This window comes from Desulfitobacterium sp. (assembly GCF_035539115.1).
Lineage (GTDB): Bacteria > Bacillota > Desulfitobacteriia > Desulfitobacteriales > Desulfitobacteriaceae > Desulfitobacterium_A.
In genome coordinates, this window is record NZ_DATLJA010000025.1 from 1 (window position 1) to 57,671 (window position 57,671).

Below are 57,671 nucleotides of genomic sequence, written 5' to 3' on the forward strand. Positions count from 1 at the left end.
TTTACTGCAACCTTTTCCCCGGACGCTTACTACCATAACTCTTTATTACAGCAGCTCGGGGCTGTTTGACAAGTCTGCCTGACTCAGTCCTCGTCGAGGGACCTACCCTCATCTCAGATGTGCCTTTCACAGCACACCAGACCCGGACGTGCGGATTTCCCGCATCCGGTTCCTCTCATTATGGCTTTGCTAAATGTTGGAGTGCATTATTTTTGGCGTTGGAAGTGGAAAATGTTTGAGAAAATCGTTAAATGAGTCCCAGTTCCTCTTACCTTTCCGTGTCCGTCGGTTTAGCCACTTCATCCATAATTGCGTTACTGCATAACGAAATGAGCTAAGACACCTTGAATTGCCATTAATACCGTAATATTGATAGTGACCTTGCAGCTTAACACATAGGCTTTTATGCTGATCTCTTATAGGAAGGTGTCGGTTGTCCCGACACCACCTTCCTATTCCCTGTATTTTGCCACTCAGACGTTTACTTGCTGTTTTCCGTTTGACGACCCAATTCCCTTTCAGGCTCCGTCCCCAATAGTGGGTAAAGCCTAGGAAGTCAAATGTCCCACATTCCTCATCTGGTTTCAGGTCTTCTTTCCTCGGTCGGTTGAAGGGCACTAAGCGTGTCTTCTCAGGGTGCACTGTTAATCCGAACTTCGCAAACCTCAAAGGGAGAACCTCCATTACTCGCATGGCGTCTTGTTTATCCGCAAATCCTACTAGCATATCATCGGCAAAACGAACCATGTATACCTTTCCCATCATACGCGGTTTGACCACCGTCTCGAACCATACATCCACTACATGATGCAAATAGATGTTGCTCAGAAGCGGCGAAATTACCCCACCCTGTGGAGATCCGGCTTGTGGATAACTGAGTTGGCCCTTCTCTTGTACTCCTGCCTTTAGCCACTTTCCTATAAGCCTTGTAATGACTCCATCGTTAACCCGTTGTCGAAGCATTGCTTGTATTTGCCCATGTTCGATGGTATCGAAATATTTCCGAATATCGACATCCAGTATCCACCCGCCGTTTATCTCCATGGTTTCTCTCCATATGACCCTCAGTGCCTGGTGCTGTGACCGTCCTGGACGGAACCCAAATGAATTATTCATGAAGTCTTGTTCATAGATCGGTTCCAACAGCATACACACTCCCCTTTGAAGTACTTTATCTTCTAAAGTGGGTATGCCGATCGGCCTCACCTCTCCTTTTCCATCCCCTTTTGGGATGTAGGCTCTTTTAACAGGTGGAGCTTTGTATCGTCCTGACTTAGCTCTCTCCAAGAGACCCTTGAGGTTCTCTTGCAGGTTAGCCTCGTATTCCTTTGCTGTTACTCCGTCTACTCCTGCAGCTCCATTTTTCTTGGTTCGCCTGTAGGCTTCTTCGAGCCATGCGATGTCCATGTGATAGGCTAGCGATGTGAATACCATTTCTGGTGATTGCTTCGCCAATTGTGCTATTCGTTGCTGTTTCGTGGACACTAAACTGAATTCCGATGCATTCACAGTGTTTCCTCCCAACGATTCCATAATGAGGTGCACGCCCTTTCCTCTATAGGATCCTCTTGGGTGAGTTCTCCTACTTCATCGGTACTATGACGGCACTACGACTACTGTTATCGCTTCCCGCCTCACTTCGTTTCCTTCGATTGGCAGTACCCTCTTTTATTCTCAGATTTTGCTCTCTCCTTGGCCGAGAACAAGCCTTGGAAAGCCTGGAGTTGTTAACCCGTACTCCCCACCGGATACTTAAGATGGACGTAACAGTTTATCCCAGGTTCCTGGGGAACCTCTTGTACATTTGCTCTGCTCTTAGACCCCGGTCGGACAATGGTACCAGGTCTGTAAGGTACCCTTGTACTGCTCTCGCCAGTATAAAGGCGAAAGCTCCAACGAGGCAGTTTTCGAGGCTCAATCACACAGCTTTTGTACTTGCTGTCTACGCTTCACACTGGAAATTGCTTCCCCATATGCAAGACTCGCTTCCGGCTGTTGACCAGACTTTACCGGGCAGGTCACTTCCCCCCTGCTAGGTTCCTTCTGAAGGTTTCAGCCCAAGGGCCTTCCCCCTTTACCAGACTTGTCCTGGCGCAATATACTTTCTGTTAGTACAAAAAAAAGGGACGAGAAGTTACTTGTTTAAGTAATTTCTCGTCTCGTCCCTTTTCTAACCCTTATTCAACGCCCACATTAGTCATGAACAGAGCCAATCGAAAAAATGTCTAAGTCACTTGAAGCACAGGCCACGCATAACGCAGGCTCAACGTTATCAAACAGTTGCTTACCGCACTGAATACAATATCGAAATTTTCCCTGGTGGAGAAGAATCTTCCCTGTGAACAGTCGAAAGGATAAATGTTTGATTTCCATACTCAACGCTTGAGGACGACATATACTCACACAACGCTGACAGCGCACACACTGAAACGGCTCGTAAATCAAGGTCAATTCTTCATGGTTCTCTTGCTTCGTGAGTGCCCCTTGCGGACAAATGGCTGCACAGACCCCACAGTTTGTGCAACTTTCCCCCACGTTTAAAGCAGGAAGGGGAAGGACCGCATCCTTACCTTTCCAAGATTCGGAGAAGAAGCGCCGAGTACGTGGGATCAAATAGGCCTCATCCGAAGTAATTCCTGGTAACATCGCTTCGAGCTTCTCTCGCCCGAAATCCAGCCAGCTCCCTTTTTCGCTACGAGTTGGAATGGGCTGCTGATTTTTGAGCAAGGGTTCACTCTTGCCATCATCAGGGGCAACGGTAATCGCCACCGATGAATGCTCTGGCCAGGCTTTATGCACTTCGTTAAACGTTCGGACACTGAGGGCACAGGCCTTTTTATCCGGGCAAGATGCACATTCTCCAGTGCTAATTTCCACTTTCTTCTCCTGCGCTTGTAACATGAGAGCCATCCATAAATCCTGGTCGAGTATTCCCAAGCAAGGAATCTCATACCCGGTCGGAAGTGCTTGAGGACAATTTAGATTAATCTGTTCCGAAACACGAATATAGTTATAGAGCTTATCTGAATTGCGATCTATAAAACCGTCACTAGGACAGACGGACATACAAGCCCCACATTCTGTACACAGCTTAGAATTCAGTTCGCGTTGCTCAGAAATTGCCTGGTGAGGACAGGTATCAATACATAACCGACAGGGGTGAGCAAACGGCTTCTTAGTATTGAGGCAATTATCATGATGATAAACGATTTGACAGTTATTAAGCATAATCCACCTCTACTTTATCTACCCTTTCCTATCTCTAACCCTTATATTCGATTAAATTTGACAAAAACCTTCTTAAACTCTACTAAATATGACGACGCAACTCGTCTTCAACGCCTTTTAAATGCTCCAAAATAAATTCGCTTGCCTTAACTGAATCCTTTGATTTAATAGCTTCATAGATTTGAACGTGCTCCAAATACAAGATATCCGGAGTATACTTTCCCTTATAAAGCTTTTCTCGACTGGTTTTGAGCATTTGTTGCATCATATCCGAAATTGAATCCATTAAAAGCATTAACATCGTATTTTTGGTGGCTCGCGTGATCGCATAATGGAAACGCAGATCCGCTACCCCACCTAATTCCGGGGTAACAGTCTCTTGCCTCATATCTTCTAAAGCTTCCGCCAATTCACGGAGATCTTCAGGCATAGCTCTTTCCGCGGCTAGTTGAGCGGCGTGAACCTCGAGAATTTTACGAACTTCTAAAAGTTCAGTAACCGTCCCTTTCTCAATGGACAACATCCAAGCCAAAGGAGCAACGACCGACTCGGATCTTAACCTTCGCATAAAGGTACCTTCCCCACTGCGCACTTCGATTAAACCCATCATTTCTAGCGCGCTCAGAGCTTCACGAATTGAAGCACGGCTCACTTGTAATCGCTCCACTAAATCACGTTCCGAAGGCAACTTATCTCCTGGTTTAAGCTCACCTCGCGCTACGAGCTCTCGAATTTGGTCAACGATTTCTTCATAAATTTTACGCGTTTTAATAGGTTTTAGATCCACCGATTCTACTCCTCCACTTATCTATATCCTATGATCCTTAATAAACTATGTAATTATTTTAACATGCTATCCCGTTAAATGCCATTGATATTTCGGTTTGTTCAAGCAAATTCGTTCAATTCTGTGTTATTTTTTTATTCAGTTAATTCAAATTAAAACTCTAATTTACCTCGGAAATTTACCTCGGAGAAATTTGTTTCTACGCCTGCAAGATGAGAATACATCTGTTCACTAGCTTGAACAATGTCCTTTTGCTGGATGGCCTGGTAAATCGAAACATGTTCCTCATATAACCGCAGGGGCATGTCTTCTTCCTCGTAAAGTTTAATTCGGCTGGTTTTTAAGGTACGTTCCATCGTATCCGAGATGGCATTCATCAAGCGAATAAAAATCTTGTTGTGGGTTGCTCGCGCAATTGCAAAATGAAAATGGTGGTCTGCTTGCTCTCCTAGTTGTCCAGTTTGCAAATCTTGGTGCATCGTTTGCAGCACCTGCTCTAATTCTTGTAAATTTTCTGGGGTTGCTCGCTCAACTGCCAAAGCTACGGCCTGAACTTCGAAGATTTTACGAACTTCCAATAATTCGAGCACTGTATCTTTTTCCATAGAAAAAATCCAAGCTAAGGGCGCGATCACCGATTCGATATTGACTTGACGGATATAGGTTCCTTCCCCGCTGCGAACCTCAAGCAATCCCATCATTTCCATGGCACTCAGAGCTTCTCTGACCGAGGCACGGCTGACTTCTAAACGTTCCGCTAGATCTCGCTCAGAAGGAAGGCGATCCCCGGGTTGCAGTTTGCCAGAGGTCACAAGCTTTTTAATTTGTTCGACGATTTCTTCGTAAATCTTACGGGTCTTAATTGGCTTGAGTTCCATGAGAGTATTCTCCTTCACTACCTAAAATAAACGTATTGACGTGGAAAGTGATATCACTTCCCACGTCAAACAACAGGTTTAATTATTTGATAGCGGCTGCCACCGACGGCATCATGCCCGGGAAAAGGTACGCTTGAAGACCAATTATTACAATAACTGCTGCCAAGAAAACCGCGGAATGTTTCAAAGTAAAACGGAAAAGTTCGGATTCTCTACCGACAAGCCCAGTTGCAGCAGCTGCAACGGCAATCGATTGAGGAGAAATCATCTTACCGACAACCCCACCTGAACTGTTCGCTGCAACGGTGAGAACAGGGTTAACTCCAATTTGTTGAGCTGTAACCTGTTGAAGTTTTGCAAAGAGAGCATTTGACGAGGTATCAGAACCCGTTAAGAAAACTCCCATCCAGCCCAAGACTGGAGATAGAAGAGGGAATAATTTACCTGTCGAAGCGAGCAAGAGACCTAGTGTGTAAGAAAGACCGGAGTAATTCGCGAGGTATGCAAATCCTAAGACTGCAGCAATGGTTAAGATGGAGGTTTTGAGTTGATTTAGGGTATTACCAAAGACTTTCAATCCTTTTGAAGGAGAAACACCGAGAATGAACATACTAATAATCGCGGTAATGAGAATTGCTGTACCCCCTGCAGAAAAGAAGTCCCACTTAAAAGAGGCAGCATAAACAGCGGGTTTTGCTACAATTGGAGCGGCTTTATAGACGAGACCGTCTAGTCCAGGCCAATGGGCGATGTTCACGAACCATCCCATATTATTCACCCACGCTTTGAAGCTAGGGGTTCCCCAAATAGCCACCATAACCGTTAAGATAATAAAGGGTGACCAAGCCCGAATCGTTTCGCCAACAGAATGATGTTTTACCTCAACGTCCTTGACTTCTTTTTCGTTGGGGAAATGAAATTCGTTCTTAGGTTTCCAGAATTTCAAGAAAACCGCAGTCGCAATGAGCGAAAACAGTGAAGAAATAATATCTGGTAAATAAGCGCCGAGGTAATTCGAGGATAAGAATTGGGCACTTGCAAAGGAAACGCCCGAAACTAGGATCGCAGGCATAACTTCCTTAGCACCTTTCCATCCGGACATCAGGACGACTAAATAAAAAGGAACGAGTACGGATAAGAAAGGAAGCTGACGTCCGATCGCCTGAGCAATCACGAAATCTCCCATACCGGTTACGGCACCTGCCGCAACAATCGGAGCACCGATGGCACCGAAGGCAACGGGGGCTGTGTTAGCAATCAAACAAATTCCAGCAGCATACAAAGGTTCAAAACCTAAACCAATTAAAAGAGCTGCGGTAATTGCGACCGGAGCACCGAAACCTGCCGCGCCTTCCAGAAATGCACCAAAAGAGAAGGCCACGAGTAAGGCTTGAATTCGGCGGTCATTCGAAAGAGAAGAAATAGAACTCTTAATGACTTCAAAATGACCCGATTCAACGGTTAAGTTATATAAGAACACTGCGGTTAGAACAATCCAAGCAATCGGGAAGAGTCCGTTAAGAATACCCAAACCAGCGGCGGATAAAGCCGTCCCAACCGGCATCTTATAAACAAGGACAACATCGACAAGCGTAATGATAAGAGTCCATACTCCAGCAACATGTCCTTTCATCTTTTTCACGGCCAAAGCCCAAAACATAAAGAAAATGGGAATTGCTACAACCAGTGAGGTAAGCGCTAAGCTGTTGCCTAGGGCAGTGTAGTTATGAGTCCATGGCATAATAATTGACCACCTTTCTCCTCTTCAACTTTTTTTTAGTTTTCTTTTTTTATTGAAATCTATACCAATGTTGATAGAATTAAAAGCCATTCCTCCATTCATCTAGGTTTGTGACACTGTCCGAAGATTTTTCATAGTTTGGTCTGACCTTTTGGCCTGACCTCCTAACCATTATACATAATAATCTAAAAATTAGAATTATGCAATATATAATCTGATTAAAAAATATCTTCACAAACTTTAGCTAAATTAGCCCTTACAATATACTAAGGACCTAGCAAACATCCAATTTTTTGCCAGGTCCTTAGCCATTTTCGCTCGCGGTTTCTACGAAAAATCAATTTCTAATTTTGAAACTTGCGTTCTAATTTTTTCACTTCTTCCTTCATCAATTGATGAACTCGGAAAAGAAGTCTTTCTGCATCTAAACGATAGATATTCAAATTCTCTGGGCTTAGAAACTCAATCTTCCGGAATTCCGACTTTAAAATTAAGGGTAACAGATCATCCAAATTTTCTAGCCGCAAGGTTAGAATTACTGGTGCATAGGCAATTTCTTGATTCCGGCGGCCATCAAACTCGCTGACCGTATAAATATCAAGACTTAAATCAAATTCTTCAATCACGATTCCCTGGAGAGGAATGTTTCTTAATAAAGCGACTTCTTGTTCTCGCGTTTGTTCCGCCATTTCCTCTTTACTTTTACCCCCAAAAAGGAAACGGCCCTTTTTCCCTGCTCCTTTAAAATCTAAACGTACCCGCACGCGAATATGTTCTGTTAAAACTTCGTCGCCAATCCGTATCTTCATTAGCATCTCTCCATGTTCTAGTTAGTTGACATAAAATTCGGCATTGAGATTATTTTCTCCTGCTATTCATTGGTGTGAACCTTAGATTTTATGGATATACTAGTGGCGATTAGTCCATAGAGTAAATAATAAAGAGGGGGTAAATAATGACTACTCGAGCAGTCTTAGCCATTTTCAAAGGTCCACAACAAACTAAAGAAGCAATCGAGGAGATTCAGGGGGAATCTCTAGCCAATAGCTTTATTTCTGTTCTGGTCCGCAGTGAATATTTACATCAAGGTAGTTTTAAGGAAGAGCTTGCCAACGAGTTGGCGTATTATCCATCAGAAATTAATTTAGATCAGTATAATGCCTGGCTCGTGCAAGCCCCACCGATCAACGTTCCTAACCTCGGAGAATGTGTCGTTGCCGGCCCCTTGGCCTATGATTTGCTTCATCGTCCACACGGTCAAGGGTTGGGTGAAGCATTACTGAGTTATGGTTTATCCGAAGAACGAGTCCGCCACTATGAACATGAAGCTCGGACGGGTCATTTTCTTGTCCTCATCGAAACTGAACAAGAAAAAGTCAACTCCGTTGCCAACGCACTCCAAAAATTTGGTGGACGGGATATTGAAAAATGGAATAAAGAACTCGACCATCCTCTCTTTTCCAGACATTAAACCAATTGAACCGCCCGCTGCAACGCCTGAACTTCTGGCTTGCTTAGTTTACGGTACTTCCCTTGAGACAAGTTTGGCTCAAGTTCGAGCGGACCAAAACGAATTCTCTTTAAGCTCATGACTGGATAGCCGACTCGGGCGAACATATGCCTAACTTGGCGGTTCCGTCCTTCATGAATCGTAATATCAATAAGGTTAAGTGGGCCCTCAGCTAATCGGGAGACTTCCCGTATTTTGGCGGGGGCTGTTTTTCCATCTTCAAGAACTACCCCCTTTTGCAATTGATCCAAGGCGGATGGTGAAAGCTTCTCCTTAACCCCCACTCGATAAGTCTTCTCCACGCCGTAGCGGGGATGCATAAGACGGTGAGCTAATTCTCCATCATTCGTTAACAGAAGAATTCCTGAAGTATCATAGTCTAAACGTCCAACGGGGTAAACCCGTTGAGGGACCTCTTGGAGTAAATCAATAACGGTTTTTCTACCCTGCGGATCCTTAGCGCTCGAAATAACTCCAGTAGGTTTATTTAACAAATAATAGACTAAGTCTTCAGCGGGAACAGTAATCAATTTTCCCTTGACTGCCACCTTATCTTGTAGCTGAACCCGAGTTCCGAGGATCGTGACAATCTCCCCATTGACCGTAACCTCCCCCTCAAGTATCATTTGTTCGGCCTGCCGTCGCGAAGCAACTCCAGCATGCGCCAGTAACTTTTGTAAACGCTCCCCTTTATTGTCGAGGGAGTTAATTTCGCTGTTATTTTGCATAATATCTTTTTCTGTTCGTTTCACGCGTATTCCCCACTTCTCTTTCCTTTAAGCGATCCATCATCGTTTTTTTATACTAGCAGAAAGTATAAATTTTCGGCAGATAAACTCTAAGTGCAACCAGCGGTTTTCGCTTTCCTACGATGCAAGTAAGTTAAGTCCGTCAGGATAAGGCGACTAAGGCCATCGCTTTGGCGCTGGCCAAGTCTTCTTTATCCTACGATGCAAATAAGTTAAGTCCGGCAGGATAAGGCGACTAAGGCCATCGCTTTGGCGCTGGCCAAGTCTTCTTTATCCTACGATGCAAGTGGTTACGTCCGGCAGGATAAGGCAACTAGGGCTAGCACCTTCGCTAGGGCTTGGTGCTAGCCAAGTTTTCTTTATCGCTAATGCTCAGCGAAAGCCGGGTTTTCTTTATTTGATAAACTCCAGGGGCTACTTCTGGAAAGGTTGCTCGAACTTTGTTCCAGAACTCAGGACCATGAGATGTATGAGGCAGTTCAACTAAATAATCACCCTGAGTCCCTGCAAGTTCTTGCCAAGCGTCCTGGTCTTTCGAACTTGTTAGGCGGTAACCAACTCTTCGGGCGTAGTAGAAAGTCATCGGCGGAGGATCACTGAGGATAAGAACACTCCCTTGCGGCGTATAATCACGCAGCCAGAGTGCTTGGGTTAAGTACTGTTCGTTCCAAACAAATTTTTTCTCATTGACCAGCGTTCCATTAACCAAAAGCAGGGATAACAACAATATCCCGATGACCAACCCTGGAATATCTTCGATCTGATCGAGAGCTATCCCTGCTAATAAAGCTAAAGGCAAGATCACCGGAACTAAATAATAATCGAGAGAAATCCGCGAACAAATGATTAATACATAGCCCAAACTAATTATACACCAAAGAAATATGCCAGATAAAGTTCCCCACTCTGTCTGTACTATTAATCGCTCCTCAATTTTATCTCTTTCGACCCTATCTGTTCCTAATTTAAAATGGCCTATCTGAAATAGGTTGACAATTCCAGCCCCAGCCAAAAGTAAAATCGGAATCCCAATCTCTTCTCGCCAAGAAATCATTAACTCCCGCCAAAAAGGTCCAGTTCCTTCCACCACATGCCCGGTCAGAATTCCTGATACAAACTGACTGGCGTGAGAAGCTCCCCCATGAACCCAGCCATAATAGAGCAGAGGAGGGAAAAGGACTAACCCAGAATATTTTAGGATCTGTTTTTTTTTCCCTTTTAACGGCCAAAAACCGATCAGAATTCCGACAGGAAAAATCATGAGTTGGGGAAGCTTAGCTAGAATAGTCAAGGCCATCATCAACCCTGCTCCCACAAACCGTAGTCGCCCGGGTTTTTCGCGCCAAGAAATCAGGGCATTTAAAGCCCAAACCGTACTCGCCTGAGCTACCGGTTCTGGCATTACAACCCGTCCATAGTACACCGTTAAGGGGACAAGAGCGTAAATTTCCGCAGACCATAAGCCAACACGATCGGAGAAACATTTTTGTCCGAGGACAAAAACCCCCCAAATCGTCAGTAAAGAAAATACGATCCCCCATAGTCGGCCCCAGAAATCGGACCAACCGAACAAAGACCAACTCCAGGCTAAGATATAGGGCAGAAAAGGAAATTCCAACTCAACTTTTTGAGGTACTGTACCATCATAGCTCAGAGTTGGAAACCAAACCTGAGGAATATCCATCAGTCTCCCCAGCATATGATAGGCCATACTCGCGGTATCCGCCTGTCTCCATGCTTGATTATCTAAAAGCGGATTAAGGATTCCTCGAGACCGTACCAAAGCACCCAATACGAGGATCGCCAACAAAAGTAAATTAATTTGAGATCGTTTTATTCTTCCACCCATTCAATCGAGCTCCACGCTTCTTTTTTAAGATGATAGATCAACGCGAGATAACCTTTAACCGTCGACCCAATTTTCATTTTACTTTTCCCTTGTTTTCTTTCGTAATGCAAAATTAAAGGAACTTCGACAATACCTTGACAAAATGGCACGACTTTAAGCAAAAGTTCAACCATAGCGGCAAAGCTTTGGCTTTCCATCAAATGTTCGCCGTAAGTGCGATAGGCACGCTCCAGGGCTGAGAGACGATAGGCTCGGTAACCACAAGAATAATCTCTAACTCCAGGAATGGGAAAGAAAAACGTCATTACCTGCCCCGCACCCCAAGACAGAACTCTTCGAAAAAGACTTAGTCCTATTTCCTGCCCTCCGGAGGTATACCGAGAGGCAATCGCCAGATCTGCTCCTTCTTTTATTTTTTGGGACAGGAGCGGAATCCTATCCGCCGGATGAGTATTATCAGCATCTAACGTAATTAAAATATCCTGTTCGGGATTTATCGAGGGTCCATTCAATACATAGGAAAAACCCGTCCACAAAGCTCCGCCAAGCCCCTTATTTTCCGCATGGTTAAGGACTTGAATATCTTCAAACTTACGAGCGTATTCCTCAGCTAAAGCTGAGGTTTGATCCGTACTGGCATCATTAACGACGAGGATACGGTGCGGCTCCCCCTCTAAAACAGAATGAAGATCCTGAAGTAAATGTCCTAAACTTGCTTGCTCATTATAAGCCGGTAAAACGACAAAAAGCATACTACGCCAGCCTCCTTTGGTCCATCCGTAGTATGCGCATTCTCTCGCTTAATAAAACGTGTAAAGGACAATCCAAGTCGAAGCAACTAAACCAATCAGGTCTGCCATTAATCCAAGTTTTAAGGCATAGCGGTATTTCTTGATGCCGACGGAGCCAAAATAAACGGTCAAGACAAAAAAAGTGGTATCTGTACTTCCCTGTAATGTCGAAGCCAACCGTCCAATCATCGAATCCGGACCATATTGGTTAATCAATTGCGTCGCAACCCCAAGAGCGCCTGAACCACTTAACGGGCGCATCACCGCCAGCGGAATGATGGCGGTGAGATTGGGATCTAAACCGAATCGAAGAAAGACGGGTTGCAAGATTCGCGCAAGGATCTCTAACGCTCCTGAGTCAACAAACACACGAATAGAGACTAACATAGCAATCAAATAGGGCAGAATTCCTACCCCAGTCTTAAACCCCTCCTCTGCTCCTGTAACAAAGGATTCATAAACAGGGACTTTACGAAGATAGGCGATGACCGGAATAAAAAAGAGAAGAAAAGGAATCGCCCAGCGTGAAATCTCGGCAATAATCCTCATACTTTACTCCTCCGGCGAATTAGAGAATCAACGATAATCGCCACCGTCATAGCACACCCTGTCGCAAAAATTGTGGTTCCAATAATCTCGGTCGGATTACTGGATTGCGCTTTCAGGCGGATTCCAATAATGGTCGCCGGAATCAATGTAAGACAAGAGGTATTTAAGGCTAAAAATGTGATCATCGCCTGACTGGCAACTTCAGGATGGGTATTTTCCTTTTGCAGTTCCTGCATAGCCTTTAGTCCAAAGGGAGTAGCCGCATTTCCTAACCCGAGAACATTCGCGCATAAATTCATAATGATAGCCCCCAAAGCCGGGCTATTCGGTTTAAGAGAAGGAAATAGGAGGCGAATAACAGGTCCAAAGAAGCGAGCGAGTACTTGAATTAATCCCGCCTCTTCTGCCAAATGCATAAGTCCTAACCAAAGACTCATCACCCCGATAAGTGCAAATGCGGTCTCCACTCCAAGTTCGGCGGCTTGCATTGCTGAAGCTGTTACCGTATCAATTCGTCCATTGATTGCAGCCACAATGATCCCCGTGGCTAACATAAACAGCCAGATCGCATTAACCATACCCTACTCCCCCCTGTCTAAATATTTATGATTGGACAAGGGAGAATAGACCCACTTCCCCCTAGACTACAAGCAAATCATAAAGAAAACTAGAGCTAGCACCAAGCCCTAGCGAAGGTGCTAGCTCTAGTCGCCTTATCCTGCCGGACATAAATACATGCATCGTAGGATAAAGAAGACTTAGCCAGCGCCAAAGCGATGGCTCTAGTCGCCTTATCCTGCCGGACTTAACCACTTGCATCGTAGGAGAACGAAAGCCGTTGGTTGCACTTATACTATCTGCCCCCAGACTTATACTTTCTGTTAGTATAAAAAAGCCGGCACTAAAGATCTAAATCATCTTTAACACCGGCTTTTTAGCATTAAATTAACCACACTTGTTTAATCTTTAGCGACGATGATATCTTCTTCATCCTCGTCGTCTTTTGTTTGATGCTCGTTCTTCTTGAAAAGTCCCGTAACCTTATCCAACAAGCCCGGAACTTCATCAATAATCCGATCCACAATCATATTGTTATCGATGGGAAGGAGACGGACTTGCCCATGACCGACAACCAAAAAGCCGACCGGTTGTACTGATACCCCTGCGCCACTCCCCCCACCAAAGGGTAAGGCTGGTGGGGGTACTTGCTTGTCTTCTTCTTTATTTTTGTCACCCTCTGGAGGTGCGAATTCACTGCCCCCTGCTGCAAAGCCACACGCTACCTTGGAAACCGGAATGATTATTGAACCGTCCGGAGCTTCGACCGGATCGCCAACGATCGTATTCACATCAACCATCTGTTGAATGCTTTCCATAGCTGTCTTCATTAACGCTTCAATTGGATGATTCCCCATTTAAATTCTTCCTCCTTTTCCCCTGATAAATACCCGTACTAAATCCAATCCTATAACCATAATATGTCCGATTCTCAATTTGAATATGCAATGGATATTACAGGAAAAACCAGGTTTATTAAAATCGGGGACCACTAGAATCTGCGGTTGATCCGTATCCACAGTGACCTGACGGTATAACTGGGATAAAAAAAAACCAAACATGCTCCAAAAACTGCCGGCAGCAATCGCAGTATAAGCCGCGTCTTCACTGCCAATTCTGACCTTCCAATCCAGAAAGGTACAATGAATCCCTCGATAAAATTTTGTTTTAGCCCGTTGTAGCTGGAGCAAAAGTCCTGGAATTCTTGGCCAAAGGTGAGAAAAAAAGCCGCGACGGAAATAACGGAAACGAACGTTCAGTTTTGTAACCCGTTTTTCCCCTGTCGTTACCAGCGTCTCATCCTTGACCTCAAGCTGAGGACCTTCTTCCCATTCCAGTCGAGCGGTAGGGATTTGCAATTTAAATCTCCATAGCCCCCCGACAGCCGACATTTTGATCTCTAGATGGTCATTTTCCTCCTGCCGGCGATAATGGAAGTCAACCGTTGCCCGAACGAGCAAGATCAACCCTAATCCTAACATACTGGCGAGTAGAAGCGCCAGAATCCGCACGAAAATCCCTCCGAACCCCCATAAAAGACTTCATCCTAAAGTCTTAGGATATCCTAAGATTCCGAAGAATATGTAGGCTAAGACCAAATTCAATTCAATTGCCAAAGAATATTACAAGTGCGAAAGATCCAATGATCTTTCGCACTTGTAAGCCTTATGTTTCATTTTCCTCATCCAATTCTTTCTTTGCCGCTTCGCGGATTCTTTCAAAATCAAGTTCAGGTAAATTCTTCAAGGATCTAAGCCCAAAATGAAGTAGAAACTGCTCCGTCGTACCATAAATTATGGGACGTCCAGGACCTTCCTTGCGGCCGATTTCTTGAGTCAGGCCCTTTTCCACTAGGGTTGCTAAAGCACGATCAGATTGGACTCCCCGCAAAAAATCAATTTCTCCTTTAGTTACAGGCTGCTTATAAGCAATAATCGCTAAAACTTCAAGAGCTGCCCCAGATAGCCCTTGAGTAGGCTGATGATAAAGAGTTTCGATATAGTGCGACATTTCCGGTTTGGTCCCCAACTTAAAGCCGCCATTGACTTCAAAAATCATAAAACCACAGGCGGGGTTATCATATCGAGCCTGAATTTCGGAAAGAATCTCTACCACCTCTGCAGGATCCAATTCCAGGATTCCAGCGAGATGTTCAAGCGTTAGGGGCTCATTGGCCACGAGTAACAATGCTTCGAGGCCCGCAATTTCTGTCTCACGAAACAGCATTTCCTACTCTCCTTCGGTGAATTCCCAGGCCTTTTCGGTCGGAAACAATTGAATATCCTGATGGGGTGAGCTTTGTTCACAGTGAATTTTACCCATTTTCAGCAACTCTAAGAGGGCTAAAAAGAACACAATCAGTTCCATACGGGTATTCCCGCGGATAAGTTGAGTGAAGCAGGTTCCATGAGGATAAAGGATCACTCGGCGAAGTACATCATCCATCACTTTATCAATGGATACATCATCTGGTTCAACCGTTTTAATCTCTACGCCTTTCTCCGCGCGTACAATAACATGGCCAAAGGCCTCCCATAAATCATTGAAGCTCACGCCGTCAAGAGGATCGTCTGCCTCAAACTGACTACGGATTTCATCGATATCCACCGTTCTAAAATATTTCTGACCGGAGGAAACCTCTAACACACTAAGCGTCTGGGCAGCTTCCTTAAACGTGCGATAAGCGAGCAAACGTTCTACTAATTCTTGTCGAAGATCCTCAGCTTCAACCTCAGACTCCTCTTTCGGAGACTTTGGCAAAAGGTAACGCGACTTGATATAAAGAAGTTGAGCCGCTAGAACCAAAAATTCACTGGTCAACTCCATATCTAACGCTTCCATCTGACGAACGGCTTCAACAAATTGATCCGCAATCTGAGCTATCGGAATATCATAGATATCTATTTTTTCCTGTTGGATTAAATGGAGAAGCAAATCTAACGGGCCATGAAAAGCAGGTAATTCAACATAGGAAGCAGGTCTAGAAAACGTAGCTTTTTCCATATTAAAAACCAAGGAACGGAGACAAAAGCGCAATTGCCCCCTTCTGATAGAGAGAATAAAGCATCCTGACAAGGGGAGAAAGGACACTTCCTAAAATATCTGTGAACAAGACAGCAGCCAAAATCAGCATACCATACGTCTCCAAGGTGTGGAGAAAATTTCCAAAGCGGGCAGGCAGAAGCCATCCCAGAATAGAAAACCCATCTAGGGGCGGAATCGGTAACAAATTAAAGACGCCCAAGCCTAAATTCATCAGGACAATCGCCATCATAATCTTGGAAAGAATCGGCATCCATGAGGAAGTACCAAACCAATGCAGGGTTAAAATCCAAACCAACATTCCGATAAAAGCGATGAACAAGTTCATGAGCGGGCCGGCAACGGCGACCAACATACTACCTCGAACTGGGCTTCCTTTAAAATAGTGAGGATTTGTCATAACGGGTTTAGCCCAGCCGAACTGGAAAAGTACCGCCATTAAGGTCCCGAAAATATCCAGATGCACAAAGGGATTAAGCGAGAGACGTCCTTGGCTGCGCGGGGTTGGATCCCCCAACCGGTCAGCCACATAAGCATGGGCAAATTCATGAAAAGCAAACCCAATCAGGAGGGCCGGAACATTCGCAATATACATTGTTAAATCTAACCCTGGCACTCTATTTCCTCCTTTGCTCCACAAGCTGGAGCATAAACTCTTTCTCCTCCGCCGAAGTATGGATTCTCTGTTCAAGCCAAGCCCGGCGAATCTCTTTCAAGAGTCGTCCGATTTCTGGGCCTTCGGAAATTCCAAACCGCTTAAGTTCATAGCCATCCACCCCGAGTTTAAGCTTGGCTACTAACTTTTCATAGTTTGAAACAACTCCGTTTAAAACAGGATCCAGCCTTAAAGCAGTCCTTATATCTTGAGAAACCCCAGTAAGATACTGATCCAAGAACGACAAAGTTAAGGTAGGTTCAGCATAAAGGATGGCTTGGATCTCTTTAAATTTCAAAGTCTCTTTTCTAAGTTCTTTCGTCAGCCTCAGACTCAAAACCTGCTCAATCTGGTGATCATTAAACGTTAAAACTGAAATGAGCCACTTCTCCTCCAGAGAAAAGTCATCATTCTCCGAAACCTGGGCAAAATTCCAAGGTAATCTCTCCTCAAACCAGGCTTCGAGAACACCCAGTTCTACCAAACTCTCCCCCATTTGCGGAAAATGTTTCTCACGGAGCAGCAGGAAGAATTCCTGAGTAAAGCGCTCAGTACTCAATTTCCGTAAAACCCCAGCTTTGAGAGCCGTTGTTACTCCCTCCTGGGTTTCCTTTGATAACTGAAAACGATAGCGTTCGGCAAACCGAATAGCCCGCAGAATTCGGGTCGGATCCTCAATAAAACTGAATTGATGTAAAAAACGGATCTCGCCTTGTTTAAGATCCCTTAACCCACCGTAATAATCCACAAGTTCCCCATAATGATCAGAATTGATCGCTAAGGCCATGGCATTGATCGTGAAATCACGCCGGAATAAATCATCCCTTAACCTAGACTCTTCGACTTGGGGCAAGGCCCCCGGAAAGTCATAATATTCCCAGCGTGTACTCGCTACATCGAGATGGGTTCCATCAGAAAACTCAAGCCGAGCCGTTCCGAATTGTTCATGGAGGGTTAGCTGCCCACGATTCAGTTCTTGATAAAGCGCCTGGGCAAACACCTGCCCACTCCCCTCGACTACAAAATCCAGATCCTGAGTTGGCGTAAGGAGAAGCAGATCCCGAACAAATCCCCCAATGATAAAAACGGAATACCCTAAGGTATCAGCAACCTTTTGGCCTGCTTTCAATAGATCACGCGTTTCTTTCGGCAAATTTTCTAGCAGTTTTTCAATATCCTGACGCATCGCCAGGCTTCGATCCCGGGTCAAGTTTGCTTCTGTTGGGACAGAGCCCCCATGAACAAGACGCAAGACATCGGAGCGGGAAACAATACCCACCATCTGATTATCTTCCAAAACCGGGATTCGACCAATATCATACTGAACCATTAACCGCTGAACCTCTTCCCAACCTGCAGTCCCATCAACAGTAACGACCTCTTTAGTCATAAACCCCTTAACCGGTGCATGTTCTAATCCGTGTTTAAGGCCCTTTTCCACGTCACGGCGGGAAATAATTCCAACTAGCTTATCGGCTTCGACAACAGGCACACCAGTATGACCATAGCGAAGAAGGATTTGTTCCACTTCGGTGAGCTTTGTCTCCGGCGTCACAGTTTTTACCGGAAAACTCATGATGTCGCGGACTAAACGGGGACTCCGTACGCACTGCTTGATTTCTTGTTGGAGTCGAGCAAGCACCTCTTTAACCGTCATATTTTTAAGGGTTGCTGATGCCGCTTTAGCATGCCCTGCTCCCCCAAACGACTGGGCGATGAGATTGACAGGTAACCCTCTTCCTCGTGAACGTCCAACGAGGTAAACCCGATTTTCCATCTCGACGGCAAGAAATAGAGTTTCTGCCCCTTCCATTTCGCCGACGCGATGCGCAAGCAAAGCTAACCCACCAACATAATCTGGACTAACCGCGGAAGCAATGTAAACGGGCACTCCCTCAAATAATTCGGTTTGACCCTGATCCAACAATTCTTGGAGTAGGACTTTTTGTTCCTCTGTTAAAGGTTTACGCAGATATTCAGAAACGACACTCAAGTTCGCCCCCTGTTCTAATAGGTATGCAACAGCTTTCACATCTCGAACCGTTGTACTGTCAAATAGCAAACTTCCCGTATCCTCGTATATTCCCAAAGCGAGTAAAGTAGCTTCAAAACTACTGAGCAAAACTTTATGGAGAAGGATCTGTTCCACTAAAAGCGTAGTACACGCACCCGTTTGCTCAATATGCATCCCCGGGCTTAATAATTCCGAGTACGGGTGATGATCATAAATTTCCACTTCGAGTTGTTCAAACCGTTTGAGCGCTTCGACTTCTCTTAACCCTGCAGCCCGACTGAAATCATGCGTATCCACAAGTACGACTTTACTGATCTTCGACCATGGTACGTCCTTAAGCTTAGTAAAGGGCAAGCTATCTTTGGCCAGCGCGATATAGTCCTGAACATAGAGATTAGGCTTACCATCAATTCCCAGAATGCTATCCGGATACAGGGCTTGAGCCGCAACCATCGATGCAAGAGCATCAAAATCCATTTGTCGGTGCGCAAGAATTAAGTTCATGTTCGTACATCCTTTAAAGTTCGTTCGTCCTTTAAACCTTCGAAATTGTAATAATTTAAATTATACCATTTCTTACCTCCACAAACAAAGAAAAAGCCACCTTACTAGGTAGCTTCCATCTCTAAGCATCATAAGTATTCACCTAAATAGGAATTATATAGTTTCGTTAATTTCTTCTATCCTTTTGTCAATGTCTTCTTGCGTCATTCCGTCCTTAATTAAACGAAAATTAATAGCATCCAGCCAAAATCCCGCCTTAGCACTAATTTTTTTGTACATTTTATTATTCGCTTTGCCCCGTTTAGCTCGAGAATCAGCATTAGCTTGAACTATTGAGCAAATATAACGTGCTTTCAGCCGCATCTCTTGATCCATATCCTCAAAGCCTTCATTGAGAGCTTGAATCACATGTTTATAATAGTCGGAGAATTCGTCGAACGGGATTTCCGTCTCCATATGTAAATATTCCTTGATCTTCCCAAATAATTGTTCCATCAATAAACCTCCATCACATTTTCCTCAAAGGACCTTAAAATTATATCTTAATTTACAAGAAATAACAAGTATCTTAAGCGTTTCTTTAGCTGCCCCTTCATCTCAGCCAATCCTTCCTCCAAAAGTAAAAAAGCACGGTGACGAGGATGAAAAAGCACCCCGCAAAAAAAATATAGATTCCATAAGGATTTCCAATCAAAGGCATCCTGGTAAAATTCATCCCAAAAAAGCTGGTTAAAAGGTTGATTGGAAGTAAAACAGTTGCCAAAAGCGTCAGGAGCTTCATAATATCGTTGGCCCGGTTATCAACCGCAGCTTGATAAGCTTCTCTTAAGCTCTCCGCAAGCTCGTAGGTCTGTCGGATATTTTCGAGTTCGCGCTTTGTTTCCGTAATGAGTTCCGGCCAAAGTGAAGACGAGTGTGTATCAATGTGAGTATCAATTGCCCCCAGTCGCTCAAATGCAGCTAAATGATGATTCAGTGATTTTTTTAAGGAAATGACTTTCCGATGAAGTTTAAATATCTTGCCCTGTTGGCGCGCGGCCGGATTTGTAAGAATTTCTTCTTCCAACCGCTCCATCTGATTTTCGATGGATTCAAGTCGAGTTTCATGATGATGTAAAACTCTCATCCCAATAATTTGGGCTAAGTCCATAGGGGAATTAATGATTCCTCGGTTTGCCCATTCGAGAACCTTTTCCTTACGCAGCAAAGTGTGGCCAACGAATATTATTTCGTTTTCGGTAAGAAAAAAACGAATAGGATAGATATTTCCTTGACGGTCTTGATCGCTAAATAAGGCATGATGAAGCCCGGGTCGCAAACGGATGACACCCGGACGGATTCTTGACGGTCTTTCTTGCAATTGTTCGTTAGTTTGGTTAACTGTGGGGTAAATTTGCTTAAACCACTCTGTTTGAAACACTTCTTGATCTTGCGGAAATAATGGGGGGACTTCCCCCCATTCCTGAAGTTCCAGGAGATATAGTTTAAAACCAGCCTTACCATCCTTGACCGGTACATTAATTGCTTCCATATCTTCTCCTTATCATTCAATAAATAGGCTTCTGCTTTCTTTGTTAATTCAACTTCAAAATCATTTTACCTTTAGATCTAGGAGAAGAATCCAATAAAGCTTTCTTTTATCTTTAATTTTTGATGACCTCAAATTGGATCTCTCGACTTGAATTCTCAGGAGAAGTGTTTTGCTGTCTAGATCCCTGCTCTAATTCTTGGTTAGATGTTTGGTTAGATTCCTGCTTCTTTGGGGATTTCTCGTCCCCTGAATTCACCTGTTGCTTAGTTTGCTTCTCCATAAAAACAGAAGTTGTTTTTCCTTCAAGGAATAACTTCGAAACGTCCTGTTGCGCGAGGTTTAAATTAACCTTCCAATAACTTATCCCTTGTTCAACCGCAAATCTTCCTGGGAGAGTTTGACTTACCGTTTGATAACCTTCACTTTCTTTCAATAAACTGGCGAGTGACCAAAGTTGTCCAATACTAAGATCCGTCTGAACAGCCTGATACACTTTAGGAAGAACAAAAGGGATCTTCGGTAAATTTCTTAACTCTGTTGCTTCATTAAAGATGGCTTTCATGACTGCCTGTTGACGTACTGTTCTTGAGATATCTGCCAGTTCATCGTTCCGAAAACGCGCATATTGAAGAGCCTGGCTTCCTGTGAGATGCTGCGTTCCTTTTTTTAAATCAATATAGCGATCTTGGCTATCTCCCGTATCGTAATGCATATTCTTCTCAACGGTTAAAGTAATTCCACCTAAGCCATCGATGATACTTTTAAAGCCATTAAAATTTGTCGAAATATAACCATCAATCGGAAAGCCAATCAAGCCCTCTATATACTTTTTGGTCGCCGGAAGCCCTTTTTGCACGCGCGCAATGGCATTGATCTTTTGGATACCTGCACCTGGCAGGTCAACTTGAGTATCCCGAGGAATGGACAGAAAAGTCATTCTATGGTTTGTCTGATCGACACTGGCGACGAGCAAAGAATCGGTGTTACTGAGATAGGTTTCATTCGGGCGATTATCCATCCCGACTAAGAGAACGCTGAAACGAGAATTTTTAAGCGGGTCGCCGTATATCGAGGAGGATTCTGCATCAAATGTCTCCTTTAAGGAGCCTTTCTGTGAAGCCTCCCCCCTCTCAGATGATGGATTTGCAGCTTGTGAGGGCTGGCCACTCTCGTGCAAGCCCAGTGCTTCTCCACGAATATCTCCCCCCAGCTCACCACGTCCCCCAAAAGTGAGGCTTACGAGAACAATCACTACTCCGAGTCCAAAGCCCCAAATGGCATTAAAACCATATACTTTAAAGAATTCGCGAATACTTGCCTTTTTGTTGTTTTTGGGCATATAGTATCAACTCCGTTCTTCAAATCTTAAGGATAGCTTCAAACAATGCGAACCCGTTTATGCGCATAGAAGCATCGTTAATTTTTGGCATGAGTTGGAACCACAAAATATAAGGCAGATGTTTAGCTTAAAACTAAACATCTGCCCTTTGAATTGGACTTTGAAATACTCAAATGAGATGAAAGATGATGAGATAAAAAAGCAGCATGATCACAAGGCCAAGTGGAACACCCAGCCTTGCCCACTCTTTACTTTGGATGTTTAATTTACTCGCAGCAATAATGTTGGGAATATTGCCCGGTATTAACATGCCACCACTGATTAAAAATCCCATTAGAATAGCCATAATTTGATCTAGCGCCATCTCATCGCTAATTTCCGCAGCTGCTAGAGTGGCATTATCTAGAATAGCAGAAATCATATTGATCCAGTATAAGATCTGACTGGGCAGGCCGAGAATAAATCTGTCGATAATCGGTTTGAGCCCTGTTCCCAAAAAAGTCAAAGCCATCACAAAAAGGTATATTTTCAGAGCACGAATTATCACTTCTTTGTAACTTTCTTCTTTTTCAGCGGCCTCTAAACCCACGGTAGCCTGAGAGGATTTAATGAAAAAAGCTGCGAAGAGACCCAGAGCAATAATCGCCGGAATAATGAGGGGCCCAAAATTTCTGGCTAAATACCAAAAGTCCACATTAAGTTTGGAAATAACGATAGTAGCCAAAGGTTCACCAACTGGAGTTAAAGCTGCCCCCAAGCCAATAGCAAAACAACTAATTATAACCAGAAACACTTCACTTTTGCGTTCCAATTTCAGAACATTGACTACTTCAACAAGGAATAGGGCTGCTATAATTGCCGTAATCATACTTGACATTAATCCTAGAATAACGACTATTAAGAAAAACAATACCCGTGCTGGCATGCGTTGTTGGATACTTTTAATTGCTAGATTGATCTTTTTTTTAAATACTTTAAAGAGAATACCAAAGATCAAGACGGCACCAGAAATCATAATTGGTTCTTCTAGTGCTTTCATCACCAATTCCGTACTCAATTGTTGTGAGATCAGGACAGACAAAAGACCCATAACAAATAAAAATGGTTCCAAGTTCTGTTCGACTTTTTTTATCGTAAACGGTAAAACGAGAACAAGTAAGATTACGAATCCTAATCCGCCAAACATTAGATTTTCAGCCACTAATAACCACTTCAATCCCTGATCAACTTATCATTTTCGATATTTAAACTCTTCTTTGGCAGAGTACTAAATTTTGTTTAGTACTAACTATATAATATATGATATCTCAAAAGGAACTAAAGAATCAACTATCATACATAATGAATTCGCATAACCCACTCCGTTTGAAACACTCTTAACTCCAATTTTTTTCCCTTGATCTTCTTTATGATCTTCGCGCTGGGGTTGACCCTTCTCAAACAATGTGGACTCATTTTTCACCCTGAAGTATCATTAAATCTTGGAAAGAGCTTTGACAACAAAACAAAAAGCAGATGTTCAGCTTAAGCTAAACATCTACTTTTTGCTTCTGTTATTTTTACATCAACCCGACTAATCTAGGGAGGTCAGAACTCCTGCCAGGATAACAAAATAAGCGAATACGTCAAGCAGATTACTTTGCTACCACGTTAGCTTCAACTTCTGGATTACCAGAAGTTAAGATTTTGTGGGCTCTCTCTTCATCAAATTCTTTCTCCCATTTAGCAACGACGATAGTAGCAACTCCATTCCCAATCAGGTTTGTAATCGCGCGCTGCTCGGACATGAATCGGTCAACACCTAATAGTAGAGTCAAGCCAGCAACCGGCAGAACTCCACCCATCGACCCAAGAGTAGCGGCTAGCGTAATAAATCCTCCTCCAGTAACAGCCGCAGCACCTTTGGAGGTTAGCATTAGGACAGCTAGAATCGTTAATTCTTGCCCTAAAGAGAGATTAACGTTCGTGGCTTGAGCGATAAAAATAGTCGCCATCGTTAAATAGATTGAAGTTCCATCAAGATTGAAGGAATAACCCGTTGGAATTACCATTCCGACTACGGATTTGGAAGCACCCAGATTTTCCATTTTGGTCATCATCTGAGGCAAAACAGACTCTGAAGACGAGGTACCAAAAACAATGAAGATCTCTTCCTTGATATATTTTAAGAACTGCCAAAGACTAAATCCGTTGAATTTAGCGACAAGTCCTAAGATGATAAACACAAAAAGAAAGCTTGTTGTATATACTCCAGCCAGTAACTTGCCTAAAGAAACAAGGGTATGAATTCCGTATTTACCAATAGTGAAGGACATTGCCCCAAAAGCACCAATAGGTGCCAATTTCATGATCATGTTGATAACTCCGAATAAGGCTTTGGAAAAGTCATCAAGAAATTTAACAACGGGTTTGCCTTTTTCTCCTAAAACTGTGAGTGATAAACCAAACAAAATGGAAAACAGCAAGACCTGTAAGATATCTCCCTTTGCAAAGGCATCTACGACGCTATTCGGAATGATATTTAATAAGAAATCAACACCATTAAGATTTTGGGCAGCTGTCGTATAAGTCGCAAGTGCTTTAGTGTCAAGAGTTGAAACATCAGCATTGATTCCCACACCCGGTTGATAGAGTTTCACAACGATCAAACCAATGACAAGTGCGATCGTACTTAGGACTTCAAAATATACCAGAGCTTTGACTCCAACACGGCCAACTTTCTTCATATCACCCATACTGGCGATTCCAACAACCACTGTGGTAAAGATAATGGGCGCTATCATCATTTTAATCAGTTTAATAAATGCGTCTCCGAGCGGCTTCATTTGTGAAGCAAAATTCGGATAAAAATTGCCAAGAACAATACCAATCGCGATTGCTACTAAAACCTGAAAGTAAAGACTATGATAGATTTTTTTCTTCTTTCCCATCTTCTATTCCCTCCTTTTATTGCTAACCCCTAATCTGCTAAATCAATTTTCTCCTCTCCGCGATTTCTCCGAACTTAAGTCCTAGTGAGTAAATATTAGCGTGTTATTATCCTACTGCAATTTTCATGCCAGTGTATTTTAATATTGTGAATATATTTACTATTCAGACGAATGAACTATATTCTTTTATTTTATATAATTCGGCTTTGAAATTCGATTCATTTTTTATTCTACTTTCTAGAACTTTTTTCTAATATTTTTTAGCTAAGGGTTATCTCTGGAAAATATATGTAGCACCTCATCTTGTTTGGAATATACTACCATTAGATAATCACCGAAGGGGGAATAAATGTGTTTTTCCTCAAGAAACCAACGTTTCATACAAATGAGCAAACTGTAGAACCAATTGCACCTTCGAGCACTCCGATCTTAGAGCAAGAAATTCCTTCAGAAGATCTTGAAAACACGGACTCTTTAGTCAATCAAGAATTTTCGTATGAAACTCCAACTTTGTTTAGCAAGTTCCTTCGCAACCAAAAACTCTATTCTGGTCCGGAAACCTCCTTTGAAGATGAAGCTTGGGCGCCGGAATATCAACCCGTCAGGCTCTTTCACAGACAGTGGGGCATAACAGAGGAACAAATCTCCTCATCTTACGACCCCCAATAATTAGAGGGGCCGTGTCTTAAAGCGCACGGCCCCTCTAATTTCTCTAGAGTAGAAACTCAACTCAACGGTATTCTTAAAGGAGGGGATCTTACCCATGCCTTCTGGTATCTTTGGACCACGGGCCCCGTCCTACCCGCTCCCTTCTTATTCTAACCGTTCTTTCCAACCTGCCTATGACCCCTCTTCACCCGCTCCTTATCCTCCTTCCTATTCCGCAAGAATATCTTCTCGTTTTCAGCCTTATTCCACGTATGCGACCCATCCTAATCTTCCTGCCTATTCTCAGCCCACATATTCTCAGGCAGTTCACACTCAACCCGCTTATTCCCAGCCTCCTGTTTTTCAGAAATACACGACAGCGCCACAGGCGTATTACACTGCTCCTTATCAGAGCAACATGATTACGAGTTCCGGATATTCTGGGAGTCTCCCTTACTACACCAGCTCTTTCTATCCGCCAGTCTCACAATATTCAGGAGGTATGTCTTCGCACGGCTTAGAAGCAGTCTTAGTCGCTATTCTGGTTCTGGTCTCTTTAGATCTTATCATTGTTCGACCACTTAAGGATTGAATTTTACCGAGTCGCCGTTGTTGCCGTCTTACTACTGATTCGAGTGTCCTGTTCTTCAATAACCGTGCCCGACCATTTCCCGCAACGATCCCCCCAGCGCGCTAGAATATGCTGTTCCTGCCGAATTTCGACAACCTCGCAATGATTGGCGCAGCCGTTACAATCGAAACTATGCGCTTCGAAGCAGGTGTCTGTAATTTGAAGTCCTCGAAATTTACTGGTTGGGTTGTGAGCGATCTTTTCTTGGGCCAGATAAGCGGCTCCTAAAGCTCCCATCACCGAGAAATGTTTCGGGACAATGACTTCTTGGCCTAGCTCCATTTCAAAGGCTTGCCGAATTCCGGGGTTGGCCGCAACTCCGCCTTGGAAAAGAATCGGGCCAGAAATATCCTTATTTTTTCCAACGTTATTTAAGTAGTTGCGGACCATCGCCTGGCACAACCCCGCGAGAATGTCAGGCAAAGAATGCCCTAATTGTTGTTTATGGATCATATCGGATTCCGCAAAAACGGAGCATCGCCCGGCAATCCTGACCGGGTGTTCCGCCTGTAAAGCGATCGGTCCAAATTCTTCAATGGGAATCCCTAGACGGCCGGCTTGTTGATCCAAAAAAGAACCCGTACCAGCTGCGCAAACTGTATTCATCGCAAAATCGACCACAACTCCATCGCGCAGGATAATGATTTTTGAATCCTGACCACCGATTTCCAGAATCGTTTTCACCTCTGGATATTCTCGAGAGGCAGCTACAGCATGGGCGGTGATTTCATTTTTAACAACATCCGCACCCAACAAGGTCGCCGCGAGTTGACGCGCACTGCCTGTCGTCCCGACCCCAATGATTTGAGCGGAATTCCCTATCTTTTCACGTAAGCTCTTTAAGCCTTCCTGAATCGTTTCCATGGGACGTCCCTGAGTTCTCAGATACATTGCTTCAGCCACCCTATTATCTTCCCCCAGTAACACAATATTGGTGCTGACAGAACCCACATCCACGCCTAGAAAATACTTATGACTATGCACGAATCAGTCCTCCTCGATTGGTTTCTTCTTTTTTATCGCGGGAACGCTCAAGCAGATCGACAAAGGCCTCAAGACGGGTCTGTATCCCCCCCTGACCGGTATGTTCATCAAACGTTAAAGTCATAATGGGCAGGTTATAATCCTCCTGAATCCGCGGGAGAATACTCGAGGCTACAATTTCCGGCATACAGCCCAAGGGCAAAAGTTGAATTATGCCATCATAACCCTGACGCGCATAATGGACAGCTGAACCCACCGTCTCAATTCCATGCCCGCCGACAAAATGCTTCAAATAGGGTTTGGCCAAATGATAGTAGGGTTTTAAAGGACGATATCCTTGAGCCAAGCCTTGAAAGAGATGTTGACCAACCCAGCCTGAAAGATAGATCGAGCGATCTACATAGGTTCCCAGGTTACCAAGCTCTTTTTCCACATCACATGAGGTAAAGGGCTCTAAGAGGGTATAGATCTCGCCAACAAGTCCAATTTTCAGTGGTTGAATCGCCAAACTTTCTGGATGCTCTGCTTGCTTTTCTCTGATCCTTGCCTGGAGCCAGCGGACTACCCCTTGAACACCTTCATCGGTCATCGCTAACACTAGTCTTCTCTTCGCTTCCTCATAAAGCTGATTAGCCTCATTCGGGTTTTGGGCACGCGGGCGAAACCCATGGATTAGAACCTCAATCCGATCCATGGCCAGCGATTTACGGTAAGCGAAGTAAACCGCCCTGATAACGCTAGCCCATGAATTTTTCTTTCCTACCAGGTAATGAATCCGCTCAACCAAGCCTAATAAACGCCCCTCGGGTAGTTCGAGAATAACCACGTCATAGTTAAGACCAGCATCCTTAAGGATTTGTCGCTCGCTTTCCCCATAATAACCAAAACGACAGGGACCGCTGCCTCCGGTAATCGCGACCGTATCTGCACCTTGAGCGGCTGCTTCCACATAGTTACCGAGATTGAGTTTAAGAGGTAAGCACGCAGATTCTGGAGCAAGTTTAGTCCCGATATTTAAAGTTTGTTTACTATTAAAGGGTGGAACTACAAACTCCACTCCCAAAGACTCAAAAAGGGCTTGAATGATGATCCAGGAATTCCCCATGTGTGGGAAGGTGACCTTCATATCTAATTCTCCTTTCTAGCATGTCAAGAAAGGCCTCTAAGCGGGTATCTAAGCCCGCTTCACCTGTATGCTCATCCAGTGTTACCACCATATAGGGTTTTTGTTGGGCTTTTGCCCGTCGCTCGAGGAGATCATTTGTTAAAGAATCCGTCCCGCAGCCAAAACATGAGAGATAAATGATTCCATCTACAGCCGGATCTGCGAGATAAGACTCTCCAGCCCCATATATTTTCCGAGCATGGCTCCAGAAGATACTTTTTCTGAGAATTTTCTGTCTTTCTCGAGATTCTGATGCTGAGACGTTTTCAACAACCCGGAGATTCGCTTTCTCAGCTAACTTTAAGAGAAGATTTAGATTAGCATAGTTCTCGTAGGTTAAATAGCTGTGCCCGAGGAGAGCAATCGTGGGTCGATCAACTTCTTCCTCCCGCACGCTCTTTTGTGCCTCACTCTTCTGTGATTGCATTTCCCCCGACGTTGGCCCTACCCCCGAGCAAGAACCTGGGGTCAGCCCTACATTTTCGAGTTTTCCGAACTCGGCTAAGGTTTCAAAACTCGCCATACTTTCCTCAAAACTCCAACCCTCTCTACGCATCTCGTGATAGGCCTGAAGCCAACGTTCCCCTTCGGCAAAAGCGCGCAGAATCTGGTGTTTGTTTTTGCCTAAACGTTTACCCCATTGAATCAGGTTTTTGTGAACACTATGTACCCCCGCCCGTCGATTGACATCTACGGTAAGTACCTCAAGTTCTGGGGGTATTACCCCAAGTACGCTTTCTGGAAGTCCCAGAACCTTGGGACAGAGATAGGTATTTTCCTCCATACTGATTAAACGCGGAAGAAAAACGCCATCCACATTCGATAACGAATTGAGATGTCCTACCAAAATCTTTATGGGGAGACAGGTTTCCGCTGGGGCCTTTTTCAACCCGAGTTCCATTATATTCCGGTTCGTGGGTGGCGTACTGACCAGTTCAATATCCAATTCTCGTAAAAATCCTGCCCATAATGGGTAGTAATCATAATAGGTTAACGCATGGGGGTAACCTAATTTCAAGTGTATGGACCTCCTAATTATTTCTATTTTTCAGGTTGCCGAGATTCATCCTGTGGCCTCAGAATACTCGGCCTTGTATTATGAATTGGCACCGGTGAGCGGACAAGTACTTTCCCCATGGCCTTAGCATTAAAAGGAATGAGCGGCCATAGATAAGGAACGCCAAAGGACTTCGTCCGCGCCAGCAAAATGAACACCAGGATAATACCAATTCCAAACCCAATTAAGTTACCGATGAAGGTCATTATCAATAAGAAAAGTCGGGTTAAACGGTTCGCCTGGGCCATTTCGTAACTGGGTGTTGCAAAAGTACCGACAGAAACAATAGCAATATACATGACAACTTCCGGTGAAAATAGGCCAACTTTAATGGCGATGTCCCCGAGCATAAAAGTAGCGACTAAACCTAAGGCTGTCGACAGTGGAGTGGGGGTATGAATCGCAGCCATTTTCAATAAATCGACTCCGAATTCAGCGATGAGAACCTGTGGCAGAAGACCAATCGTACCCGGTTTCGAAACTCCCAGCCAGTTTAACCAATCTGGCAGGACGCCCGGGTTTAAGGCCGCGGCTAACCACAACGGCAGTAAAAAAACAGAAATAAAAATTCCAATAAACCGTACAAAACGAAGGTAAGCGCCAACGATAGGCTCTTGCCGATACTCTTCCGCATGCTGCAAATGGTGCCAATAGGTGACTGGAGCAATAATAACGGAGGGCGAAGTATCCACAACGATGATCACATTCCCCTCTAAAAGGTGAATCGCTGCCACATCCGGTCTTTCCGTGTATCTCACTCGAGGATAGGGATTCCAGAACTTACTCCCCAGAATAAATTCCTCAACACTTTTCTCAGCCATTGGAATCCCGTCAATTTGAATTCCTTGCAATTCCTCCGTGATTTTACGGACGAGCTCGAGGTTCGTCACATCTTCGATGTAGACGACACAGACATCCGTTTTGGACCGTGTTCCGACTTGAACAAGCTTCATCCTTAACTTTGGATCGCGCAACCGTCGGCGAATCAGTGCGGTATTAAATACCATGGTCTCCACAAAGCCATCGCGCGAGCCCCGTGTGACCCGTTCAATATCAGGCTCTGACGGGGCACGAACGGGGAATGTCCGCACATCAATAATGATTGCCTTTTCCTGGCCTTCAACCAAAATAACAATCGGCCCGGACAGGAGAAAGTAAAAGACTTTATCCATCGTCTCGACTTCGGTGACCTGTAAATCGACGATCCGACCTTTAACCAATTTCGTTAAAGCATTAACCACTAAATCTGCGCGTTCTAAATCGATGAGGGATGTAAGAATATAACTGACAACATGCGTATCCACCATGCCGTTGACCGAATAGATGGCAACTTTTTTGCCGCCAATTGACATTTCTCGTAAAATAATATCAAAAGAATCCGGTACTCCCAGTTCTTTGTTCATATAATCTACATTTTCTTGATAATATTTGCTGATCTTAACATTTTCTTCGCTCGAGTTGCCCGAACTCGAATTGTTCGAATTACTCAATATTAAGTCTCCCTCTATCCCTTAGGATTAAAGGTAATGGACACGAGATAACCAAAAAACACGGCTGCTGCGATTCCGACTGCCCCCGCTTCCACACCTCCCGAAAAGGCTCCCAACAGTCCTCGCTTCCCGACGGCCTCAATCGCGCCCTTTGACAGCATGTAGCCAAAACCTGAAAGTGGAACACTGGCACCCGCTCCAGCAAACTTCACCAATGGCCCATATAACCCCAAGGCCCCGAGAATGGCACCCCCAGTAACAAACGTCACCAGAACATGAGCTGGGGTAAAGGCCGGTTTAGTCAAATCCATCAGGAGTTGCCCAATCACACAAATCAGCCCTCCAACAATGAAAGCCGGAATAATCTGCTGAAACATCGCTACTCCTCTCCTTTCAGGCCTCAATCACCACTGCATGTCCAACCCCCGGAATGGACTCTCCCTGTAAAGCCGAGGTCGGGCTATGTAAAGCTCCACTTCCGACGAGTAATACCCGTTGATACTGCTTGGAAATTAGTTTCTGCATAATCTCCCCGGCAAAAACAACTGAGGAGCACGCACAGCCGCTGCCTCCTGCATGCACATCCTGACTGGGGTCATAGATCATGACGCCGCAATCCTGGAATTGGTTCGCGGTTTCCACGCCACTTCGTTTCAAAACTTCTTTGGCAAGCTGTATGCCAACTTGGCCTAAATCTCCGGAAGCGATCAAGTCATAATCCCCAGGTGTCCGGTTCAAATCCTTCATATGATTTAATATTGTATCGGCCACTGCCGGAGCCATGGCCGCTCCCATGTTATTAACATTTTTCTCGCCATAATCGAGAACTCGCCCAATAGTGGCGGCCGTAATTCGCGGACCAACCCCCGTTTGAGCAAGCACGAGGCTTCCCGCCCCTGTAACCGTCCATTGAGCACTCATCGCCCGTTGACTTCCTTGTTCAGTTGGGGAGCGATATTGCCGCTCGGCTGTATCATGATGACTAGAAACCCCCACCAGTACATTTCGAGCGAATTGTCCGTCAATCAGCATACTCCCCATAGCCATGCTTAATGCCATTGTTGAACACGCCCCATAAATTCCGATAAATGGGAAACCCAGGGTCCGTGCCGCGAAATTAGCGGAAATAATCTGATTCAACAAATCCCCAGCCAACATGAAATCCAGTTCATCTGCCTTGACTTTGGCTTGACTGACCGCCCCTTGCATCGCCTCTTCGAGCATTTTGCTCTCAGCAACCTCCCAAGATTTATTTCCATTCGTATTATCCTGCCATATCTTGCTAAACGTTTTTCCTAGTGGTCCTTGTCCTTCCTTCGGACCAACCACCGAATAGGAAGAAAGAATGACTGGAGGATTTTCAAAGACCACCGTTTGATTTCCTACACGTTTGAGGTTCATTAGCTTCATCCCCAATCCTAGTGCATTTCAAAAATGGAGTAAGTAATAAATGATTCCTACGGCAATTGAGGTCGCAATTCCATAAACCAAAACTGGACCCGCAACTGTAAAAAGACGGGCTCCTACTCCCATCACATATCCTTCACGTTTAAACTCCAAAGCCGGAGCGACAATCGAATTCGAAAAACCTGTGACGGGTACAATCGAGCCAGCACCGGCAAATTTGCCTATTTCATCGTACACTCCAAGCCCAGTGAGCAGAGCCCCCAGAAGAATAAGAATCGCGGTCGCGGCTGTCGCAGCCTCTATTCTTTCTAAGCCAGCCATCGTCAGCAGATTAATCATCACTTGCCCTATGGCACAAATCAGCCCCCCAACCAAAAAGGCACGCCAAGAGTTGCGAATAACGTTTGGTTTAGGCGTCATTGACATCGTTAGGTTGTGATATTCTTGAGGGGTAATATTCAAGTTAGGAGGTCTTAAATTCTGTCCAGGCATCGCCATCTCTCCTCTCAAAATTAATCTAATGTTTAGTATTGAACTTAAAATGGTAATTCATTCTAAAAGATGAAAAAAAACTTCTTTTTCCTGATAGGGAATTCTTTTAATGATGCAGAAGGAAAATTCTGGATGACGTCGAATTGAAATCAGAAGAACATGGATAGGGGGAAACAGGTTTGCTCATCGATAAGAAAATAGAGCGTCAGACATTAACCTTAAGTTTAAAAGGAGAGCTTGATCTGAAAACCTCGGAAAGTCTGCGCCAGGCCATTGATACTGAAATTGACCGTCGCGGAATCCGAACTGTGATCCTGAACCTTCATGACGTCACGTTTGTCGATAGTTCCGGCTTAGGTGTGATTCTCGGACGATATAAAAGGCTACTGCCTTTGGGAGGAAAAATCTTGATCAAACAAGTCCCACCTCATATTTATAAAATTATGGAGTTATCCGGGTTGCCGAAAATTATCTCCTTTGAGAATGAATCCTCAGATGAAGGAAGGACGGGAAATGTTCAATGAAAAAAAACAAGTTAGCTCTTACCTTCTCTAGTATTGCTGAAAATGTTAGTATCGCACGTATGCTGATAGCTTCGATCGCTGCTCAGCTTGACCTTTCTCTTAATGATATTGAAGAGTTAAAAGTTGTGGTCTCAGAAGCTGTCTCGAACGCCATCATTCATGGCTATCAAAACGACCCAAACAAACTCGTCATTCTCGAAATCGAATATGATACCGAGGCGTTACAAATTAGTGTCCGTGATCAAGGATGTGGAATCCCCGACGTTGAACAGGCAATGCAACCTGCCTATAGCACTGACCCAGAACGCATGGGCCTCGGCTTTGTGTTTATGCAATCCTTTATGGATGAATTAAACGTTGACTCTGTTGTTAATCAAGGAACAACCATAACAATGGTCAAAGACCTTAACAAAAATCACGCCTCCTTGCATTAGGGGGGGAGTAAGATGATTCAAAGATTAACCGAAATGAATCTTCCTCGCTTTCCCCTGCTCTCAGATAAAGAAATGATGTACCTCTTACATCAGGCCCAGGAGGGAAATGAGGAAGCAAGAGAAAAATTAGTAAATTGCAATCTCAAATTGATCTTCAACCTTGTGCAACGTTTCTCCCGCCGGGGGTATGAATTGGAGGATCTCTTTCAAATTGGCACCATCGGCTTGATCAAGGCTATTGATAAATTCGACTTTACCTATGGTGTGAAATTCTCGACCTATGCTGTTCCCATGATTATCGGCGAAATCCGTCGCTTCCTCCGAGACGATCATCCGATTAAAGTTCCCCGTTCTTATAAAGAACTCGTTTACAAAGTGAATCGAACGCAGGAGCAGCTATTAGCAACCCTTGGTCGGGAACCGACGATTGGTGAGATCGCCGAAGAACTCGGAATCGAACGCGAAGAGATTGTTTCTGCCCTAGAAGCCGTCCAAAGTCCGACTTCAATCCATGACACCCTCTACCAGGACGACTCCGACCCCATCTATGTTTTAGATCAACTTCCAGTGGACAAAGAATTGGAACCAAGTTGGTTCGAAAAAATTGCTCTCAAGGAGGTTCTTGACAAACTTCCCGAACGCGAAAAGTATGTCCTTCTGATGCGTTTCTTTGAAGATAAGACGCAAAGTGAAATTGCTGCCCAGCTCCACCTCTCCCAAGTTCAGATCTCGCGAATCGAACGGGCAGCACTTCACCATATCCGCCAACTTCTTCAGGTTGATCCTTTAGAACCCAAAAACTCCGTGTAATGTTCGCGTCATTTGTTGATATAATCCCGCTTTAGCAATGGGTTTCTCGGCGACGAGGTTAACCCGGTTCAGGACCTCGTTTTCGCGGTATAGGAGAACTTCCCCTAACTTTTGTCCTTGTTGAACCGGCGCCTCTACCTCTGGGTTGAGTTTTGTCTCAACCCAGATATTTTTGTCCTTTCCTTTTTCTACCGTAACACCTATGGGTTTCTCGGTCACAGCCACCACTTCATTTTCTATTCCCTTTCGGACTTGAACAACACCCTGTTTTTGAGCGGCAGGTGCAAACTCTTTATGGGCATATTTGGCAAACCCATAGTTATAAATTTTCATGGACTCAGCAAAATGTCCGCGCACCTGAGGAACACCCATTACTACAGCAATGAGACGAAGTCCATCCCTTTCTACCGTCGAAGCTAAACAATATTTTGCCTCGTTAGTCCATCCCGTCTTAAACCCATCCGCTCCCTGATACCACCATAGAAGCTTATTGGTATTCCACAGTTTGAACTTGCCCTCGCGCAAATCATATTCTTTGATCGCCGTTAATTTTTTGATAAGCGGATATTTCAATGCCTCCCGACCCATTAACGCTAAATCATAAGCACTGGTATAGTGCCCTTCAGCAGGTAAGCCGTACGCATTCGCAAAATGGGTATTTTTACACCCCAACTCCTGAGCTTTCTTATTCATTTCATTAACAAAAGCTTCATGCGTCCCACTGATATGTTCAGCAACAGCAACACATGAATCATTGGCCGAACCAACGGCTATCGATATCAGCATTTCTTCAAGGGAAAAGGTTTCACCCGGTTCTAAATAAATCTGTGAACCGCCAAGACTACAGGCCTTTTCACTTGCCGTAACTTTATCCGTGAGTTTGACTCGCCCTGATTCAACCGCATCCGCTGCCACAAGCATCGTCATGAGCTTCGTCACACTAGCAGGAGCAAGCTCTTTGTTCGGTTCTTTCTCATAGAGAATCTGCCCTGATTCCGCATCCATTAAAATTGCACTAGCCGCCTCTGTTACTAATTCTGCACCTTGGGCTGGGGCAGCTGCTGGCGCAGCCTGGACACCCCCCAGATTTCCTAATACCAACGCTAAGGCCAATATTAACGTCAACCCTTTACGCATTCCTAACCCTCCTTGAGATCTTATGTTTCTTTTATTATTCCCAGAAAAGTAAATTTTATCGAAGGGAAAAGAATCATATTAGTTGCACTTATACTTTTGAAAGTGTAAAAAGCACTCAGCTAAGTCTTTGCTTAACTGAGTGCTTAAGTTCGGTCCGGAATCTCTACAAGATTCATTCCGCCACGGAGTCCAGAGCTGCATTAAATTTATAAACCTAAACGTTGACGAAAACTTTTAACATTCGTTCGGCTAACCGGAATTTCGTAACGGTCTTTCATGATGAGATTATAGGTATTATTAAACCAGGGCACGATGGATTCGATTTGATCGACATTCGCTAAATAACTTTTGTGAACGCGGTGAAACGAAGAACCCAAAATCTCCTCTAATTCGTTGAGAGTGTAATTTGTTAAATAACTTTTTTGTTCAGTGACCACCCGAACTAAGCGATCCTCAATTGTGGCATAGAGAATCTCCGAACTGGGGATCAAATAGATTCTTCCATTCTCTTCAATTTTTAGTTTATTAGGTGTTGGATTTAGAGCTTGATAAATCATATCCAATTTCTCCAGGAACTCCACGGGTTGATCCGGGATACGCATGATTTGCTCGGGCCTGTTTTCTTTTTTCGGGGCACTTGCGCGCTCTATTTTCTCTTCTATGCCTGAGGAGTTAGCACTCTCTAAGCGTTTTTGCAGACGGACAATCGTTTCAGCCAGCCGTTCCTCATGAATAGGCTTGAGCAAATAGTCCACAGCATTGATATCAAAAGCTTCAACTGCGTATTGATCAAAAGCAGTCACAAACACTACAACAGGATTCATTCCCTCTATGAAAAGTTGACGAGCGATGTCGACTCCAGAGGCGTCTGGCAACTGAATATCCAAAAACAGCACTTCTGGATAAAGCCCCCTTACCTGCGCTAGAACATCTTCTCCACTAGCCGCTTCTCCAACCACTTCAATTCCCTCAATTTGTCTCAATAAATAGCCGAGTTCATCGCGTGCTGGACGCTCATCATCGGCAATTAATACTCTCATCATCCCCATCTCCTTTATTCTTCCGAAAGTTGTCTCGGGATCGTTAATGTAACGGTTGTTCCTTCTCCAAGCGTGCTATCGATCCTAAATTGAGCCTGGTTATGATAAGCATATCTTAACCTTTGAGAAACATTATGGACCCCTATCCCAAGTCCAGTCGTAGATATTTGCACTCCCTGGCGAATTTGTTCTAACTTATCCAGGGAGATTCCTACTCCATTATCCTTCACTTGAATGACTAAATTTTCCGGTTCCAACCATGCTAAAATCTGGATAACCCCTAACCCTTTACCTGGGTAAACACCATGCTTAAGGGCATTTTCGACAAGGGGTTGCAAGGTTAAGCCCGGCAGACGGTAACTGAGAGCACCTTCTTCAATATTTTCTTCCACCTGAAGACGGTCAGAGAAACGCGCTTGTTCAATAGCCAGATAAGAGCGGACATGCACACATTCTTCCTTGAGTGTTACAAATTTCTCGCCACTTTGCAAATTCATACGAAAAAAATCGCCAAGTTGAAGCAGAAGTTTGCGCGCTTTTTCGGAATCCGTACGACAAAATGAAACAATCGTATTAATCGCATTAAAAAGAAAGTGGGGATTGATCTGCGCCTGGAGGGCTCTAAGCTCCGCCTCCGCCACCAATTGGGAACGCGCCTCCAACTCCGCTACTTCCAGTTGCGTCGAGAACAACATTCCCAAACCTGACCCGAATTCCCAATCGACTGGACTAATTTTTTGCCCATGCTCACGGTAAATCTTCAAGGTTCCAATGACTCTATTTCCAACCCGTAAGGGAACAACAAGGGCGGCAAACAGTGGACAATTTAGTTCCCGACAGCCAATTTCTTCCGGTGAATCCGCCAGCTTTAATTCTCCTGATTCTAAAGCGAGCCAAGTAGCCTGGGTTTGAATCACTGTTCCACTTTTATGATGATCTGAGGCTTTCCCCACATGAGCTAGAATCTTCTCGTGATCAGTCAGGGCAACAGCTGCCATATCCGTTTGGTCATGAATGATTTGCGCAACTTGTAAAGCGGTGTTCTCGTTTAAGCCTGACCGTAAAATCGGTAACGTTTGATTCGCGATCTTTAACGCTTTTTGGGCTTGTAAAGCGCCAATCTGCTCTTCTTCCTCCAACGCCGTCTGAACAACCCCTATGAAGATGCTGATCCCAATCCCATTGATAATGATCATCGGCAGACCAATAACACGAACTAAATCCCAAGCCAGCTCAAATGGACGTGAGAGCAAAAGAATCGTGAGCATCTGAATCACTTCTGCCGCCATACCCACCAATAAGGATTGTTGCCAGCTTAATCTTTTATGCTCGAATTTCCGGCTCATTAAACCCGCAAATAACCCTTCCAATATTGTCGCGACTCCGCAGGAAATCGCCGTAAAACCTCCAAGCGAGATGCGGTGTACTCCTGCCAGTACACCAGCACCGAGTCCCATTAAAGGGCCACCCAATAAGCCAGCTGCGACAACTCCGACAACACGAGAATTGGCCAGAGCCCCTTTAATTTCAACCCCGGTAAACGTTCCGGAGATCCCCATCATGCCAAAAACGCAAATCAATAGGAATTTATCCTTTCGACTGGCCTTACCACGTAAAGTCTTTTTAAAGATTTTCGTTTTACTTACAAGATATGCCAGGGTTATAATTAGACTAGTATTTAAGGTCAAACGCTCAAAAAGTTGCCAAACCATTTTTATTCACCTATTTCTATTTCTGAAAGTTTATTTTTACTCCATTTTCATGCCCCAATTTAGGGGGTAACATCCCCTTCCCTATATTATAGAGAATACCATTTTATCCGCATTTGACAATCTTCTTTTCTATATTCGAATATTTATTATTTTATTTTACGTATCATTCGGAGAATTGATTGCCTTTTTGGACTTCTTGGGGTATAGTTGTAGCGTTTGTGCTAAAGAAGGTTACTTCAGAGGGAGGTTGATGACTTGAAAAATTATGATGTGATCATCGTTGGAGCTGGACCTGCCGGCATTTTTACGGCCTATGAACTGACGACCCTGCATCCCGAACTTTCCGTTCTGCTCGTGGACAAAGGCCGTGACATCTATAAAAGGTATTGCCCCATTCTGAAGAAAACTCTTTCCAAATGCCCACCGCCAACGGATCAAAAAAAATATGCCGGCTGCGTTCCCGCCTGTTCGATTACGAACGGCTTTGGCGGAGCGGGGGCCTATTCTGATGGTAAGTTTAATATTACGACAGAGTTTGGCGGCTGGATGACTGAATATTTAGCTCCGTCCGATGTTCTGAGCTTAATCCATTACGTGGACGGAATCAACTTACAACATGGTGCTAAATCCGAACTCACAGATCCAACCACCCCTGCAGTTAAGGAGATTGAGCGACGTGGCTTAGCCGCTGGCTTGAAACTTCTACGGGCTCAAGTTCGCCATCTAGGGACGGAACAGAATCTCGAGATTATGAAAAGTATTTATGAAAATTTGAAAACTAAAATTAACATGATTTTCGAAACGGAAGTTGTGGATCTTTTAACCAAGGAAGAAGCAGGACATCTCCGAATAACAGGAATTCTGGATGAAGAAGGTCGGGAGATTCGTGCACCTTATGTCGTTCTCGTTCCAGGCCGAGATGGTTCGGGATGGCTGACTCATGTCTTTAAAAAGCGCAACTTAGAAATGAGCAGCAACCAGGTTGATGTTGGCGTGCGTGTCGAAACCTTAGATACGATCATGGAAGACATTAATGAAAATTTATATGAAGGAAAGTTTATTTACCGGACTTCCGTGGGGACCTCTGTGCGTAGTTTTTGTAGTAATCCCTCAGGGCATGTCGTTATTGAAAATCATAGTGGGGTCATGTTGGCGAATGGTCATGCTTTTAAGGATAAAAACCTAGGCAGCCATAATACCAACTTTGCTTTACTCGTCTCACATAATTTTTCTTACCCCTTTAATAAGCCCAATGAATATGCGAAAGCCATTTCCCGTTTAGCTAACGACTTATCTAATGGCAGCGTCCTCCTACAACGGTTTGGGGATATTCTGAAAGGTCGCCGCTCAACTGAAAAAAGAATTCGCGAGGGCTTCATTGAACCTACGCTCAAAGAAGCAGTACCCGGTAATTTATGTCTCGTCTTGCCCTATACCACAATGCAGAGCATTATCGAGATGATTCAAGCCCTAGATCGGGTCACCCCAGGAATCGCTTCAGAACATACCCTTCTCTATGGGGTTGAAGCGAAATTTTATTCTTCCCGACCTAAACTCACCAATACATTTGAAACTGAAATCTCCGGACTCTATGCCGGTGGAGATGGCGCCGGCGTCACCCGTGGACTCGCCCAAGCCAGTGCCTGTGGTGTCGCCATTGCCCGGGACATTAGCTCGAAGTTCTGAAACGAGGGAACAGGTTCCTCGTTTCAATAAACAGGCAAATGGCTGATTCATTTATATAGAACCGTCCCCCCTTGCACAAAAAAGAGTGACAAATGCCACTCTTTTTTAGATTAATTTCTTATTGCGTACCTATGTCTTCTTAGCCTGGCTATTTACAATGACATTATTCGTCTTCAATAATACAGCCATCCAGGGAAGGCAATTCTTCTTGATAGAGTGGTTCACCGAGGGCATTGATTTGAATATTTCCGGCCTGCCCGTACTGATAAAGCTGATCTAGCACTTCTACGGCAGCACGGATTCTGGTTCTTAACAGGTAGCCTCGGTTTTCGGAGGCCTTTAGCACTTCTCGTACATCAAGTTTAGGTTGCCAGTCATAGGCTCGGCCATGAAAATTCTGGACCTGTTTAAGAACGTCCAGGATTTCATCCTGGTTCAGCGGTTGAAGCTGGGGGGCGGAAATAATAGCGTTAAGCACCTTTTCGATGGGTTCCCGTTGGGCACGATCCACATACGTAGTGGCGAGGTTTTCAAACTCGTGCTTGGATTCTATGACATCTTCTTGATACGATGCCCCCAAAGCAAACATGGTGAAGGTGGATTCGAGACGCGAATGTTTCTCGGGAAACAAGAACGATGCCATATTATTATAGGCGTTAAGGCGGGCTTTTTTGCCCAAACGACCTATCAATTCAGTCTCATCAAACAAGATAACCCAACCATTGTACCCCAACAATTTAAAGAGATGACTTAAGAATGTGAAGTAGTCCATACTGTGACGAGTTTTACTAAAGGGAACTGCGTAATGGACTGTTTGAGCAAAAATCCGTTTGTAGATCTGGCGCAAAAGGGCATTATTGATAAAATCACCCTCTAGATCTGACATGAGTAGGTATTTTTCGTCCGGATCATCAACATTCAGAAAGGATCGTAAAGCAAAAAACAACTTGTCGGTCTCTAAGTGCTTACTGGTAAAGGAGAGCAGATCTATCGCACTTGGATTATTCGGGGTGATATCTTGGAGGACATGTTGAAATCCGGGTTGCAGACGCCCAGGCAGATACGTATTGGCAACCAGTTTCTGATAAGCCAGATAAAGTTTGTCAAACGGGGTCTCCTTACTTAGGGAAACTAGGCTGACCACCATATTGTTACTGTGGGCTAGGTTAAACACCGTATTCAAAAGATGGGTCTTACCCTCACCGTACTTACCAGAAACAACCATACCACTTGATTCTCCGGTTTCTCTGACCCGGTCTAACTTGCGGGAGATCTGCTCCATTAATTCTGGACGGGCTGAGGAGAAGTAATGTCCAACCGCCCGGGAAGACACTCCCGAACGCAAGGCTTCAATGACTCTCTGTGCTTCAAAATCCATTATATTCTCCTTCCTGCAAAGTAGTGAGGACTACTTTCCGAGGCAACGAAACTTTGCCAAACCGAGACCGTGCGAGAAGTTCTTCCGCCGTGTTCAAGCTTATAGGTGTGGCCCCTGCATCGAAGCGATTTATGGTCTGAGCCAGACGGGTGGACATTTTGATGATATTTTCAGGAGTGTAGACCTCATCAATTAGACGATCCAAATCGACAATGTCGGCGAAACGGTTAAAACGTTTACTTTCGATTTCATTTTGTATACGCATCCACAGCGCCTGATAAGATTTTAGCCCCCTGACGTCATCATCCATCAGACTACGATCGAACGAAAAAACGAACATGGTGTGTTTTAAGGTATCGATTTCATCAATCAATTCGCGAATACTTTCATAGGCGTCTTCCCGTTTCAATCGGGAATAACGAATGGTTTCTGTACTTTCTGCGCTCACCAGTACTTCCATATTATCAATCGATATCACTAGACCCTTGAATCCAGCAAGACAGCAAACTTCTACTAGGGAACGCAGCATGTGCCTAGCATTATATTTGGTGATTTTACTCGGAGACAAACCCAGGCGGCGCAGGGAGGACAGTTTGGCTTCCCGACTTCCTTCCAGCCACAACATCAACAGCTTGCAGTTGGTTTCTTCCAATGTGGGGTATCCCAAAATTCCACCAGTCAACATGGCGCAGGCTAGGGCGAAGTTATTGTCAATCAGAGGGTTGGCTAGAAAGAGCTTTTCCAACTGTTGCCGTATCTCCCGCTTTGTCAACGGATCCAGTTGTCCCTGGCTGGATAAGTAATCTGCAAAGCTAATATCTTCGGGAATAATCTCGGGATCATACCCCAACTGCCGGATAACCTCATAACTGCAGAGTTGCAGGCGTTCCCGTAGATTCAACTGGTGCAATATTGCAGTATAGATTTCCTTAAAATCATGGATCCAGAGTTTTTGAGCCGAGAGACTAACCGAGATATAACCCATGTTTTCTGCTTCCATAGCCAATATTTCTAGAAAATGTGTTTTTCCACTCCCGGTGCGGCCTGTCAGGAACTTTATCTTGCTGCCTCCACTAGCCAGATAGTTCTCCAGATATTTTCCCTTCCAAAAATCCATAATAAACTCGCTGCCTACCGATATTTCCTGCAGGATTTCACGATTACCTGGAGCCTGTCCCTTCTTTAAGCTGGCTAGAGCTGATTTAATATCATTTTCCAAGGCTATTACCCCCTATCTTATAATCGAGGTTCGTGGTTCGATGTTCGAGTGTATGTGCTCTTTCAAGCCTTGAATGGCTTCGGAGACCATTTTCTTTCCGGTGCCGCTCTAACAACATGCTGATTTCCATCAATTCAGCTCAATTCCGGTAGCGATTCTACTGTCCCCCCAAAAAACAGATTGTCGCCAAATACTGCTCCCGGCCATCCTGATCTAGGATGCGGATAGCCTTGTTTATATTGCGACTGGGGCCAAATTGAAACTGCCGTCCATCCTCACAGGTTCGTAGGTCAGCAGCATAAAGGCGTGCCAGGTCAAAAGCGAAACTCTGCAGGTCATAATCTTTACGGAAGCGACGCATAGGAGTTAGTAGTGTGTAAAGACTCTTTAAATAAATATCCCCTACCGCCGTGGTTGCTGTTTTACCCTGGTTTTGCTTTAACAGCATCAAATCATACGCTGCAGCGAGTTCTTTAACAAAGCCTTTGGGATCAAAAGTAGCCTTTAGTAGCTTATCCCTGCTGGCTTTAACATCTTGAACAAAGGCCATTGGACGCAAGCATTGGACACGTTTTCGGTCTAGGTATAAGTCCAGATTCTCAGTATCAATTCTGACTCGGAAAGGAAACATCTCATACGTGGGAAAGTCTCCTTTAACGTCCACCTCTAGACGATTGCAATGAGTTAATAGTTGTTCCACAAAATCGCCATTTTCCATATATTCGCGAATCCCGAATTCATCGACCTGAGTCTGCATCTCTTCCATCAGGGTTTCTTGTTCCTTCAGGTATGCGCGCATGGATGTCAGATCCCTAGTCCAGCTCTTAAGATCACCCTTCTCCAGATCTTTGCTCAAGCTCTTAAATAGTTTTTGTTGACTGTTGATCTTGTCCTTAAGCTCTTTTTCGACGTTCAACATCTGTTTATATAAGTCCTCATAATCAGTCATATTTCTATGCTCCCTCTTATATTTCTTTAACCAAAGACACAACACACTAAGAATCCCACTTTTCGGGGGATGAGTGTTTCCGAGTCCAAAATGGGACAATTATTTTTCTGCTAGAGTTCGACATAAAAAAGTTCGACACGATAACAGAGTTTTCCTCCCCTGCTTGCGACGATAATCCAATAATGTCATACTAACGAGTAGATAATGTATTCAGCCACGAGGGTGGCAGGGGAGAGAAAGTATGCCTTTTTTCCATAAGCTAACTTCCGCAGAGACAGCAGAATCCGCTTCAAACGGATATGGTCAATTGAAAATACCGTTATTTGCCTGGCAGAAGGAATGTCTGGATATCTGGTTTCACAATAAGGGCAAAGGGGTTGTGAATGTCGTTACCGGGGCAGGCAAAACTATCCTAGCCCTGGGAGCCATCGCCAGGCTAGAATATACATTACTTACAGAACAAGCGCCTGCCTTGAAAATTAAGATTGTTGTACCTAAGGTTTTTCTGGCAAATCAATGGGCTAAGAGTCTACAAGACTATCTATCTGCTTCAAAGGAGGACATAGGGATATACTGCGGGGTACATAAAGACCCTCCTTATCGCAAGTACATGATTTATGTAGTGAACTCTGCCCGCACCAAGTTATCACAGCATTTACTTGCCGACTATCATCAGGGTAGCACAATATTGCTGATTGCGGATGAATGCCATCACTATTGCAGTCCAGAAAATTCGCGCATATTTAAGTTTATTACACAAATCCCTATCAAAGATCAAGCCACACATTACTATGCCCTTGGTTTATCCGCCACCCCTGAAACTGCTACCTTTAACGAAACACTGCTTTCTGCCTTGGGACAGGAGATCTACAAATACAGCTTCGTCGAGGCCTTGAATGCCAATATAATAAGTTCCTTTGCGATCTTTAACTTAAAGTTAAAATTCACGCCAGACGAAGAATACCTATATCTAGATTTAAGTGAACAACTGACGCACGTTCGGGAAACCCTCATGTATCGTTGTCCTTTCCTGAAAGGCTTAAACAGACTGAGGTATTTTGCCAGCCTAGAACAATTGGCGAAAAGTTCGGAGGACGACAACATTGCGGCTCTTGCCCGTTCGGTACTCATCCTAGCCACCAGACGCAAAGATTTGGTCTACAGGGCCGAAGCTCGGGTAAGCTGTGTCAATAATCTTGTGTCGCAGCTTCCGCAAAGTTCAAAAATCTTAATCTTTTGCGAAAGAATTGTTGTGGCGAACACAATTTATGAAGAGTTACAGTCCCTGTTTCCAGGACAGGTAGGGCGTTATCATTCCGAAATGGACGAGTGGAGTCGAAAAGAAATCCTGCATAAATATCACGACGCGCAAATTCGCATCCTTGTAAGTTGCCGCGCCCTAGATGAAGGTTTGAATGTACCTTCTACCGACATCGGGATCATCGCCTCCTCCACCAGCAGCACCCGGCAACGAATCCAAAGACTGGGTCGGATCTTGCGCCGTTCTGGGGTTAAGCGCACTGCCAAACTATATTACCTCTATATCGGTTCATCCAACGAGGAAAAGGACTTATTGGCCGAGATTTCTCGCGACTTGACAGGGATAATTCCCATCTTGGACTTGGAATATGATCAAGATAGCCAAACCTTTCATCATTCCTCCTATCAGGCCTTGGCTGATCGTGTCATTGTCTATAGTCAGCATAAACACTGGAGCAAGGAGATCATTGCGGAGATAACTAAAAATCTGGAACTCGGCAAGCTGGGGTGCGATTGGTGGCTTTCCGAGCAGGACTGCCGCCTGAAGATTCAGAATGCCCCCTCCCGTTCTGAACAGAATTACTGGATTAGCATGCGATTGCTAGTGCAGGCTAGTCTTGGTCGGTTGGCCGAATAGTACTGCTAAATTAGGATAGACTTTCGCTGCCAAATTAATTATTGATTGGAAGGAGGGTTGAATTCAATTTTATTTAGAAATCTTAAAAACTTTTATTGATTTATGATTTAAGAAAGGTGGTATAAAATGAAAAGAGCATCTTTTTTAGTGAAAAATATATATATAACTCTTTGTTTTATGTTACTACCATTGCTATTTATTTCTGGGTGTAATTCAGCTAATTTAAATAACCTAAATAAACAATCTGCATCAAATAGTCAAAAACAGCCTGATCCTAAACTTTCAGAAAAGGAGGAACAGATTATAACCTATACTAGTGCATCAGATCTAATTACCATTCCGGATAAAATAATATATTATCATCAAGGTAATCAAACTATTATCAATAAGAATAATGGTAAATTTGACAATATCATAAAAATGACCCAGAATCGGGCTTCTAAAGTTAAGGATGTTGCTAAATTAGCTATTTCACAATTAGATATAGAAACGTTAAAGAAAAATAATGATACATTAGAGTTTGTCTATTCAAAAAACGTTGCAGTCAATTGGAAAAATAATGTTAATTATGATTTTCTTTATAGATTTGAGTATAGCTCTATTATTTTCCCTTTAATAGGTGAGTGGAATAAGTTTATGATTTTCTCTCCTAAATCACCAGGGCCTTTAGACAGTATGGCATCGGCAGATGAATTGCTAAAATATCTTAACCAATAAACCAATCATTAGAAAAGACACGTGAGATTGATCTTCCACATTAGGTACTAACGAAGGGGCTGTGCTGAAAAATATGGTGGTGGGATCACTAGTTAAGTTGTGCCCCCCATTGATTCGATATCATCCTATCTAATCAATGGGGGACTTTTTCCCTGTCTTTCTATTTTGGGTCCTATAAAGTGCACTATGACAAGTTATCCAAAAGCCCACACCTGATTTTGGGCTTATAAGCTGCTAACGCGTGATTTGGGTGTCCACCTAATCACGAGGAAATTCTGTTTCAATTGAAAGGAGTGAAACTCTCCTTAGCTCCGTTTTACTCCTGTTTTTAGGGGGTGACATTTTTGTCACCCCCTCTACTGTCCACCCATCGAAAACGCTAAAAGTTTTCCCCAGACTCTCTTCAAAAAAACATGGATCATTTTATATCCTGGGGGCATGGATAACTAGCGATATTTCTTTTTTGGTACTTTCGGAGAATGCAGTCCATGCCAATAGCACGGATTAAGAAAACCGAAAGGACGGGCATATATTTTGTGCTTAAGAATACATCCTTTGACGACTTGAATTCCCAGGGAGTCCGCCTGAGTCTGGAATTCGGACGTCCAATTTTGCTCCTGGAACCAGACTATTTTGGCACCGCAAGCCTTAACTTCAGCTATGAGGTCGGGGATTTTCTCGGGGCGAAGACAAGGCACTACCACATCTATTTTATCTTGTAATGATGCTAAATTCGGGTAGACCTTAATTCCGTCCAGCCGAGTAATTCCCTTAGCCACTGGAATAACCGAACAGCCAAATTCCTTAAGCGTATGCCAAGCTTTCCAGGCATGCTTATGTTTGAGGAAACGCTCGGAATCACCGAGGACAGCGTAACGCAGAGCTGTATTCAGTTCTCCCGCCAGTGCATAAATCTTTTTCTCACGCATCCTACCCACTCCTTAGCTTCCTTACCTAAAGATACGTGAGAAGGCTTAGTCCTATGAGCAAGAATATTTTCTCTCAACTCAAGAGATCACTTCTTCGATCAGCGGAATAAAGCCAGGCTTCTCATGGCCAAGCAATACGGCCTCTTGAGCTAACGCTAAGCCCTCCGCCTTTTTGCCCTCAGAAGAGGTATAGAGCTCCAGCACCGGTTCTCCTGCTTCAACCCAATCGCCTTGTTTCTTATTTAAGTAGACTCCTGCTCCTAGATCAATCTCGCTCTCTTGGGTCACGCGCCCTGCACCCAAGATCATGGCAAGACGTCCAACCTTACGCGCATCGATAGATCGGATATACCCGGCAGACGGTGCTAGATAGGAAGAACGGAGAGGTGCAACCGGAAGACTTTTTTGCTCAAGGGCGTTTAGGTCTCCTCCCTGAGCCTTGACAAATTCGCGGAATTTAGCCAAAGCCTGACCGTTCTCTAAGGTTTCTTGCAGCCGCTGGCGACCCTCCTGGGTATTTTGAACCTTTCGTCCGGCCACGAGCATCCATGCCCCCAGTTCGAGACAAAGTTCGACAAGATCCTGGGGGCCCTTCCCTTGCAAAGCCTCCAGGACTTCGAGGACTTCAAGCGAATTACCAATCGCCTTTCCCAGAGGTTGGTCCATAGCGCTTAAAACAGCAATTGTATCCCTGCCTAACGTTTTCCCGATTCCTACCATAGTTTGTGCCAACGTCCGAGCATCTTCAAGGGTTGCCATAAACGCGCCTGAACCGAATTTGACATCGAGGACAATTCCTTGTGCTCCAGCTGCAATCTTTTTGCTCATTACAGAAGACGCGATTAAAGGAATGGAGGGAACTGTTCCGGTAACATCACGTAACGCATACAATTTTTTATCGGCAGGCACGATATTTCCCGATTGCGAAATCACCGCAATTCCCACGTCCTTCACTTGTCGCAAAAATTCTTCGCGCTCAAGTTCGACCTTAAAACCAGGAATCGAACTCAACTTATCAATCGTCCCTCCGGTATGGCCGAGTCCTCTACCTGACATCTTGGCAATGGGTACTCCACAAGCAGCCACCATCGGGCTCAAGAGGAGTGTCGTTTTATCTCCCACTCCGCCCGTGCTGTGTTTATCCACGAATCGCCCGTCCAGACCAGAAAGGTCCAATTGCTCTCCGCTCTCTGCCATCGCTAGGGTTAATTCGGCGATTTCCGCTGTCTCCATCCCCCGGAAAAAGACGGCCATAGCCCAGGCTGACATCTGATAATCGGGGATTTGTCCCTCAACGTATCCTTGGATGATAAAGCGAATTTCCGCTGAAGTCAGCATCCCGCCATCTCTTTTTTTTTCGATGAGATCCACCATCCGCATCTTCCCAACTCCATCCTTTCTAATCAACTTGTTACTTATTTATCTGATGACTAATCACCATTAAGCCGCTTGCTCTTAAGCGGGAGATAAGTAACTTCAGGTGGAGTTAAAACTCCACCTGAAATAAGTTTCCGTTACAGTACTCTGACTAAAGCTTGGACAAACCGGACGAACTGCTTCTCGATTCGTTCTGCTGTTTCCATAACCTCAGCATGACTGAGGCGTTGCGGTAGAATCCCCGCAGCCATATTCGTCACACAGGAAATACCGAGGACACGCATTCCGCCTTGATTGGCAACAATTACTTCTGGAACAGTCGACATTCCGACCAGATCTGCTCCTACGGTTCGAAGAAAACGAATCTCTGCCGGGGTTTCATAACTCGGTCCGCTCATTGCGGCGTAAATCCCTTCCTGAGGATGAATCCCGATTTCCCGAGCCACAGTTAAGGCCTTTTGCCGCCATTCTAGATCATACCCTTCACTGAGATCGGGAAAACGTGGGCCTAAGCTGGAGAGATTCACTCCCCGTAAAGGATTTTCTCCCATGAAATTCAGATGATCCTTGATCAGCACCAAATCGCCGGGACGATATGCAGTGTTAATTCCCCCAGCCGCATTCGTGACAATTAGTCCGTTCACCCCGAGGACTTGCATCACGCGAACGGGGAAGGTTACCTCTTGCATCGAATACCCTTCATAGTAATGGAATCGTCCCTGCATGACCACGATGGACTTGCCCATCACCTTGCCAAAAACGAGTTCTCCCTTATGCCCCTCAACCGTCGAAATAGGGAAATGGGGAATTTCCCGATAAGGGATAGCGACTTTTTCTTCCATTACCTCGACAAAGCCACCCAATCCTGAACCAAGAATAATCCCCATTTCCGGCTGATTATTCACTTTTTCCATGAGGTAGCGTCTGACTTCAGCTAGTTTCGTGGTATATTCCTCTTCGCGGTTAGACATTTTCATCAACCTCCGTAGTTTGCTTAAATTTAAAGTATGACGTCTGATAAAAAGCTATGACCATGGGGTAGTGGAGTTGTCTTCAAATACTCAGCCACCGTTTGGCCCAAATCGGCGAAGCTTGTCCGAATACCTAAATTAACTCCACCCCGTAGTTCTGGGCCATAGACCAAGAGCGGCACATATTCCCGCGAATGGTCTGTACTCGGTGTCGTTGGATCACAGCCATGATCGGCCGTGATCACCAGAAGATCCTCCTGGCGTAAACGCACTAAAATCTCGGGAAGACGCGCGTCAAATTCTTCCAAGGCCTGAGCATAACCCTCGACATTGTTTCGATGACCATAAAGCATATCAAAATCCACGAGATTCGTCATAATAAGTCCTGGCTGATCTTTTTCAAGATAGGTGAGCGTCTTATCGATACCATCCTGATTTCCCTGGGTCAAGACGTGCTCAGAAACGCCATGTCCGTAGTAGATATCCTTGATCTTTCCGACCGCCATCACCTTTAGACCCGCCTCTTGAACATAATCAAGGAGTATCTTATGGGGTGGTTCAATCGCGAAGTCATGTCGATTCGTTGTTCGATAATAATTCCCGGGTTCGCCGCGAAAAGGTCGGGCAATAACTCGACCCACCCGCATATCGCCATCAAGCATTTTCCGTGCGATTTCACAACAACGCATGAGTTCGGGAAGAGGAATGACCTCTTCATGAGCTGCAATCTGAAAAACTGAATCGGCTGAAGTATAAACAATTGGTCGACCTGTTTTCACATGTTCTTCTCCCAAACGTTGAATTATTTCCGTGCCTGAAGCCACTTCATTCCCCAAGATCTGACGTCCAATTTTCTCCTCAAAGGCCTGGATAAACGCTTGGGGAAAACCTTTGGGAAAGGTAGGAAACGCTTCTTCGAGAACAACTCCGGCCATTTCCCAATGTCCTGTTGTCGTATCCTTGCCAGGAGAAGACTCGGACATTTTTCCGTAGCATGCTTGGGGGCCCGAGATTGGGTCTATTCCTCGAATAGGGGCAATATTTCCGAGTCCCAGGGCCTGAAGATGTGGTAAATTTAAGCCCCCCCTGGTTTTAGCAATATTGCCTAGGGTGTTACTACCTAGATCTCCATAATCTGAGGCATCTGGCATTTCTCCGATACCCACGCTATCTAAGACGATGACGATCGCTCTTTTTCCCAACCGACTCCACCTCCTTCAATTAACATATGACTTTAATCTGCTCGCGGATGAGCCTTGCGAAAGACTTCCACCAGATGTTGACGGGATACATGGGTATAGATCTGAGTCGTCGAAATATCTGCATGTCCTAGCATTTCCTGGACGGAACGAAGATCTGCTCCATGATTAAGCATATGCGTAGCAAAGCTGTGCCTCATCAGGTGGGGATAGATATTTTCCTTGACGCCCTTCTTTTTGGCCCATTTTTTGAGGATTTCCCAAATTCCTTGACGGGTAAGTCTGCCTCCGTGGAAATTTAGAAAGAGCAAACCCGAAGTTTTTTGGCCCAAAAGCTGGCTTCTTGCTTCCTTAAGATATTCTTGTAATGCTTGCGCTGCAGGCTCTCCTAAAGGGACAATTCGTTCCTTGTTCCCTTTTCCTTGGCAACGCAAATATCCCGTCTCCAGAGTTAGGTCCTTAAGCGTCAACCCAGCCAGTTCAGACACACGTAGGCCACTACTATAAAGTATTTCAAGGATTGCATGATCTCGAAGTTCGAAAACGAGATTTCTATTTTCTTTTCTTTCCTCCTTATCTAGGCTTTTTTCTGCTGAATCGTTTCCCCTATTTTGATTTTCCAGAGTACTATCTAATAGTTTGTCCATCACGTTCTCAGACAACACGTAAGGAAGATTTTGTTCAAGTTTGGGTGTAGATAGATATTCTGTGGGATCTTCTAATCTCAACCGTTCTAAGATAAGAAATGAAAAAAGCCCCCTTATCGTTGCAAGATAACGGGCAAGCGTACGCGCAGACCGACCCTGTTTTTTCTCCTTAAGAAGAAACAGGAAGAGGTCATTTCCTTCACAGTCTTCCAAATTCTTAGTCCTAGCATGTAAAAACGTCTGTAATTTCTTCAGATCTCGCTCATAGCTGCAACGCGTATTAACAGAAAGCCCGCGCTCAACATTAAGGTAGGTCAAATATCTGCGAATCCAAGTGAGATCCTGGATTTCCATCAAGCATTCCCCCCTTATAGTTGATTAATTCTACAAGGGAGAGGGATTTTCCTGCGCCTTTAATGGCGCGAAGTATTCGGAAATAGTTGAAGCACAAATCTGCTTAAGGAGGGTTCTTCAACGCGCACAGGATTTCCACTCGGCTGGCGTTCATCCTGAGCCTGTGAAGAGATCCAAAGGCTACAAACGCTTACTAATTTCGGTAATACCACGGCAAGAAGAATCAGAAGAATAAAAATGCGAGCAATGTAAAAGAAAAATTCAGGCCAGCTTTTTTTCGGCATACGCTCCCCTCCCCCTAAAACGTATGCACTTAGCGATTGTCTCTATGTTGGAATGTGTAAAGAAAACTTCTCGCTCATTTAGAGATTTAAAAATCTTACCCCGAGAAGGGAAAAATACCCTTGAGATACCCCTACGGCAACTGACCCTAGCGAAATTAGCACAGTAGCGAGGGAATAATAAAAAAATTCCTGACGTAAGGACTCTCCTGCACTCTTCCCTTTGATCAGGAGGAAGGAAAAGATCGTCGCCAGCCCAGCCCCCAACAGGAGGAGTGGAATTCCTGCCACAGCAGGAAGGAGGACAGAAATGAAGATTAAACCTAACCCCCAGAAGCCTTTGATACCGATAATAAAGCTCATCGTAAACCCGAGCACAAATCCTCGGGTAAAAATAATCAAATAGATCAGCGGAGTTCCAATCACGGTCAGCCCTAAAATCCATATACCGGCCATGATAATGAATTGTTCTCGCGCCAGTTGCAGCAAAAAACCAGAATCCAGGGATTGGGGTTGGCTCAGGAGAAGCTTATCCAAGAATTGCGCAAGTTGGCTGCTTTCGGTCCCGCTCAAAGCGCTAACTCCGATGGCCCCAAAGACGCTCCCTGCCAGATAGACCCCGGCCAGGGTCAGGTAGATCACCCAAAATTGACGGATATGTTCCATAAGCTTCCTGCGCATGTGGCTTGCCCCCTAATCACATGAAAATATCTTTACTTTTTTGTAACTCTTTGAAGTCCAACCCTAGTAAAGATTTATTCGCAAGATTATGAAAGTATGTCCACTACCCGACCATAAATTCCCCCTCCACCGGCTTGAAAGGTCAGTGTCCCTGCTCGAGAACTTAGAATCCATTGTGCAACCTTTTTCCCAGCAACCTTAACCAGCTCTTTTTCGCTCGCTTGATGTATTACCGTCATTTCCGTCCCAAAAGCTTCAAGTAATCGTGAATACATCTTAGGTCCGATACCAGGCAGATCTTGGAGGGGAACTTGGTAAATATAGCGAGGGTCTGGTGCAAGAACAAGCTTACGATCGGCAATACTCGTTAATCGGTCCATGACCCCTGTCACCACCTTGCGGCTTCCACAACGCGGACAGCTGAGCAGGGGCGGCTCTCCTTCGACGACTTTTTCGCAAACTAAGCAGTACGTACGGTGATATTTTCCTACCTTTGGGGGAAGTCCATAGTTTGCCACAACCTGACCCTTTTTATCATAAACGAGTTGCGACAGCCCTGAAAAAGAATTCTCGGTTAACTCCAAAAGGTTATATTCACGGGCAATTTTCGGCAAGGAGTGAGCATCTGAATTACTAAAAAGGGTAACCTGTTCCAGTTCAGATAAACTTCTCGCCATTTGCCGATCCGCACTTAAGCCAATTTCTAAGGCAGGAGGTAATCCTGGCAAAACATCGAGCAAGGATTTGCAGCAGTTGCCATAGATCCCCTTATGGGGAGTAAAGGCATGAGCAGGCAGCCAAATCCCTTCGCCAAGTGCAACCGCCCCAAGCCACTCCTCAACCAGCACATGGGCCTTCTGGGAACTGAGTTGCCAATTCTTGACTTGAGGTTTGATTTCCGAAATATAGCGTTCCAAGTGCTCAAGCGTTGGGAAATAAGCCAGGAAATGTGCATTACCTTCACCCACACTTAATTCTTGCTCGATTCCTGGAATTACAGTGAGGTTTCCGAATTGATATCCTCCACCCTCTAACGGTTTAAGCTGGCCGTCACGGAGCAACGTCCGAAAATCTTGCCGCACTCCCCGGGAATGCGCATCAATTACGCCAATCATGGATAACCCTTTAACTTCTCGAGAAGCGTGAAGAATATTAGGTAAGGTTAATGATCGAGCAGCCGTAATCTTGACGGCTTTCCCATCTAAGCTCTGACCGATATGAATATGTAAGTCTGCAAATGCTTTAATCACTTGTTTTTCCTGCCTGTATCAGAATTCCTAAGGCCGTTTTAGCATCCTGGAATTCGCCATTCCGGGCCTTGCGAATCGCTTCCACCCAGGGAATCCGTTCCACTCCTAAAAATTCATCTTCATCAGCGGTTAGCGGAGCCCAAACAAGGTCCCGAGCACTAAAAAGATGGATGAGCTCATTCGAAAATCCTGGGGTGGTATAAAAACGCCCGAGGTAAGTCAATCTTCCCTGGTACCCTGTCTCTTCGCGGAGTTCCCTTTGGGCGCATGCTTCCGGCGTTTCCCCCGACTCAAGTTTTCCTGCCGGGATTTCCAAGGTTTCCTGAGCGATCGGGTAACGGTATTGTTTCACCAATAACAGCTCCTCCCCTTCCATGGCCACGATCGCAACCGCACCCGGATGAATGACAACCTCCCGTGTCGCTTCCGCTCCGTTGGGCAAACGGACAACATCCCGATTCAGGCGGAGTAAGCGGCCTTGAAAAATCGTCTCCTGGCGCAAACATTCTTCGCGTAGATCTGCGAAATCTTTCTTTTGGTTGGGCATAATATCCACCTCAATTCAAAGTACTTATCTTCTTTTTAGACCACAAGCCAAAACAGTTCCTTTCTAGTATAAGTTAAAGTTCTAAAAAAAGAAAAGCCGACATAATGCCAGCTTACTCGTGTTACTCCACTCAGAATCAAACCATTCACCACCTCCATGCATTCCCCCTTCTTTATTTTAGGGGAATCTACACTTTGGATAAATCTATTTTACCATACTAACGCCTAATTCCAAAGCATTCCGATTCAACGGGATGAGGGAGTGCCGATATTCCGGGAGAACCTTTTTAAGGGCCTTTTCCACACTTTCCAAGCTTAAAGCTTGTGTTAATTCAAGATAGGCCCCGAGAATAATCATATTCGCTACCCGAGTATTTCCAAATTTCTCATTGGCTAAATCATCTGACGGAATCCTAACGACTTGGATATCCTGACGCTGCGGACTGACGTCAATCAAGGAGGAGTTCATTAAGAGTAGCCCACCGGGTTGGAGATTCTTTTCAAACTTGTCGAGTGAAGGACGATTAAGAACGATCAAAGTGTTGGGTTCGCTGATCACCGGAGAACTGATTGAAGAATCGGAAAGAGTCACTGCACAATTTGCAGTCCCCCCCCGCATTTCCGGACCATAAGAAGGGATCCAACTGACGTGTTTATCTTCAAACATTCCGGCATAAGCCAGAAGTTGTCCCATAGACATAACACCCTGCCCGCCAAAGCCCGCTAAGATGATCTCTTGTAACATCTCCTCATCCCTCCTCTGCAAGATTCTGTGAGTCTTCCGCGTTCATTATCGATTTTTTAACTCCCAGAGGATAATAAGGTATCATATTATTTTCCAACCATTTCAACGCTTCAACCGGCGTAAATCCCCAGTTCGTTGGACAACTGGAGAGCACTTCAACCAAAGCAAATCCTTTGCCAGCAATTTGCGCCTCAAAAGCTTGCCGAATTGCCTTTTTGGCCTTGGCGACTTCTTGTGGGTTATGCACGGAAACACGGGCAATGAAAGCTGGTCCATCAAGGGTTGCTAGGATTTCGGACATGCGGATCGGATACCCTTGCACAAGTGGATCCCGCCCTTTGGGAGCTGTCGTCGCCTCTTGTCCCGGTAGAGTCGTTGGCGCCATCTGTCCACCGGTCATTCCATAAATTGCATTGTTCACAAAGATCGTTGTAAATCTTTCTCCTCGCGCCGCCGCATGAATAATTTCAGCCGTTCCAATCGCTGCTAAATCCCCATCTCCTTGGTAAGTAAACACGATCTTATCCGGATGAACTCGTTTCACACCCGTTGCTACTGCAGGCGCACGACCGTGTGCAGCCTGTTGCATATCCACGTTGAAATAGTTATAGGCGAGAACGGAACACCCTACCGAGGCGATCCCGATCGTCTCTTCACGTACGCCTAATTCATCAATTACTTCAGCCACTAAACGATGAATAATGCCATGTGTGCACCCGGGACAATAATGGGTATTTGAAAGGGTTAAGGCCTCAGGACGTTTAAACACTGTAATCATGATGCTCCCCCTTCCTTCACAAGATCTTCAATCACTCGCCAAACTTCACGCGGCGTAGGGATCATGCCACCGACCCGACCGTAAAAATGAACAGGGATCCTAAACTCTAAGTGATAGCGAACATCTTCGACAAGCTGTCCTAGGCTCATTTCCACCGTTAACACCTGTTTTGCGTGTTGGCAGGCCGCCTGAATTTCTTGATGGGGGAAGGGGTAAAGGGTAATCGGGCGAAACAACCCTGCCTTAATTCCCATCTTTCGAGCTTGATCTACTGCGGCCTTCGCAATTCGTGCCGAAGAACCGTAACCCACAAGGACTATTTCTGCATCCTCTGTAAGATAGGACTCTGCTAACGTCTCTTTCTCAATCATTTTCTGATATTTATCCTGTAAATGATAGTTATGCTGTTCCAATTTCTCCGGATCCAGATACAAGGAATTAATGAGATTCGGAGCTCTGCCTTTAGCCCCCGTCGTCGCCCAGGGCTTTTGCGGCAAGACAGTTGGTGCTTCCTGATCTGGGAATTCTACAGCTTCCATCATCTGGCCTAAAATTCCATCACCAAGGATCATAACCGGATTTCGGTATTCGTCGGCTAAATCAAAGGCTTTGCCCATCAAATCCACGATCTCTTGAATCGTCGCAGGGGCGAGAACGAGTAGGTGATAATCCCCATGTCCTCCCCCTTTAACAGCTTGAAAATAATCGGCTTGTCCGGGTTGAATTCCTCCAAGCCCCGGTCCGCCCCGCTGCATGTTTACTATGACACAAGGAAGCTCTGCACAGGCAATATAACTGATTCCTTCCTGCTTTAAACTAATCCCTAGAGATGAAGAAGAAGTCATAACCCGGGCGCCAGCTCCGGCTGCCCCATACACCATGTTAATAGCGGCTATTTCAGATTCAGCTTGAATAAATACTCCGCCCTCTTCGGGGAGGCGCCAAGCTAAATACTGAGGAATCTCATTCTGGGGAGTAATCGGATACCCAAAAAAATAACGGCAACCTGCTCGCACTGCAGCCTCAGCTAAAGCTTCATTTCCCTTCATTAAAACTTTAGTCATACCTTCTTCTCCTCCTTTCGGACAGTGATGACAACATCCGGACACATGCGGGCACAGAATGCACAGGAAATACATGCCTCCTGGTCCACAACGTTTGCCGGATGAAAACCCATGCCATTTAAATGGTCAACTAGCGCTATCAAATTCTTCGGGCAAGCTGAGATACAGAGCTCACACCCTTTACACCGCTCTTCTTCAAACTCAACTTTTCGCATTCTCGCCGCCTCCTCTCTTATTCATATACTCGCAAACCACACCAAATGTGCCCAGGGATGCGCACATTAGCCAAGGAACGTACTCCGCACCCGACCGATTTTCTCAATCCGCTCTTCGGCTACCCGATCGGCAGCTTTATACGTCGGGAGATGATCCCGTTTCGCCATTTCAATGACGTTAACAACGTTATCATAGACGCCATCCACTTTTTTCAAGGCGCGTTCATAGTTATACCCCTCTAATTCATCTGCAACATTGATGACTCCGCCCGCATTGATTACATAATCCGGAGCATAAAGAATTCCCAGCTCATGGAGTTTATCCCCATGACGCTCCTCAGCCAGAACATTATTGGCTGATCCGGCAACGACCTGACATTTTAACAATGAAATCGTTTGATCATTAATAACTGCTCCAAGTGCACACGGGGCAAAAATATCACATTTGACTGCGTAGATTTCATCTGGGCGAACAGGCTTAGCCCCGGTTTCCTGGACGACGTTCTTGACTGCTTCTGGATTGAGATCGGTCACAATCAAGTGTGCTCCTTCTTCTTGGAGATGCTTTACTAAGTGATATCCGACATGTCCGAGTCCTTGAA

58 protein-coding genes (1 of these 58 running past the window's edge) are annotated in these 57,671 nt (G+C 44.8%); 9 read left to right on the forward strand and 49 right to left on the reverse strand.

Going from position 1 to position 57,671, the window contains the following annotated elements; all coding sequences use genetic code 11:
* Window positions 1–189 precede the first annotated feature (189 nt).
* The 6 genes from ltrA to VM640_RS04425 form a co-directional block, all read right to left on the reverse strand.
* Window positions 190–1,509: a group II intron reverse transcriptase/maturase gene (gene ltrA, locus VM640_RS04400; protein ID WP_325390203.1), complete on the reverse strand. Its 1,320-nt coding sequence runs from the start codon at window positions 1,507–1,509 to the stop codon at window positions 190–192.
* Window positions 1,510–2,193: 684 nt separating this feature from the next.
* Entirely contained in the window at window positions 2,194–3,228 is a 1,035-nt protein-coding gene (locus tag VM640_RS04405; RefSeq protein ID WP_325390204.1) for a 4Fe-4S binding protein, read from the reverse strand.
* 82 nt (window positions 3,229–3,310) lie between these two features.
* Window positions 3,311–4,015 (reverse strand): FadR/GntR family transcriptional regulator, encoded by a 705-nt coding sequence (locus VM640_RS04410; RefSeq protein WP_325390205.1) that lies wholly within the window; start codon window positions 4,013–4,015, stop codon window positions 3,311–3,313.
* 152 nt (window positions 4,016–4,167) lie between these two features.
* Entirely contained in the window at window positions 4,168–4,893 is a 726-nt protein-coding gene (locus VM640_RS04415) for a FadR/GntR family transcriptional regulator (protein ID WP_325390206.1), read from the reverse strand.
* Window positions 4,894–4,975: 82 nt separating this feature from the next.
* Window positions 4,976–6,634 carry an L-lactate permease gene (locus tag VM640_RS04420; RefSeq protein ID WP_325390207.1) on the reverse strand — a complete coding sequence of 553 codons (1,659 nt, stop codon included), beginning with the start codon at window positions 6,632–6,634 and terminating at the stop codon, window positions 4,976–4,978.
* Between the two features lie 344 nt (window positions 6,635–6,978).
* Window positions 6,979–7,443, reverse strand: coding sequence for a hypothetical protein (locus VM640_RS04425; protein WP_325390208.1), 465 nt, complete (start codon window positions 7,441–7,443; stop codon window positions 6,979–6,981).
* Window positions 7,444–7,589: 146 nt separating this feature from the next.
* Here VM640_RS04425 and VM640_RS04430 point away from each other — a divergent pair, with 146 nt between their 5' ends.
* Window positions 7,590–8,105: a hypothetical protein gene (locus tag VM640_RS04430; protein WP_325390209.1), complete on the forward strand. Its 516-nt coding sequence runs from the start codon at window positions 7,590–7,592 to the stop codon at window positions 8,103–8,105.
* Here VM640_RS04430 and VM640_RS04435 read toward each other — a convergent pair.
* The 16 genes from VM640_RS04435 to VM640_RS04510 form a co-directional block, all read right to left on the reverse strand.
* The gene (locus tag VM640_RS04435; RefSeq protein ID WP_325390260.1) at window positions 8,102–8,872 is read right to left on the reverse strand and encodes a pseudouridine synthase; all 771 of its coding nucleotides are present in this window, start codon (window positions 8,870–8,872) and stop codon (window positions 8,102–8,104) included. The genes VM640_RS04430 and VM640_RS04435 overlap by 4 nt on opposite strands.
* A gap of 352 nt (window positions 8,873–9,224) precedes the next feature.
* Window positions 9,225–10,742, reverse strand: coding sequence for an ArnT family glycosyltransferase (locus VM640_RS04440; RefSeq protein ID WP_325390210.1), 1,518 nt, complete (start codon window positions 10,740–10,742; stop codon window positions 9,225–9,227).
* Window positions 10,727–11,494: a glycosyltransferase family 2 protein gene (locus tag VM640_RS04445; protein ID WP_325390211.1), complete on the reverse strand. Its 768-nt coding sequence runs from the start codon at window positions 11,492–11,494 to the stop codon at window positions 10,727–10,729. Before VM640_RS04445 ends, VM640_RS04440 begins: the two co-directional genes overlap by 16 nt.
* Window positions 11,495–11,542: 48 nt before the next feature.
* Window positions 11,543–12,082, reverse strand: a complete 540-nt coding sequence (locus VM640_RS04450; RefSeq protein WP_325390212.1) for a spore maturation protein — start codon at window positions 12,080–12,082, stop codon at window positions 11,543–11,545.
* Window positions 12,079–12,660: a nucleoside recognition domain-containing protein gene (locus VM640_RS04455; protein ID WP_325390213.1), complete on the reverse strand. Its 582-nt coding sequence runs from the start codon at window positions 12,658–12,660 to the stop codon at window positions 12,079–12,081. Before VM640_RS04455 ends, VM640_RS04450 begins: the two co-directional genes overlap by 4 nt.
* Window positions 12,661–13,041: 381 nt before the next feature.
* Complete coding sequence (gene ytfJ / locus VM640_RS04460; RefSeq protein ID WP_325390214.1) at window positions 13,042–13,497, reverse strand: GerW family sporulation protein; 456 nt, start codon at window positions 13,495–13,497, stop codon at window positions 13,042–13,044.
* The gene (locus VM640_RS04465; RefSeq protein WP_325390215.1) at window positions 13,498–14,151 is read right to left on the reverse strand and encodes a DUF2953 domain-containing protein; all 654 of its coding nucleotides are present in this window, start codon (window positions 14,149–14,151) and stop codon (window positions 13,498–13,500) included.
* 154 nt (window positions 14,152–14,305) lie between these two features.
* Complete coding sequence (gene scpB / locus VM640_RS04470; protein WP_325390216.1) at window positions 14,306–14,866, reverse strand: SMC-Scp complex subunit ScpB; 561 nt, start codon at window positions 14,864–14,866, stop codon at window positions 14,306–14,308.
* A gap of 3 nt (window positions 14,867–14,869) precedes the next feature.
* A complete protein-coding gene (locus tag VM640_RS04475; protein ID WP_325390261.1) occupies window positions 14,870–15,643 on the reverse strand; it encodes a segregation and condensation protein A in 774 nt (257 codons plus the stop codon).
* 1 nt (window position 15,644) lies between these two features.
* Window positions 15,645–16,277: a site-2 protease family protein gene (locus VM640_RS04480; protein ID WP_325390262.1), complete on the reverse strand. Its 633-nt coding sequence runs from the start codon at window positions 16,275–16,277 to the stop codon at window positions 15,645–15,647.
* Window positions 16,278–16,299: 22 nt separating this feature from the next.
* On the reverse strand, window positions 16,300–18,855 hold the full coding sequence (locus VM640_RS04485) for a CBS domain-containing protein (protein ID WP_325390217.1): 2,556 nt from the start codon (window positions 18,853–18,855) through the stop codon (window positions 16,300–16,302).
* A gap of 153 nt (window positions 18,856–19,008) precedes the next feature.
* Window positions 19,009–19,350: a hypothetical protein gene (locus tag VM640_RS04490; RefSeq protein ID WP_325390218.1), complete on the reverse strand. Its 342-nt coding sequence runs from the start codon at window positions 19,348–19,350 to the stop codon at window positions 19,009–19,011.
* A 97-nt stretch (window positions 19,351–19,447) separates the two neighbouring features.
* Entirely contained in the window at window positions 19,448–20,386 is a 939-nt protein-coding gene (locus VM640_RS04495; protein ID WP_325390219.1) for a magnesium transporter CorA family protein, read from the reverse strand.
* A 112-nt stretch (window positions 20,387–20,498) separates the two neighbouring features.
* Complete coding sequence (locus VM640_RS04500; protein WP_325390220.1) at window positions 20,499–21,725, reverse strand: LCP family protein; 1,227 nt, start codon at window positions 21,723–21,725, stop codon at window positions 20,499–20,501.
* Between the two features lie 169 nt (window positions 21,726–21,894).
* Entirely contained in the window at window positions 21,895–22,941 is a 1,047-nt protein-coding gene (locus VM640_RS04505) for a DUF1646 family protein (RefSeq protein WP_325390221.1), read from the reverse strand.
* Window positions 22,942–23,359: 418 nt separating this feature from the next.
* Window positions 23,360–24,655 carry a dicarboxylate/amino acid:cation symporter gene (locus VM640_RS04510; protein WP_325390222.1) on the reverse strand — a complete coding sequence of 432 codons (1,296 nt, stop codon included), beginning with the start codon at window positions 24,653–24,655 and terminating at the stop codon, window positions 23,360–23,362.
* Window positions 24,656–25,006: 351 nt separating this feature from the next.
* Between VM640_RS04510 and VM640_RS04515 the strand changes: the two genes are divergently transcribed.
* Entirely contained in the window at window positions 25,007–25,324 is a 318-nt protein-coding gene (locus VM640_RS04515; protein ID WP_325390223.1) for a hypothetical protein, read from the forward strand.
* Between the two features lie 94 nt (window positions 25,325–25,418).
* On the forward strand, window positions 25,419–25,895 hold the full coding sequence (locus tag VM640_RS04520) for a hypothetical protein (protein WP_325390224.1): 477 nt from the start codon (window positions 25,419–25,421) through the stop codon (window positions 25,893–25,895).
* A gap of 3 nt (window positions 25,896–25,898) precedes the next feature.
* On the opposite strand, the gene VM640_RS04525 is transcribed toward VM640_RS04520, so the two are convergent.
* The 7 genes from VM640_RS04525 to spoVAC all read right to left on the reverse strand — a co-directional run bounded on the left by VM640_RS04525 (window position 25,899) and on the right by spoVAC (window position 32,529).
* Entirely contained in the window at window positions 25,899–26,918 is a 1,020-nt protein-coding gene (locus VM640_RS04525; protein ID WP_325390225.1) for an acyl-CoA dehydratase activase, read from the reverse strand.
* A complete protein-coding gene (locus VM640_RS04530; RefSeq protein WP_325390226.1) occupies window positions 26,911–28,044 on the reverse strand; it encodes a CoA protein activase in 1,134 nt (377 codons plus the stop codon). The genes VM640_RS04525 and VM640_RS04530 overlap by 8 nt, the downstream gene beginning before the upstream one ends.
* Window positions 27,986–29,101 carry an acyl-CoA dehydratase activase-related protein gene (locus VM640_RS04535; RefSeq protein WP_325390227.1) on the reverse strand — a complete coding sequence of 372 codons (1,116 nt, stop codon included), beginning with the start codon at window positions 29,099–29,101 and terminating at the stop codon, window positions 27,986–27,988. The genes VM640_RS04530 and VM640_RS04535 overlap by 59 nt, the downstream gene beginning before the upstream one ends.
* Before the next feature lie 23 nt (window positions 29,102–29,124).
* Window positions 29,125–30,543 (reverse strand): spore germination protein, encoded by a 1,419-nt coding sequence (locus VM640_RS04540; protein ID WP_325390263.1) that lies wholly within the window; start codon window positions 30,541–30,543, stop codon window positions 29,125–29,127.
* A gap of 101 nt (window positions 30,544–30,644) precedes the next feature.
* The gene (spoVAE, locus tag VM640_RS04545) at window positions 30,645–31,007 is read right to left on the reverse strand and encodes a stage V sporulation protein AE (protein WP_325390228.1); all 363 of its coding nucleotides are present in this window, start codon (window positions 31,005–31,007) and stop codon (window positions 30,645–30,647) included.
* A 16-nt stretch (window positions 31,008–31,023) separates the two neighbouring features.
* On the reverse strand, window positions 31,024–32,031 hold the full coding sequence (gene spoVAD / locus VM640_RS04550; protein WP_325390229.1) for a stage V sporulation protein AD: 1,008 nt from the start codon (window positions 32,029–32,031) through the stop codon (window positions 31,024–31,026).
* A 27-nt stretch (window positions 32,032–32,058) separates the two neighbouring features.
* Window positions 32,059–32,529 carry a stage V sporulation protein AC gene (gene spoVAC / locus VM640_RS04555; protein ID WP_325390230.1) on the reverse strand — a complete coding sequence of 157 codons (471 nt, stop codon included), beginning with the start codon at window positions 32,527–32,529 and terminating at the stop codon, window positions 32,059–32,061.
* A gap of 179 nt (window positions 32,530–32,708) precedes the next feature.
* Between spoVAC and VM640_RS04560 the strand changes: the two genes are divergently transcribed.
* The 3 genes from VM640_RS04560 to sigF are packed head-to-tail and all read left to right on the forward strand — an operon-like array spanning window position 32,709 to window position 34,297.
* Entirely contained in the window at window positions 32,709–33,053 is a 345-nt protein-coding gene (locus VM640_RS04560) for an STAS domain-containing protein (protein ID WP_325390231.1), read from the forward strand.
* Window positions 33,050–33,487, forward strand: coding sequence for an anti-sigma F factor (gene spoIIAB, locus VM640_RS04565; protein ID WP_325390232.1), 438 nt, complete (start codon window positions 33,050–33,052; stop codon window positions 33,485–33,487). Before VM640_RS04560 ends, spoIIAB begins: the two co-directional genes overlap by 4 nt.
* Before the next feature lie 12 nt (window positions 33,488–33,499).
* A complete protein-coding gene (gene sigF, locus VM640_RS04570; protein ID WP_325390233.1) occupies window positions 33,500–34,297 on the forward strand; it encodes an RNA polymerase sporulation sigma factor SigF in 798 nt (265 codons plus the stop codon).
* On the opposite strand, the gene VM640_RS04575 is transcribed toward sigF, so the two are convergent.
* The 3 genes from VM640_RS04575 to VM640_RS04585 form a co-directional block, all read right to left on the reverse strand.
* Window positions 34,274–35,434 (reverse strand): D-alanyl-D-alanine carboxypeptidase family protein, encoded by a 1,161-nt coding sequence (locus VM640_RS04575; protein WP_325390234.1) that lies wholly within the window; start codon window positions 35,432–35,434, stop codon window positions 34,274–34,276. The genes sigF and VM640_RS04575 overlap by 24 nt on opposite strands.
* 206 nt (window positions 35,435–35,640) lie before the next feature.
* Window positions 35,641–36,477 carry a LytR/AlgR family response regulator transcription factor gene (locus VM640_RS04580; protein WP_325390235.1) on the reverse strand — a complete coding sequence of 279 codons (837 nt, stop codon included), beginning with the start codon at window positions 36,475–36,477 and terminating at the stop codon, window positions 35,641–35,643.
* 11 nt (window positions 36,478–36,488) lie between these two features.
* Complete coding sequence (locus VM640_RS04585; protein WP_325390236.1) at window positions 36,489–38,186, reverse strand: sensor histidine kinase; 1,698 nt, start codon at window positions 38,184–38,186, stop codon at window positions 36,489–36,491.
* 255 nt (window positions 38,187–38,441) lie between these two features.
* Between VM640_RS04585 and VM640_RS04590 the strand changes: the two genes are divergently transcribed.
* Window positions 38,442–39,872, forward strand: a complete 1,431-nt coding sequence (locus tag VM640_RS04590; RefSeq protein ID WP_325390237.1) for an NAD(P)/FAD-dependent oxidoreductase — start codon at window positions 38,442–38,444, stop codon at window positions 39,870–39,872.
* 163 nt (window positions 39,873–40,035) lie between these two features.
* Here VM640_RS04590 and VM640_RS04595 read toward each other — a convergent pair whose 3' ends face one another.
* The 3 genes from VM640_RS04595 to VM640_RS04605 form a co-directional block, all read right to left on the reverse strand.
* Window positions 40,036–41,250, reverse strand: coding sequence for a BREX system ATP-binding domain-containing protein (locus tag VM640_RS04595; protein WP_325390238.1), 1,215 nt, complete (start codon window positions 41,248–41,250; stop codon window positions 40,036–40,038).
* Entirely contained in the window at window positions 41,240–42,469 is a 1,230-nt protein-coding gene (locus VM640_RS04600; protein ID WP_325390239.1) for a BREX system ATP-binding domain-containing protein, read from the reverse strand. The genes VM640_RS04595 and VM640_RS04600 overlap by 11 nt, the downstream gene beginning before the upstream one ends.
* A 157-nt stretch (window positions 42,470–42,626) precedes the next feature.
* Window positions 42,627–43,418 carry a hypothetical protein gene (locus tag VM640_RS04605; protein WP_325390240.1) on the reverse strand — a complete coding sequence of 264 codons (792 nt, stop codon included), beginning with the start codon at window positions 43,416–43,418 and terminating at the stop codon, window positions 42,627–42,629.
* A gap of 241 nt (window positions 43,419–43,659) precedes the next feature.
* Between VM640_RS04605 and VM640_RS04610 the strand changes: the two genes are divergently transcribed.
* Together VM640_RS04610 and VM640_RS04615 are read left to right on the forward strand one after the other, a co-directional pair.
* Window positions 43,660–45,315 carry a DEAD/DEAH box helicase gene (locus tag VM640_RS04610; RefSeq protein ID WP_325390241.1) on the forward strand — a complete coding sequence of 552 codons (1,656 nt, stop codon included), beginning with the start codon at window positions 43,660–43,662 and terminating at the stop codon, window positions 45,313–45,315.
* 126 nt (window positions 45,316–45,441) lie between these two features.
* Window positions 45,442–46,032 (forward strand): hypothetical protein, encoded by a 591-nt coding sequence (locus VM640_RS04615; RefSeq protein ID WP_325390242.1) that lies wholly within the window; start codon window positions 45,442–45,444, stop codon window positions 46,030–46,032.
* Window positions 46,033–46,478: 446 nt separating this feature from the next.
* Here the strand turns inward: VM640_RS04615 and VM640_RS04620 are convergent, their stop codons facing one another.
* The 14 genes from VM640_RS04620 to VM640_RS04685 all read right to left on the reverse strand — a co-directional run.
* Window positions 46,479–46,961, reverse strand: a complete 483-nt coding sequence (locus VM640_RS04620) for a CoA-binding protein (RefSeq protein WP_325390243.1) — start codon at window positions 46,959–46,961, stop codon at window positions 46,479–46,481.
* Window positions 46,962–47,039: 78 nt separating this feature from the next.
* On the reverse strand, window positions 47,040–48,341 hold the full coding sequence (locus tag VM640_RS04625; protein WP_325390244.1) for a pyrimidine-nucleoside phosphorylase: 1,302 nt from the start codon (window positions 48,339–48,341) through the stop codon (window positions 47,040–47,042).
* A gap of 134 nt (window positions 48,342–48,475) precedes the next feature.
* Window positions 48,476–49,309 (reverse strand): purine-nucleoside phosphorylase, encoded by an 834-nt coding sequence (locus tag VM640_RS04630; protein WP_325390245.1) that lies wholly within the window; start codon window positions 49,307–49,309, stop codon window positions 48,476–48,478.
* A gap of 29 nt (window positions 49,310–49,338) precedes the next feature.
* Entirely contained in the window at window positions 49,339–50,511 is a 1,173-nt protein-coding gene (locus VM640_RS04635; protein WP_325390246.1) for a phosphopentomutase, read from the reverse strand.
* A 32-nt stretch (window positions 50,512–50,543) separates the two neighbouring features.
* A complete protein-coding gene (gene xerD, locus VM640_RS04640; RefSeq protein ID WP_325390247.1) occupies window positions 50,544–51,509 on the reverse strand; it encodes a site-specific tyrosine recombinase XerD in 966 nt (321 codons plus the stop codon).
* Between the two features lie 59 nt (window positions 51,510–51,568).
* Window positions 51,569–51,793 carry a hypothetical protein gene (locus VM640_RS04645; RefSeq protein WP_325390248.1) on the reverse strand — a complete coding sequence of 75 codons (225 nt, stop codon included), beginning with the start codon at window positions 51,791–51,793 and terminating at the stop codon, window positions 51,569–51,571.
* Window positions 51,794–51,871: 78 nt separating this feature from the next.
* Window positions 51,872–52,471 carry a stage II sporulation protein M gene (locus VM640_RS04650; protein ID WP_325390249.1) on the reverse strand — a complete coding sequence of 200 codons (600 nt, stop codon included), beginning with the start codon at window positions 52,469–52,471 and terminating at the stop codon, window positions 51,872–51,874.
* An 86-nt stretch (window positions 52,472–52,557) separates the two neighbouring features.
* On the reverse strand, window positions 52,558–53,721 hold the full coding sequence (locus tag VM640_RS04655; protein ID WP_325390250.1) for an endonuclease Q family protein: 1,164 nt from the start codon (window positions 53,719–53,721) through the stop codon (window positions 52,558–52,560).
* Window positions 53,714–54,268, reverse strand: coding sequence for an NUDIX hydrolase (locus VM640_RS04660; protein WP_325390251.1), 555 nt, complete (start codon window positions 54,266–54,268; stop codon window positions 53,714–53,716). Before VM640_RS04660 ends, VM640_RS04655 begins: the two co-directional genes overlap by 8 nt.
* Window positions 54,269–54,472: 204 nt before the next feature.
* On the reverse strand, window positions 54,473–55,012 hold the full coding sequence (locus tag VM640_RS04665; protein ID WP_325390252.1) for a 2-oxoacid:acceptor oxidoreductase family protein: 540 nt from the start codon (window positions 55,010–55,012) through the stop codon (window positions 54,473–54,475).
* A gap of 4 nt (window positions 55,013–55,016) precedes the next feature.
* Entirely contained in the window at window positions 55,017–55,790 is a 774-nt protein-coding gene (locus VM640_RS04670; RefSeq protein WP_325390253.1) for a thiamine pyrophosphate-dependent enzyme, read from the reverse strand.
* Entirely contained in the window at window positions 55,787–56,854 is a 1,068-nt protein-coding gene (locus tag VM640_RS04675; protein ID WP_325390254.1) for a 3-methyl-2-oxobutanoate dehydrogenase subunit VorB, read from the reverse strand. The genes VM640_RS04670 and VM640_RS04675 overlap by 4 nt, the downstream gene beginning before the upstream one ends.
* The gene (locus VM640_RS04680) at window positions 56,851–57,069 is read right to left on the reverse strand and encodes a 4Fe-4S dicluster domain-containing protein (RefSeq protein WP_325390255.1); all 219 of its coding nucleotides are present in this window, start codon (window positions 57,067–57,069) and stop codon (window positions 56,851–56,853) included. Before VM640_RS04680 ends, VM640_RS04675 begins: the two co-directional genes overlap by 4 nt.
* A 66-nt stretch (window positions 57,070–57,135) precedes the next feature.
* Window positions 57,136–57,671 carry the 3' portion of a Leu/Phe/Val dehydrogenase gene (locus VM640_RS04685; RefSeq protein ID WP_325390256.1) on the reverse strand. Its footprint extends 532 nt past the window's final position, so only the last 536 of its 1,068 coding nucleotides appear in the window; its start codon lies off the right edge, out of view; the stop codon is at window positions 57,136–57,138.

Bases quoted from the DNA above. Each gene is read 5' to 3' on its own strand.
- VM640_RS04585 (WP_325390236.1), bottom strand. From the start codon at position 38,186: ATGGTTTGGCAACTTTTTGAGCGTTTGACCTTAAATACTAGTCTAATT.
- VM640_RS04595 (WP_325390238.1), bottom strand. From the start codon at position 41,250: ATGGATTTTGAAGCACAGAGAGTCATTGAAGCCTTGCGTTCGGGAGTG.
- VM640_RS04430 (WP_325390209.1), top strand. From the start codon at position 7,590: ATGACTACTCGAGCAGTCTTAGCCATTTTCAAAGGTCCACAACAAACT.
- VM640_RS04415 (WP_325390206.1), bottom strand. From the start codon at position 4,893: ATGGAACTCAAGCCAATTAAGACCCGTAAGATTTACGAAGAAATCGTC.
- VM640_RS04675 (WP_325390254.1), bottom strand. From the start codon at position 56,854: ATGACTAAAGTTTTAATGAAGGGAAATGAAGCTTTAGCTGAGGCTGCA.
- VM640_RS04490 (WP_325390218.1), bottom strand. From the start codon at position 19,350: ATGGAACAATTATTTGGGAAGATCAAGGAATATTTACATATGGAGACG.
- spoIIAB (WP_325390232.1), top strand. From the start codon at position 33,050: ATGAAAAAAAACAAGTTAGCTCTTACCTTCTCTAGTATTGCTGAAAAT.
- xerD (WP_325390247.1), bottom strand. From the start codon at position 51,509: ATGGAAATCCAGGATCTCACTTGGATTCGCAGATATTTGACCTACCTT.
- spoVAC (WP_325390230.1), bottom strand. From the start codon at position 32,529: ATGCCTGGACAGAATTTAAGACCTCCTAACTTGAATATTACCCCTCAA.
- VM640_RS04495 (WP_325390219.1), bottom strand. From the start codon at position 20,386: ATGGAAGCAATTAATGTACCGGTCAAGGATGGTAAGGCTGGTTTTAAA.
- VM640_RS04480 (WP_325390262.1), bottom strand. From the start codon at position 16,277: ATGTATATTGCGAATGTTCCGGCCCTCCTGATTGGGTTTGCTTTTCAT.
- VM640_RS04500 (WP_325390220.1), bottom strand. From the start codon at position 21,725: ATGCCCAAAAACAACAAAAAGGCAAGTATTCGCGAATTCTTTAAAGTA.
- VM640_RS04540 (WP_325390263.1), bottom strand. From the start codon at position 30,543: ATGAACAAAGAACTGGGAGTACCGGATTCTTTTGATATTATTTTACGA.
- VM640_RS04610 (WP_325390241.1), top strand. From the start codon at position 43,660: ATGCCTTTTTTCCATAAGCTAACTTCCGCAGAGACAGCAGAATCCGCT.
- VM640_RS04650 (WP_325390249.1), bottom strand. From the start codon at position 52,471: ATGCGCAGGAAGCTTATGGAACATATCCGTCAATTTTGGGTGATCTAC.
- VM640_RS04630 (WP_325390245.1), bottom strand. From the start codon at position 49,309: ATGTCTAACCGCGAAGAGGAATATACCACGAAACTAGCTGAAGTCAGA.
- VM640_RS04455 (WP_325390213.1), bottom strand. From the start codon at position 12,660: ATGGTTAATGCGATCTGGCTGTTTATGTTAGCCACGGGGATCATTGTG.
- VM640_RS04620 (WP_325390243.1), bottom strand. From the start codon at position 46,961: ATGCGTGAGAAAAAGATTTATGCACTGGCGGGAGAACTGAATACAGCT.
- VM640_RS04425 (WP_325390208.1), bottom strand. From the start codon at position 7,443: ATGAAGATACGGATTGGCGACGAAGTTTTAACAGAACATATTCGCGTG.
- VM640_RS04520 (WP_325390224.1), top strand. From the start codon at position 25,419: ATGCCTTCTGGTATCTTTGGACCACGGGCCCCGTCCTACCCGCTCCCT.
- VM640_RS04605 (WP_325390240.1), bottom strand. From the start codon at position 43,418: ATGACTGATTATGAGGACTTATATAAACAGATGTTGAACGTCGAAAAA.
- VM640_RS04485 (WP_325390217.1), bottom strand. From the start codon at position 18,855: ATGAACTTAATTCTTGCGCACCGACAAATGGATTTTGATGCTCTTGCA.
- VM640_RS04665 (WP_325390252.1), bottom strand. From the start codon at position 55,012: ATGTTACAAGAGATCATCTTAGCGGGCTTTGGCGGGCAGGGTGTTATG.
- VM640_RS04530 (WP_325390226.1), bottom strand. From the start codon at position 28,044: ATGAAGGTCACCTTCCCACACATGGGGAATTCCTGGATCATCATTCAA.
- VM640_RS04420 (WP_325390207.1), bottom strand. From the start codon at position 6,634: ATGCCATGGACTCATAACTACACTGCCCTAGGCAACAGCTTAGCGCTT.
- spoVAD (WP_325390229.1), bottom strand. From the start codon at position 32,031: ATGAACCTCAAACGTGTAGGAAATCAAACGGTGGTCTTTGAAAATCCT.
- VM640_RS04435 (WP_325390260.1), bottom strand. From the start codon at position 8,872: ATGCAAAATAACAGCGAAATTAACTCCCTCGACAATAAAGGGGAGCGT.
- spoVAE (WP_325390228.1), bottom strand. From the start codon at position 31,007: ATGTTTCAGCAGATTATTCCGGCTTTCATTGTTGGAGGGCTGATTTGT.
- sigF (WP_325390233.1), top strand. From the start codon at position 33,500: ATGATTCAAAGATTAACCGAAATGAATCTTCCTCGCTTTCCCCTGCTC.
- VM640_RS04450 (WP_325390212.1), bottom strand. From the start codon at position 12,082: ATGAGGATTATTGCCGAGATTTCACGCTGGGCGATTCCTTTTCTTCTC.
- VM640_RS04680 (WP_325390255.1), bottom strand. From the start codon at position 57,069: ATGCGAAAAGTTGAGTTTGAAGAAGAGCGGTGTAAAGGGTGTGAGCTC.
- VM640_RS04645 (WP_325390248.1), bottom strand. From the start codon at position 51,793: ATGCCGAAAAAAAGCTGGCCTGAATTTTTCTTTTACATTGCTCGCATT.
- VM640_RS04660 (WP_325390251.1), bottom strand. From the start codon at position 54,268: ATGCCCAACCAAAAGAAAGATTTCGCAGATCTACGCGAAGAATGTTTG.
- scpB (WP_325390216.1), bottom strand. From the start codon at position 14,866: ATGCTGTTTCGTGAGACAGAAATTGCGGGCCTCGAAGCATTGTTACTC.
- VM640_RS04625 (WP_325390244.1), bottom strand. From the start codon at position 48,341: ATGCGGATGGTGGATCTCATCGAAAAAAAAAGAGATGGCGGGATGCTG.
- VM640_RS04445 (WP_325390211.1), bottom strand. From the start codon at position 11,494: ATGCTTTTTGTCGTTTTACCGGCTTATAATGAGCAAGCAAGTTTAGGA.
- VM640_RS04510 (WP_325390222.1), bottom strand. From the start codon at position 24,655: ATGGGAAAGAAGAAAAAAATCTATCATAGTCTTTACTTTCAGGTTTTA.
- ytfJ (WP_325390214.1), bottom strand. From the start codon at position 13,497: ATGGGGAATCATCCAATTGAAGCGTTAATGAAGACAGCTATGGAAAGC.
- VM640_RS04405 (WP_325390204.1), bottom strand. From the start codon at position 3,228: ATGCTTAATAACTGTCAAATCGTTTATCATCATGATAATTGCCTCAAT.
- VM640_RS04580 (WP_325390235.1), bottom strand. From the start codon at position 36,477: ATGATGAGAGTATTAATTGCCGATGATGAGCGTCCAGCACGCGATGAA.
- VM640_RS04615 (WP_325390242.1), top strand. From the start codon at position 45,442: ATGAAAAGAGCATCTTTTTTAGTGAAAAATATATATATAACTCTTTGT.
- VM640_RS04575 (WP_325390234.1), bottom strand. From the start codon at position 35,434: ATGCGTAAAGGGTTGACGTTAATATTGGCCTTAGCGTTGGTATTAGGA.
- VM640_RS04475 (WP_325390261.1), bottom strand. From the start codon at position 15,643: ATGGAAAAAGCTACGTTTTCTAGACCTGCTTCCTATGTTGAATTACCT.
- VM640_RS04440 (WP_325390210.1), bottom strand. From the start codon at position 10,742: ATGGGTGGAAGAATAAAACGATCTCAAATTAATTTACTTTTGTTGGCG.
- VM640_RS04670 (WP_325390253.1), bottom strand. From the start codon at position 55,790: ATGATTACAGTGTTTAAACGTCCTGAGGCCTTAACCCTTTCAAATACC.